Annotated in this window: 38 protein-coding genes (1 of these 38 only partly in view); 18 read left to right on the forward strand and 20 right to left on the reverse strand. The window is 46.6% G+C overall.

What is annotated here, in order from left to right; all coding sequences use genetic code 11:
* Both ADN01_RS02030 and ADN01_RS02035 read right to left on the reverse strand, forming a co-directional pair.
* On the reverse strand, positions 1 to 113 hold the beginning of the coding sequence (locus ADN01_RS02030) for a hypothetical protein (RefSeq protein WP_147239115.1). The gene continues 697 nt to the left of window position 1, outside the view; only the first 113 of its 810 coding nucleotides appear in the window; it begins with the start codon at positions 111 to 113; its stop codon lies off the left edge, out of view.
* Between the two features lie 20 nt (positions 114 to 133).
* Positions 134 to 691 carry an RNA polymerase sigma factor gene (locus tag ADN01_RS02035; protein ID WP_062419276.1) on the reverse strand — a complete coding sequence of 186 codons (558 nt, stop codon included), beginning with the start codon at positions 689 to 691 and terminating at the stop codon, positions 134 to 136.
* A gap of 541 nt (positions 692 to 1,232) precedes the next feature.
* On the opposite strand from ADN01_RS02035, the gene ADN01_RS02040 reads away from it, so the two are divergent.
* From ADN01_RS02040 to dnaN, 13 genes are all read left to right on the forward strand, one after another.
* Positions 1,233 to 1,691, forward strand: coding sequence for a hypothetical protein (locus ADN01_RS02040; protein ID WP_147239117.1), 459 nt, complete (start codon positions 1,233 to 1,235; stop codon positions 1,689 to 1,691).
* Between the two features lie 16 nt (positions 1,692 to 1,707).
* Entirely contained in the window at positions 1,708 to 1,860 is a 153-nt protein-coding gene (locus tag ADN01_RS19555) for a Flp family type IVb pilin (protein ID WP_160318360.1), read from the forward strand.
* Positions 1,861 to 1,940: 80 nt separating this feature from the next.
* A complete protein-coding gene (locus tag ADN01_RS02045; protein WP_062419278.1) occupies positions 1,941 to 2,351 on the forward strand; it encodes a TadE/TadG family type IV pilus assembly protein in 411 nt (136 codons plus the stop codon).
* On the forward strand, positions 2,317 to 2,787 hold the full coding sequence (locus ADN01_RS02050) for a pilus assembly protein TadG-related protein (protein ID WP_147239118.1): 471 nt from the start codon (positions 2,317 to 2,319) through the stop codon (positions 2,785 to 2,787). The genes ADN01_RS02045 and ADN01_RS02050 overlap by 35 nt, the downstream gene beginning before the upstream one ends.
* Positions 2,788 to 2,985: 198 nt before the next feature.
* The gene (locus ADN01_RS02055; RefSeq protein ID WP_062419279.1) at positions 2,986 to 3,510 is read left to right on the forward strand and encodes a hypothetical protein; all 525 of its coding nucleotides are present in this window, start codon (positions 2,986 to 2,988) and stop codon (positions 3,508 to 3,510) included.
* A gap of 579 nt (positions 3,511 to 4,089) precedes the next feature.
* Positions 4,090 to 5,187, forward strand: coding sequence for a Rad52/Rad22 family DNA repair protein (locus ADN01_RS02060; RefSeq protein WP_062419280.1), 1,098 nt, complete (start codon positions 4,090 to 4,092; stop codon positions 5,185 to 5,187).
* Positions 5,188 to 5,219: 32 nt separating this feature from the next.
* Positions 5,220 to 5,639 carry a single-stranded DNA-binding protein gene (locus ADN01_RS02065; RefSeq protein ID WP_062280944.1) on the forward strand — a complete coding sequence of 140 codons (420 nt, stop codon included), beginning with the start codon at positions 5,220 to 5,222 and terminating at the stop codon, positions 5,637 to 5,639.
* A gap of 94 nt (positions 5,640 to 5,733) precedes the next feature.
* Positions 5,734 to 6,078, forward strand: coding sequence for a hypothetical protein (locus ADN01_RS19060; RefSeq protein WP_160318361.1), 345 nt, complete (start codon positions 5,734 to 5,736; stop codon positions 6,076 to 6,078).
* Complete coding sequence (locus ADN01_RS19065) at positions 6,053 to 6,625, forward strand: hypothetical protein (protein WP_147239120.1); 573 nt, start codon at positions 6,053 to 6,055, stop codon at positions 6,623 to 6,625. Before ADN01_RS19060 ends, ADN01_RS19065 begins: the two co-directional genes overlap by 26 nt.
* A 98-nt stretch (positions 6,626 to 6,723) precedes the next feature.
* Entirely contained in the window at positions 6,724 to 7,443 is a 720-nt protein-coding gene (gene radC / locus ADN01_RS02075) for a RadC family protein (RefSeq protein WP_062419282.1), read from the forward strand.
* A gap of 16 nt (positions 7,444 to 7,459) precedes the next feature.
* Positions 7,460 to 7,894 (forward strand): hypothetical protein, encoded by a 435-nt coding sequence (locus ADN01_RS02080; RefSeq protein WP_062419283.1) that lies wholly within the window; start codon positions 7,460 to 7,462, stop codon positions 7,892 to 7,894.
* 460 nt (positions 7,895 to 8,354) lie between these two features.
* Positions 8,355 to 8,885, forward strand: coding sequence for a hypothetical protein (locus ADN01_RS19070; RefSeq protein WP_062419284.1), 531 nt, complete (start codon positions 8,355 to 8,357; stop codon positions 8,883 to 8,885).
* A 19-nt stretch (positions 8,886 to 8,904) separates the two neighbouring features.
* Positions 8,905 to 10,041 carry a DNA polymerase III subunit beta gene (gene dnaN / locus ADN01_RS02090; protein ID WP_062419285.1) on the forward strand — a complete coding sequence of 379 codons (1,137 nt, stop codon included), beginning with the start codon at positions 8,905 to 8,907 and terminating at the stop codon, positions 10,039 to 10,041.
* Between the two features lie 62 nt (positions 10,042 to 10,103).
* Here dnaN and ADN01_RS19075 read toward each other — a convergent pair whose 3' ends face one another.
* Entirely contained in the window at positions 10,104 to 11,177 is a 1,074-nt protein-coding gene (locus tag ADN01_RS19075) for a PGN_0703 family putative restriction endonuclease (protein ID WP_147239121.1), read from the reverse strand.
* A 171-nt stretch (positions 11,178 to 11,348) separates the two neighbouring features.
* Here ADN01_RS19075 and ADN01_RS02100 point away from each other — a divergent pair, with 171 nt between their 5' ends.
* Positions 11,349 to 12,416: a hypothetical protein gene (locus ADN01_RS02100; protein ID WP_062419286.1), complete on the forward strand. Its 1,068-nt coding sequence runs from the start codon at positions 11,349 to 11,351 to the stop codon at positions 12,414 to 12,416.
* Between the two features lie 110 nt (positions 12,417 to 12,526).
* Complete coding sequence (locus ADN01_RS02105) at positions 12,527 to 15,883, forward strand: DUF6094 domain-containing protein (RefSeq protein WP_062419287.1); 3,357 nt, start codon at positions 12,527 to 12,529, stop codon at positions 15,881 to 15,883.
* Between the two features lie 70 nt (positions 15,884 to 15,953).
* On the opposite strand, the gene ADN01_RS19080 is transcribed toward ADN01_RS02105, so the two are convergent.
* From ADN01_RS19080 to ADN01_RS02165, 14 genes are all read right to left on the reverse strand, one after another.
* On the reverse strand, positions 15,954 to 18,131 hold the full coding sequence (locus ADN01_RS19080; protein WP_147239122.1) for a hypothetical protein: 2,178 nt from the start codon (positions 18,129 to 18,131) through the stop codon (positions 15,954 to 15,956).
* A gap of 68 nt (positions 18,132 to 18,199) precedes the next feature.
* Positions 18,200 to 20,278 carry a BREX system Lon protease-like protein BrxL gene (gene brxL, locus ADN01_RS02110; RefSeq protein ID WP_062419288.1) on the reverse strand — a complete coding sequence of 693 codons (2,079 nt, stop codon included), beginning with the start codon at positions 20,276 to 20,278 and terminating at the stop codon, positions 18,200 to 18,202.
* 2 nt (positions 20,279 to 20,280) lie between these two features.
* Positions 20,281 to 22,803, reverse strand: a complete 2,523-nt coding sequence (locus tag ADN01_RS02115; protein ID WP_201778614.1) for a PglZ domain-containing protein — start codon at positions 22,801 to 22,803, stop codon at positions 20,281 to 20,283.
* 13 nt (positions 22,804 to 22,816) lie between these two features.
* Positions 22,817 to 23,443 carry an RloB family protein gene (locus ADN01_RS02120; RefSeq protein WP_062419289.1) on the reverse strand — a complete coding sequence of 209 codons (627 nt, stop codon included), beginning with the start codon at positions 23,441 to 23,443 and terminating at the stop codon, positions 22,817 to 22,819.
* A complete protein-coding gene (locus ADN01_RS02125) occupies positions 23,430 to 24,746 on the reverse strand; it encodes an AAA family ATPase (RefSeq protein ID WP_075070886.1) in 1,317 nt (438 codons plus the stop codon). The genes ADN01_RS02120 and ADN01_RS02125 overlap by 14 nt, the downstream gene beginning before the upstream one ends.
* 104 nt (positions 24,747 to 24,850) lie before the next feature.
* Positions 24,851 to 26,929 carry a BREX-1 system adenine-specific DNA-methyltransferase PglX gene (locus ADN01_RS19085; protein WP_147239123.1) on the reverse strand — a complete coding sequence of 693 codons (2,079 nt, stop codon included), beginning with the start codon at positions 26,927 to 26,929 and terminating at the stop codon, positions 24,851 to 24,853.
* Between the two features lie 106 nt (positions 26,930 to 27,035).
* The gene (locus ADN01_RS19860) at positions 27,036 to 29,480 is read right to left on the reverse strand and encodes an Eco57I restriction-modification methylase domain-containing protein (RefSeq protein WP_201778615.1); all 2,445 of its coding nucleotides are present in this window, start codon (positions 29,478 to 29,480) and stop codon (positions 27,036 to 27,038) included.
* A gap of 6 nt (positions 29,481 to 29,486) precedes the next feature.
* On the reverse strand, positions 29,487 to 33,107 hold the full coding sequence (gene brxC / locus ADN01_RS02140; RefSeq protein ID WP_062419291.1) for a BREX system P-loop protein BrxC: 3,621 nt from the start codon (positions 33,105 to 33,107) through the stop codon (positions 29,487 to 29,489).
* A gap of 18 nt (positions 33,108 to 33,125) precedes the next feature.
* Positions 33,126 to 33,698 carry a BREX protein BrxB domain-containing protein gene (locus tag ADN01_RS02145; protein WP_062419292.1) on the reverse strand — a complete coding sequence of 191 codons (573 nt, stop codon included), beginning with the start codon at positions 33,696 to 33,698 and terminating at the stop codon, positions 33,126 to 33,128.
* The gene (locus tag ADN01_RS02150; protein ID WP_075070887.1) at positions 33,679 to 34,464 is read right to left on the reverse strand and encodes a BrxA family protein; all 786 of its coding nucleotides are present in this window, start codon (positions 34,462 to 34,464) and stop codon (positions 33,679 to 33,681) included. Before ADN01_RS02150 ends, ADN01_RS02145 begins: the two co-directional genes overlap by 20 nt.
* Positions 34,461 to 34,970: a BrxE family protein gene (locus ADN01_RS19090; RefSeq protein ID WP_075070888.1), complete on the reverse strand. Its 510-nt coding sequence runs from the start codon at positions 34,968 to 34,970 to the stop codon at positions 34,461 to 34,463. Before ADN01_RS19090 ends, ADN01_RS02150 begins: the two co-directional genes overlap by 4 nt.
* Complete coding sequence (locus ADN01_RS02160) at positions 34,960 to 35,184, reverse strand: helix-turn-helix domain-containing protein (RefSeq protein WP_075070889.1); 225 nt, start codon at positions 35,182 to 35,184, stop codon at positions 34,960 to 34,962. The genes ADN01_RS19090 and ADN01_RS02160 overlap by 11 nt, the downstream gene beginning before the upstream one ends.
* Positions 35,185 to 35,275: 91 nt before the next feature.
* Complete coding sequence (locus ADN01_RS19095; protein ID WP_147239124.1) at positions 35,276 to 35,692, reverse strand: hypothetical protein; 417 nt, start codon at positions 35,690 to 35,692, stop codon at positions 35,276 to 35,278.
* 109 nt (positions 35,693 to 35,801) lie between these two features.
* Positions 35,802 to 36,245, reverse strand: coding sequence for a helix-turn-helix transcriptional regulator (locus tag ADN01_RS02165; protein WP_062419294.1), 444 nt, complete (start codon positions 36,243 to 36,245; stop codon positions 35,802 to 35,804).
* A 380-nt stretch (positions 36,246 to 36,625) separates the two neighbouring features.
* Here ADN01_RS02165 and ADN01_RS02170 point away from each other — a divergent pair, with 380 nt between their 5' ends.
* Genes ADN01_RS02170 through ADN01_RS02180 form a run of 3 tightly spaced genes read left to right on the forward strand, consistent with a single transcriptional unit; the run spans position 36,626 to position 38,592 of the window.
* Positions 36,626 to 37,078, forward strand: a complete 453-nt coding sequence (locus ADN01_RS02170; RefSeq protein WP_147239125.1) for a hypothetical protein — start codon at positions 36,626 to 36,628, stop codon at positions 37,076 to 37,078.
* 28 nt (positions 37,079 to 37,106) lie between these two features.
* Entirely contained in the window at positions 37,107 to 37,523 is a 417-nt protein-coding gene (locus tag ADN01_RS02175; RefSeq protein ID WP_075070890.1) for a helix-turn-helix domain-containing protein, read from the forward strand.
* The gene (locus ADN01_RS02180; RefSeq protein WP_075070891.1) at positions 37,498 to 38,592 is read left to right on the forward strand and encodes a tyrosine-type recombinase/integrase; all 1,095 of its coding nucleotides are present in this window, start codon (positions 37,498 to 37,500) and stop codon (positions 38,590 to 38,592) included. Before ADN01_RS02175 ends, ADN01_RS02180 begins: the two co-directional genes overlap by 26 nt.
* A gap of 11 nt (positions 38,593 to 38,603) precedes the next feature.
* On the opposite strand, the gene ADN01_RS02185 is transcribed toward ADN01_RS02180, so the two are convergent.
* The 3 genes from ADN01_RS02185 to ADN01_RS02195 all read right to left on the reverse strand — a co-directional run bounded on the left by ADN01_RS02185 (position 38,604) and on the right by ADN01_RS02195 (position 42,449).
* On the reverse strand, positions 38,604 to 39,617 hold the full coding sequence (locus tag ADN01_RS02185; protein ID WP_075070892.1) for a tyrosine-type recombinase/integrase: 1,014 nt from the start codon (positions 39,615 to 39,617) through the stop codon (positions 38,604 to 38,606).
* 668 nt (positions 39,618 to 40,285) lie between these two features.
* On the reverse strand, positions 40,286 to 41,860 hold the full coding sequence (locus tag ADN01_RS02190) for a leucine-rich repeat domain-containing protein (protein WP_082142915.1): 1,575 nt from the start codon (positions 41,858 to 41,860) through the stop codon (positions 40,286 to 40,288).
* A 301-nt stretch (positions 41,861 to 42,161) separates the two neighbouring features.
* Positions 42,162 to 42,449, reverse strand: a complete 288-nt coding sequence (locus ADN01_RS02195) for a helix-turn-helix domain-containing protein (RefSeq protein WP_062419300.1) — start codon at positions 42,447 to 42,449, stop codon at positions 42,162 to 42,164.
* Positions 42,450 to 43,073 lie beyond the last annotated feature (624 nt).

The following is a 43,073-nucleotide window of genomic DNA, read 5'->3' on the forward strand; positions in this document are numbered from 1 at the left end:
GATCTTGAACCAAGGCGCGACTCAATCTGTGGCCACAGGTTAATGGTTTTTCTTGGAGATTGCTCATCAGCAATCTTTTGTATAATCCAGTGAGAGTGATTTACATTCTTCATTTACTTTTCTCCTTTCATTATCATTTGAACGGGGCAAGCAGGTTTCGCAGTCTTTTCCGTGCCACACTCAAATGCCATCGTATTGTGCCAGGCGAACAATTTAGCTGACTGGCAGAGTCCACGGTACTCAGATTTAGAAAATAGTGCATCACTATCGCTGCCTTTTGGGTCGGCGAGAGCTGGATAATGGCCTGTCGCATTTCACTTACCAGTTCTTCCTGCTCGATAGAACTCTCAGGCTCTCGAATATTTTCGGCCAATTTTCGTAACACAAACGCATAATTCTCGTCCCCATCATCACTCAATGCAACATTACGGCTTTGCTGGCTTGACGCCTTTATCGAATCATTGATCACGATCCGGAGAAACCAGGGACGAAATGGGCGTGTCTCATCGAACCCTTTGATCTTATCAAAGGCTCGAAGAAACGCCGTTTGTACGATATCCTCGGCTATCACTCGGTCGCCAGTAATAAGACATGCCGCTTGGATCGCATCTATTTGGTACATTTCCACAAGCATCTGCAACCCACCGATGTCTCCCGCCTTGAGTTGGGTGATAGCTTTTGCTTCATCCATTAATACTCCTTGCATTCTGAAGTTGAGAGCCCTCACTATTAATATCCCTGAAAATGAAAAATGTTGGGGTGGAGGATTTTCAAAATGATTTAATATCTATCTACGCATTATACTAACCAAAGAATAGAAAGTTGTTTTCAGTAATTTTGCCCTTCTGTTCTTTACGCGTGAGCATTCCTTTATAAGTTGATATTTACACAAACTGAGGTGTAGAGAGACCTATCGGAAATGTTTGAAATCGCATATTTCAGGCGGGTGTATATTGACAGCAATACATGGAAATGACATCCATTAATTTCTCACAAAAATATAGTTGGGGTGGTTCTGGTATCTTCCTAAACTTTCTATGGCCATCTTGGATAACGCTTTTTCAGCAATATAATTATTAATAGACAATCTTTGATTAATCGTTGGCTGGACAGAACCTTCTGGGCGCAGAAGTGAGTCCAGCTTTAATTTTTAAGCACTTGCACTGATGCAGAATGGATAGGAGCGCCTTCTGATCGCTACTTTCGCCGTTTTAACCCTGTTTTTTGCCTGTATGGTCTACGATCTCCGCAACCACCAGGTCCCCACACCATTAACCGTTGGCGGGATGGTTGGTGCAGGTTTGTATGCCCTTTTCAACGGCTTATGGGCTCCAGTATTGTTGATGATTGCATTGACACACGTATCAGATTTCAACCCCCGAGAAAAACGTCTGGCATTCGCCCTCACGTTGTCCGTATTTTCTGCAATTTTTCAACCTTCAGCGGCGTTGATTTGCCTTCTTATCCTTGTCGTGTGGGTACTTTGGGAATTTGGTGTTTTGGGAGGTGCGGATGTCAAGTTGATCATTACTGCTGCCCTGGTTCTTGGAAATCCAATTTTTCTGATCCCGATAACAGTTGTCGGTGGAGTGCAGGGCGTAATCGCGAGCCTTCAGAAAAAGAGGGAAATTCCTTTTGTCGTATCAATTTTTTGTGGGACATTGTTGTTCGTTCTCTATCCATATTTCTAAAGAAGGAAGGAGGTGATTGGCATTGCGTTTCCTAAATGATAACCGGGGAATTGAGTCGACTGAGGTCGCATTGATCATTGCAGTGGTTGTTCTGGTGGCTTATGGTGCATATCGGTTGCTGGGTCAAAATATCGCTGCCATCGTGACTGATATTGCTGGAAAAATATAGTCAAATCAATGGTCTGCCAGCAATGCTCCCTTCGGGGATGTTCCATAAACTGGCAGATCAATTATTCCTCAAGGAGGATTATGAGGTTTATTAAAGACACTCGTGGGATGGAATTGCTTGAGGCTGCAATTACAACTCCAATTGCGATCATGGTAATGTTGGCGATTGTTAACCTGGGGATGTTAGTCTATGCCCAACAGGCAGTGCAAGCCGCTGCCAGGCATGGTGCGCGCATGGGAAGTGTGGCGCAGCAATGTCCAGCCTGTTATGCCATGAGTGGAGCAAGAGACGCAATCGCCCAGGCAGGGATTCTGGAAAATACTTCGGTCAGTGTCTTGGCTCCTGGAGGAAGTGCCGGCAGCATTTTAAAGATTCAAGTCAGCGGCAGTGTACCCAACTTTATGGCTCCTCTGACCAGCCTGTTTCCAGGTTTGCCAGGGCAGACGTTTACTGTCCGTGCTGATTCAACATTTCGGCAAGAAGGCTGGTAATATGCTGTGGCGAGATCGACGTGGCTATTCAATGACTTTCTGGGCGGTATTCATTGGGTTGGTGATGATACCTGCCCTGGCATTGGCTATTGAACTCGGACGGTATTTTTATGCCATTTCAGAAGTGGCAAAAGCAGCGGATGCAGCAGCAGTTGCCGCTTCCGCTGAGATCAATCAGCAAGTTTTTCAAGATACCGGAAGTCTTGTCCCTACTTCAAGAACCTGGGGGAACGCTCAGGCTTATGTGACGTCAAATACAGCCAGCTTATCCGCTAAGGGGGTACATGCCTTTGTTACAGGGATTCAGGTCAGTGGGGGAGACAACACTGTACGGGTTTCTGTATCCGCAGATTTATCTATCCTGTTTCCATCAGTAGTTCCCAAGGTGCTTGTCACTCAAACCGGGGTGGCTAAACTACGTGTCTTCACACATTGATCGATTTTTACCCATAAAGGAGCGTGGCATTATTGAAAAGAAATAGACCATCTAGGATAAGCACCTTGTAATTGATATACTCTGATTGATAACTCAATATTCCTTAATCAATCGTTGGCCGGACAAAACCCACTGGGATCTGTCCGGCATTTTCTTTTTAACCCTAGATGACGAAGGTTTCATAAACACGGAGGTCAGATGATAAACGATGTAGTTCTAGAAGGAATCGTGGTACGAGATCCATGGAAATTTATGGATGACCTGTTCTTCAGGTTGGTGATCTATAGAGACAGTGATCTGCCTGCCAAGAAATTGGATCCGGAACGTGATGCAGGTGATTACATCAACGTCCGGGTAAATGGTGGAGCTAATGGGCTGATCCACATCCGACGCGGCATGCGATTGCGAGTGCATGGTTTCCTCCAGTCCCGAGATTTCCGCGAAAGCTTGGAGGAGTTTATCAACAAGGCGCGGAAATCCAAGAATTGTACTGACCTGACGGTGGATATCAAATCATGCGATTTGAAACAAAACCAGGTATTCATTGACCGAAACGTGGTAGAGGCAGTCGCCAGGCGCATTATTGTGTTGGATGCTGCCGCACCGAACGAGAAAAAAGCCAGATCAATTGAGAGAGTTACGACTGGCAAGCACCCTGAAGCGGAAAACGATTCACGTGAGATGGAATCTACTTCTGGAGAAATTGACACAACTGCTGAATAACTCATCCTATCAATAAACCGAAGGTGAGCATGGTTAATTATCTTTTTTGATTACCTGCAAAAGACCTAAGCGTGTACAAAAGATAGATGGATGGGTTCAGACCTGAAGTGAATTCTTGATACTTCAGGGTACGTGGAGGATCACAAGATGACGTCCGAATCCCTTGCATAAAGCAAGCTGGATTTCGAGAACTGTCATCGTAAGCTCCCATTGGTATTGGGAGCGAGTGATCCTCCTTTTTGTTTCCGGAAGTCCCCGGATAGTGGGCTTGCACTTTAACAAACAACCTTTTCCTCCCAGGAGGCGTCATGGCGTGCTGAGAAGCAGAAAGGTTCATATTACAAGGAGAAAACAATACTGTATGGGTGGGATGAGTCATTCATCCCACCCATATATTCTCACATCCATAGGGCTGCAAATGTCAGCGATGAAGAAAAAGTCTTCACCATTGTCGTTTTCTGCCCTGTGTTTGTTCACGGGTAGTAAATAACGTCGGAACACTCCTGGTGCTTAGCCATGAGTTGATCTTTCGAATCGACCTTTTGTTAATCAACGTCGGATATTTCCACAAGGAGGATTATGCAAAAAACACAAGACCTTACCCAAGCACAAGTTGAACGTACTGAACGTGCACAATCTGCGATTCTCGCTGGCAAGTTCCAGGTCACCCGAACCAATCCCCACCAATGGACGGTCAAAAATGGCGACAAGCTACCGTATGTAGTCTCGTTGAGACCATCTCAAGGTGATTCTGAAGAGGTCAATTGGGCGTGTACCTGTATGGACTATCAGCAGCGGGGACCTCAGATTCTCTGCAAACACATTGAAGGTGTCCGCCTTTTAGAAGCGGCGCAACCACAAATTCACATAATTCAAGAAAAGGAGAGTCAAATGAATGAAACCATCCCTTCAAATGATGGGAACCTGAGCGACCGGCTGAGCCGCATCCTCTGGGAACTTCGCCAGCCATTGGACATGTCTCGCGTCAAACGCCGCCAAGCGCCAGGTATGGGATCCGTCCCATATCTGGAAGGATACGACGTTATTGATCGAGCCAACAGTATCTTCGGATTTACCTGGTCATTTGACTTGATTGGTGATCCGGTCATCGTGCGTTGGCAAAAAAAGGTGCTGATCTGGAATCAACATGAAAAACGCAAGGTTCCTGCCCTGGATGCCAATGGGAATGTTCAGACCGAGGAAGTCGGTTTAGTGTATATCACTGGCAAAGTATCTGTCGATCTGGACGGAAAAACATACAGTCACGCCGATCTTGGTCGTTGTGTCTTCACTGGTGATACACCCGAAGCTCTTGATATGGCCTTGGCAGGTTCAGCCACAGACTGTCTGAAGCGCTGCTTCCGCCAGTTGGGTGAACAGTTCGGCAATCTGCTGTATGACAAGGAAATTGCTCAAAACGCAGGTATTGATCAAAACCGATCCAATGGCACCTCATCTACGGCAATTCCAACTTCGAAAGCAAATTCAATGCCTCCCACCACCTCTATCGTACGCAAGTATGGGGATGGTGTCTCCGTGAATGGCAATGTCTCCGAACAAGAGGCATTTGACCAATTCAAAGAGAAATCCGGGAGAGTTCCTGCTTCAAAGGATGAATTGCGTAATTGGCTAGCCAGTCAACGCGCCACTCCGACGCCTGCATCCGTTGCAGCGTAAAAACCATATACCAAAGAGAAAGGAAAAACACAATGTACCAAACGATTATCCTCATCGGAAATTTGGGAAAAGATCCCGAAATGCGCTTTACCCCTGGCGGACAACCGGTGACTACCTTATCGGTAGCCACGAATCGCCGTTACAACGGTCAGAATGGACAGCCAGTCAAAGAAACAACCTGGTTTCGTGTCACTGTGTGGGGAAAACAAGCAGAGTCCTGCAATGAATTCCTACACAAGGGAAGCAAGGTGTTAGTGGAAGGACGTCTAACCCCCGATCCTGAAACTGGTGGGCCACATATCTGGGAAAACAACGGAAAGGTTGGCGCTTCATTCGAAGTAACCGCCTCTACCGTACGTTTTCTTTCTGGACGTGAAGACCAGGAGGAAGCAGAACCCGCGGTAAATACTCAGGTTCCGCCAAACTTAGACCCAAGCGAAATTCCATTTTAGCCAGAGTCAAAACGCACCGGTGAATCACAACGAAGGACATGCCATTCAGGGCATGTCCTTTCTCATTCCTATTGAAAGAACACAGGAGGAACACATGGTAAAAGCGGAAATCACAATCGGTACATGTTATGGAGATGCGGTCATTCCCGTTGAGGTAGTGGGAAAAGGCCCGAGACCTGGAACAGTATGGGTACGCGCGCTCAATGGACTGGAACCATTTACCAAGAACAGTCACGGTGGCCCTTATCAGGACAGCACTACGGTGGTTCATATCCCTCACTTGAGGGATGTCCGTGTTGAGAATGATCCTGAAGAAGCACCAATCTGTGAAACGATTGAACTAGGAGAACTAGAAATCCAAATCTCTCCGCAGGATCACTTGCTTCCAGCGGATTGGTTTCTGGAGAGTGCTTATGAAGACCGAACTTGCTCCGAGTAGAACCGCAGGTACGGTTAGAAGCAGTCAGGGGATCCCAAAAGCGCATGCCAGTGCAATGATCCGGGAAGACTTTATGGTGTTCACGCCATCCGTTTCCATCCAGGGATATCAATACCTGGTTGATTTTGGTTCGGGCAGTGTACATCGTTTTCACAGGGTCAATAAAAACAAGGAGTGCTCTTGTGGTGCAGCTTATTGCGAAGCGATTGATGCTGTTCGTTTTTATCTTCAAGCTGGTGGTGCACGAGCGCCTGATCCAGAAGGGATGCCACCTTGTCCTATCTGTGGCAACAAGACTTTCCGCGATCGAAATTGGGATGGCAAGTACACCAAGGAATTGGGGTGGCGCTGCACAAAAGGCGGCCTGCGTCATTTCCTGGATGCAAAAGCTGAAAGGATAAAAAAGAACCTTGCAGAAAACCCCTGGCTCATACCTCCCGCACCTGGATACCCTGGTGTGCGGCGCGATGAATTGATGACCTGGGAAGAATGCGAAGCTATCAGCCGCAAGGTATTTCTTGAAACCGGATACGATCCGACCGCCTAAGGACATAACCCTATCGGAGGGGACACCACCCACCTGCCCCTTCGGGCACCCGAAGCGGGTCCAGGGGTGGTCTGTCCCCTCAATAACAGGAGACAGACATGAACAACCTACAACCCTACCTTATAGAAAGTGCACACCCTCAAACTTACAACTTCCCCCGGCTCAAGCACCTGCCCGTTCGTGAGCAGCCGGCTTTCCGGGTAAGTAAGGACTCAGATGCCTGCAGTCTGGCTGAATTGCTGGCAGTCATCATTGGTGGTTCAAATCAAATTGAGTCTGCTGAACAACTGCTGGCACAATTTGGCACGATCCAGAAAATTGCCCAGGCACATGTGAATGAGATTGCTAAAGTGCCGGGCATAAGCAATTTGACTGCACTGCGGCTCAAAGCGGCTTTAGCACTTGGACGTAAGCTTCTTCAACCAGAAGATGAACGCCCAACAATTCATTCACCTGGAGATGCTGCTCAAATCTTGATGCCGATGCTGGCGCATCGTGAACAAGAATTCATGGTCGTGATGCCGCTTGACACACGCAACCGCATGTTGGATGTGATTGAGATATATCACGGCTCACTTAATTCCTCGATGGTGCGGGTTGGCGAGTTATTCAAACCGGCACTGCAGCGGAACGCAGCAGCAATCTTGATCGCACATAACCATCCCAGCACAGATCCCACACCCAGTCCCGAAGATGTCAGCGTGACTCGTGCCATTGTCCAAGCCGGCAAACTTTTGGATGTGTCAGTCCTGGACCATTTGGTCATTGGATTATCACGATGGGTGTCCCTGAAGGAAAAAGGGTTGGGATTTTCATAATCCACAGGAGATAAAAATGGATCAACTACCTACACTACAACAACTTGAATACCTTGAATCTGGTTTCGAGGTGTCCAAAATTCTGGCGCATGCTGGGTTTTCAATGGAAAAGCCGGCGTTTTCAATCACATGGGGACAAATTGCCGAAGAGATCGCTCATACCCTGGCCGATCACGGTCTTCCTCCAGATCGGTTGGAAGAAGATTTTTTGATAGACCTGGCACAAGGAGCCCAGAAAGTTCTTCAGAACGATGATGTGCTTTTCTGGCGCAGTTCTATCCGGTCTTTTACAACGGATAACCCAACCGTCACAGCCTTCATAACATCGAATTTAGACAAAGATGACGAAGGTCCTCTCACGGAGCAATACGAAAACGCAATCTGTTTGGGGGATGATGAGGCTTACTGGCCAGATGGTGGTGCTTCTGCAGATTTATTTGACGAATTCTAGGCACTATGAGACACGCAGGGGTTGAACCCCTGCGTGTCGATCAACGTTGGCGCAAATGTATGGATCAACCTTCAGCTAGTTGGTCTGTAGATAGCTTTAACGTTGGTTTATGTAGATGTGTAACGTTGGATTATTTCACCAAAGGAGGAAGAATTGGAGGTTTTGTGCGAAACACAAAAAGATGTGAATTGGGAACTGGTTCAAGTAGAAATTGCCCTAATAGATGAATGCTCCAAGAAGTCTTTGGAAGATTTCATCTTGGGCAAGTTTGATGAAGAGTATCTGGGTGACAACCCGCCCGAATCAGATTGGATTGATTGGTTTCCTCCTCCGTCACGCATGACAGAAGAGGAACTAGACGTGCTCACTGATTGGGTTGAGATTGAAGCGGAAAAGCATGATCTTTTTCCGGACCCGGATACTTATCCACTCGAAGACTATTTTCTAACAAAGGAGATATATGGAAAAACAGATGACCCAACTCAAAATCCCTGTTCCGCCTGCGCCACTTCTAGAACAGGCAGTGGGTTACCGAAATTATCGGGGTGCCCATTATCTTGCCCTCTGGTGGGAACCTCGCGGAGATGAGGTCATGGTTTCAGATGGTCTGGTGACCTTTACTGGTCTCTGGCCAGGTTACCTGGCTTATGTGCGACATAAAATGGTTCATCCTCACCTGACAGATTTCAACCTGGGTTCTTCAGAATGTCCTGCAGACTATCACTTGATCATCGATCTTGTTGATCGGCAGGCTTTCGTTGCGTCATGCAAAGTAGCAGATCGCTTTCAAGCAACCCAATGGAAACAAGGAGTAAAGCAGGAAAAGCCTCTCTCCCTTTCATCAGAAGAAATGGAGAGATGGGTCGAGGAATTGGAGCAACAGCTATTGCACTTCCCTAGCATGGATGAACTCATGTCGCAAATTGCAGAAGACGAGAAGCTCGTTGCTGCGCTTGAACACTGGTTGGACGATCAAACGCCCAGTATATAAACCAACAAGGAGATACAGAATGACATGCAACGTGACTGTTCAAAAGAATACTTTTTCTGAAAGCCTGGCAATTGTTGGGCGAGCGGTAGGTTCTCACTCCCATCTACCGATCTTATCGAACATTTTGCTAAGTAAAGATGATGACCAGCTTCGTCTTTCGGCTACCGACTTGACCGTGGGTGTCACGGTTTGGATGGATGCCTATTTGGACGGTGACCTGGGTTTGACCTTACCTGCCAAAACACTGACCGATGTGATTAACAGTCTATCAGATCCCGAGGTTGTTTTTTCGGTTAATGGGAAACCGGAAGCTTCACTGAAGTGCGGAACCTATAAAGGGATCGTCAAGGGAATTGATGCATCCGAGTTTCCAGCCATCCCGGAGTACCCTATCACCAATGGGGTTTCAATGGACGCAAGTATGTTCAAAGAGATGATCCAAAAGGTTGCGTTCGCTGCCTCCATGGATGATACCCGACCTGTTCTGACTGGAGTCTTGATGAGCATGGATGGAAAGACCGTATCCATGGTCGGAACGGATGGATTCCGTCTCGCTATTAGTAAAGCGATCCTTCCAGAACCGTTCGCCAAGAAGCAATTAATCATACCGGCTGCTGCATTGAAAGAGGTGGTGCGAATCCTGAACGCGACAAAAACAGCCAGAATCACTTTTGTTTTACCTCCGAATGGTAGCCAGGTAGTGTTCCGTTGTGAAAACGTGCAGATGGTCTCACAATTGATCGAAGGGAAATTCCCCGATTACCAGGCGATTCTACCCAAAGGGCACAAGACCAGAGCAGTCCTTGACGCGGGTGACCTGCTCAAAGCCTGTAAACAGGCCAGCATCATTGCTCGCGAAGGGAGCAATGTGGTGCGCTGTCACCTTCAACCCGGAGCTGATCAAACAGGGAAGGTCAAACTATTGGCCGAATCCGATGAGACCGGCGCCAGTGAGATAGAACTTGATGCCACGGTTGAAGGACAGGAATTGGAGATCGCATTCAATGTGAAATTCTTGCAAGATGGGTTGGAAGCCATCACTACCAAAAATGTGACCATTGAGGCGAATGCCCACAACACACCAGCGGTACTCCATTCAACAGGAGATGAGGAGAATTTATACGTTTTAATGCCCATGCATATCGATGGAAGGTAGATAATCACGGGGAAGCATTGGGCTTCCCCGTAAACCTTTCCGATGAAACTCCGGATTCTTGGTTAGAAATAATAGAGTTCTTGATACCAGCGTACCCATTCAGATAAAGCTGGCTCATTTATCTCTTTGGCTCGGTTTATTAATTTTTCCGATGAAAACGCAAAGAACCGGTCGTTGTATCCAATCAATTTTTGAAATTCATTGATGGATGGCCGTAAGGAATCATTTCGAGGATGATATACCACCGAAAAATACACTTTCTTGTAGGGCCACTTGGGTGAAGGCGATATTTCAAGGCTTGTGGCAAGCAGTTGATTCCGCCACAACTGATTCATACCACCTTTGAATGGGCATTCGTCATATTCTCTAATACGGTTGGCAGTAAACGGTGAAGAATCTTGCACCGTAATATCCCAATAACGAAATTTACACTTGCTGTGGTAATAACAAAGATTTTTATTATCCAGGATTGCGGATGCTGGTGCGCAGGCATGAGAGGGAGTACGTCCAAGGCTTTTAAAACCTCCGCAAGTTGTAAACTCCACTTCCGTCAGTTTATGTTCAATCATCCATAGGTTGAGATTGCCCTCATGATCATAGTATGCAATGGCAATATCTGCGTCGGTTCCGCTCACATTTGTATGGTCATTAAGCACATTGTCCGGTTCGTCCCAAAACTCTATCCGAAATCCTCTGTCTAGATGATCCGTCGCAATTGACTTGAGGTCTGTTTTTACCCCACCTAGAACCTTGGCAGCGACCAGCGGATCCTCGAGGAGAGGCAAGAACAAATTAGCGCATGCAGCCTGAGAACTCGCCATATGTCCAAGAAACTTATGGGACTTGAAGGGGAATCGTTGTTGATGATCCAGGAAACGTTCCTTTATTGGGCGATACAGCGGATAACCCTGTGATTTCAATTCGTCTGGTAGCAAAGCATCATAAGGAGAGTTCTTGAAAAATCCCGATTCTTGAGTCAGATGAGCCCATTTCCAATTTATCAAGTGAATGTACATTTGTAACTGAAAATCGGTAAGTTCATTGGGGAGCCGATATTTTTTCCCATCGATTTCATAAATTTTCATAATAAAGTCCGGCTTTCGTTTTTGTAGCGGATATAAAAAGGCCTTCTTCATTTTACATGCGAATGGACAGGGCATGAAACCTGGTTGCTGAAACAATATTCAAGTTTCAGGCACCTGGTTTGATGTTCTGTTATGCAGTGCATACAGAAACGCAAGAACGTTGGCTATTTTTACAATTCAACGTTGGTTATTCAATCCATATCTAATCCAAAGGAGGATCACATGAATGTATACGAAGACAAATACCTGCGCGAAAAAGTGAACCGAATTATTGCCAGGCAGAAGGAGGGCAAGATCATCATCGCTGCTTATAAGGATGGTTGTGGCTTACCTGCGAGAGAAGACCTTGGGCAGGAACTGACACGGGCAGCTTACCCATACGATTATGCAGTTGGTAAAGCCGGCTTCCTTAAGTACGATTCGGAACTCGGAGCTTACCTATTTACTGCAAAATTGGGTGAGAAACTACCCCAAGTGTTAGCTAACTACCGAATTCTTACTCTAGGTGAAGCAATCCTCGATGTAAAGTACAGGAGTATCCGTATTCAATGCGGCGAAACCAGCGTTACCTTCACCGGAGTACAACCCTGGAAAGGTCTGTACGAAGTTCTGAAAGAGGTCAACGAAGAACTGGCTCGAGTCAATTCTGGGATTGTTGTTTGGAAGATTGTTCCGAAGGAAAGCGGGGATTCCAAATCGGGTGATCGTCTATTTCCTGAAGCGGTACCAAAGCTTCGGAACGGGCAAGCAATGGCACATGCCACCGGCTATGCCTATGACACCGATCACAACCTGGCGTATATTGGCCTTGTAAGTTACAAGACCAGCCTGGAGTCACTACGAGTGACTCTTATGTGCGGGAAATCCCTACAAATGACTCAGGACGGCCTAAGCGATGTGTTACTGATTCCCACTGATAAGTATGAACAAGCCTGGCAAGCCATGCCTGAATACACCAGTCATCATGTCGGGTTCGTATCTCGGCTTGCGCTTCCTGGAAAATGGGAACCAGAAGACCTCAGTGCATATCTGCTTATTTTTCGAGGAACACCTGATCCAGGAAAGGAATTGATTCAACTTTTCGTTGAACGAATCAAAGAAGCTCTGGAGGTGCCGATCCTGGATGAATGGTCAGTAGTCCTTTGGAAACAAGCTCGCAGCCGTAAGTTGGTTCAAGATCTGACCACAGGTGGCGATTGTGTCCTTGGTGCCAGAATTGACCTGCAAGCTGACTGGAAAGACCTGTTATCTGAGTTATTAGCTCAGGAGGAAATCTCACTGACCATCTGATTGAACAAGTAAAACAACTCGCTACATCACCCCGGAGGGGGCGCTTTTCATCCCCTCAAGGGGTTGGACGCGTCTCCTGCGGGGATTTTATTTTCGTAAAGGAGTGAACAATGCGTCCACCAGCAATCGAAAGAATGGGGTACTACCCCACGGATGAACCGGTTGTCGAGATCATCCGCACTTACCTGAAACCGCCCAGCGAAAGAGGGCGGTTATTTGATCCCTGCGCAGGGGAAGGAAAAGCTGCTTCTTCCTTGGGTAACGCGCTCAATTGCGAAACCTGGGGGGTTGAACTCTCACCAGAACGAGCAGGGAAGGCTCAAAACGTGATGGATAAGGTTTTCCAGGCTCCCTGGCAAGCTTGTGTTCTGAGCGATGAAAGCATTTCCTGGCTCTATTTAAATCCTCCTTATGACTTTGACCGTTTTGAAGGTCAAAAACGATTGGAATGGGATTTTCTCAAGACGACCTCCTCCAAACTGATCCGTGGCGGGCTGCTGACCTATATCATCCCACAGAAAATCCTAGGAATGCTTGAAGTTGCTCGGCTGTTAGCCGGGCATTATGAAGCTATCACGATCTATCGGTTTCCGGATGGATTGTACGAGAAGTTTAAACAGGTAGTGGTGTTGGCATACAAGCGCAAGCTATACCAGCTACCCACAGACAAGGAGGTTCTTTCGCTCCAAAGCCTGGCATCAACTGAACTGGAACCTATCCATCCCGCTGTTGAACCGATCTATGAACTATTGCCTGCACCATTACGAGGTGCAAATGGCAAACCAGTTATGTTCAAGCGAACGGATTGGGAACCGGAAGAGGTGGTTGAAGCCACGAAGGAAGCAGGTGTCCACAAGACCAGTGATTGGCTTGACCTGATACACCCAACGCGTGGTCTGGCTCAACTCTCCCAACCGGTCATGCCCTTGAAGAAAGGTCATATCGCTATGCTCATGGCCTCTGGCATGATGGGCACAGTAAAGTTGACCGATGAAGAGGGTAAACCAATGCTAATTAAGGGACGGGTGATCAAGGTGGTCGAAAAGACTGAGCAGCCGGATGCCAAAGAAGCCGATACAGTCGTAGAAACCTACAAGGATCGTTTTGTTACTACGGTAGCTGTGTTGAAGCAGGATGGTATCCAGGTGATCCAGGATGTTAAGGGCCTTTCAGAGTTCATGAAAGTTCACGGCGAGAAGATCGCTGCGCACGTACTGGAAACCTATAAACCCATCTACAATCTGGACCCAACTGTAAATGAAATTGCAGTCCTCGATAGGCTTGGTACGCAACGAAAAGCCCTTCCCGGACAAGAGCGTGCTGGATTGCTTCCTGCCCAAAGACATGCGGCAGCGGCGTTGGCTCGTTCAATTCGTAAAAATGGCGTGGCAAACTGCCAGGCAGAAATGGGGACTGGGAAAACGACAATATCGACTGGTGTGATCGAGCTGCTGAATGCTTATCCTGCAATCGTGCTTTGTCCTCCCCACCTTGTACCCAAATGGATCCGCGAAATTGAGGAGGTGATCCCAGGAGCGTATGCACGAGAAATCCGTCGCATCGGTCGGAATAGTGACGAAGCTTATGATGTGAACGAAGTCCGTGAATTCCTGGATCAATATAAGGCAGCTTATGACACTGCTCAAATGAAAGGAGGTCCAAAGTCCAAATGGGTGGCGGTGGTAGCACACACCTCTGCCAAGTTTGGGGCAGGATGGCAGCCAGCAGTTATCACCAGGAAAGCGAGAGACCCACTGACTGGAAAGATTGTGGATGCCTGTGCTTGTCCTGGTTGTGGTAAGGTCGTGATGGTCGAAAAGGACGGATTTGTGGTTCCGATAACTGACGCCTCTGAATTGGCAGAAAAACGCCAATTCTGTCACAATCGAATCCCTGGCTGGGAGTTGGATGCAGACGGGAGGACGAAACTTGATGCCAACGGTGACTCGGTATGGGGCACACGTCCATGTGGGACACCCTTGTTTGAGTTCAATGGGGCGAGGCGACATAGCATTTCGGAGTACATCACCAAACATGCGAAGGGCGCTTTCAAGCTTCTGATAGCCGATGAGGTCCATCAGTTCAAATCCAAGTCATCAGATCGGGGAGTCGCGTTCCATCAACTGGTAACAGCGGTGAAGTGGACGCTAACGCTCACCGGGACATTCTTTGGTGGCAAAAGCACCTCAATTTTCTGGTTGCTGCATCGCTTGAACCATGGTGTCCGTCGTGATTTTGCTTTCCATGACGAGAAGCGCTGGGCGCGGTTGTATGGAGTGCTTGAAACCACCCGAAGACGGAGGCGTAATGAAGATGCCGATGAAGATGGCGTGTACACTGGTAACCGGCGCTACCGTAACCAGGCCAAGGAACAGCCGGGTGTTAGCCCGGCCATTGTTAGCCGGTTATTGGATACCACCATATTCCTGAGCCTGAAGGATCTGAACCTGGCTCTGCCATCGTATAAAGAGGAAGTGGTTGCCCTGGATATGCTTGATGACCAGGGACAGCAGTATCACAGCATGGACAGCAGCTTGAAACAACTGGCTATCCAATCCAGTCGTTACTTATCCACCTGGCTTCAATGGACACTGGCGCGACCGAATTCTGCTTTTCGGGATGAGGTTGTGGTGGTCGATGAGGTAGATGACGGCGAGGGCAAAAGCGTGCGAAAAGTCCCGCTGATGGAGTTGCCGGCAATCAATCCGAATGGCCATAAATGGCTTCCGAAGGAGAACTGGCTGGCTGATTTCTGTAAGGTTGAAAAGCAGCAAGGGCGAAAAGTGCTGGTCTATGTTCGCCAGACTGGTACCCGCGACATTCAAGATCGGGTGATGATGCCGCTGCAAGCCAACGGACTGAGAGTCTCCATCCTGAGTGGGAATGTTGACCCACGCAAGCGTGAAGAATGGATCGCCAAACGTGTGAATACCATCGATGTTTTGATTTGTAACCCCCGGCTAGTGGAAACAGGTCTCGACCTGGTGCAATTCTCAACCGTGGTGTTCTTCGAGATCGAATATTCACTCTATACGTTGTGGCAAAGCGTGCGACGTGTATGGCGTTTGGGACAGACACAGCCGGTCAAAGCGATTTTCTCGGTGTACTCGTCAGCGATGGAAGCCACAGCGCTGGCCTTGATGGGAAAAAAGATGAAAGCCGCGCAGCTCGTTTATGGGGATGAGGTCGGAGGTGCGATTGTTCCGGAGGAAGAAGGCGACTTTCTCACTCAGCTTGCTCGTGATGTGCTGGAGGGTGTAAAGCTCTCTGACCTACAGACCTTGTTTGCTGATGACCTGCAGGTCAGCCACAATCCAATGGGCAGTTTGACGACCCCGAGTGCGGTGATTATTCCTGGTCCGAAAGTGATGACTTGGGATGATTGGGTGAGCCAGAAGACGGTGGTGGTCAGACGGACAAGGAGAAAGGAGGTAGTTCCGGAGGGTCAATTGGGATTCGGTATTTAGAAAAAAAGACCTTGAATGAAAGTTCAAGGTCTTTTTTGTTCATTCCAATCCAAGATCATGTTGAATGTCATTAATTCTGTTCAACCGCAGCTTTTTCAATAGCCGCATCAACAATTCGGAACCAATCTTCTTCGTCAAGAATTACTACTGGATAACCAAATTGTCCAGAAACAAACTGAAAATCTTCTCTCACTTCATCGTTGATTGTGTTGGGAATTGACACCCCAATAATATCTAGATCTACGCCTTGAATTGTTGCTAAATATGCAGAGTGACAATACTGTGTATAAAGTCCTTTGATTGAGGGTACCGACCTTCCAAGACCGCGAACTTTTGATCTCTCTCTGCTTTTTAGGTGGATCCCTATTCGTTTTTCTTCTCCAGTGTTTATCCATACATCTGGATATTGAATATCAGCTATCTCATGGCCATGATGAACGCCGTCAAACTCCTCATCAACAGCATATCCGAACAATCTGGAAAGACATAGATCATTACCTGTTTTTATCCTGGCCGTGGTTATTACTTCTCGCATGCAACCACTGCAAATTTCATTACTGGAGTGACGATTGTTTCGGGCGCACTTTTCTTTTATGCGCCAAAGTATCTGACTATATTGTTTTTTTCTTTCATCAGAAATATTCCGTTGGTGAATATGTGCCCTAGTTTGCCACATTTGGAATTCGGATAGATGATATTCGTTGATTGCCACTCTATTTCTTGGGAGCAATCTTAAAACATGTCCAATGATAATAAAACTACCATCGAATTGTTGATTCTCTATTACGCCTAAAAACCTGTGGATTGCTTTTAGAAGTTGTACCCCGGGAAGAATCCTGATATCTGCCGAAAATGTCAGCTCAATATTGGCTCCACAGTCGCAGGGGAACAACTCATTATCTTGATATTGATGCTCATTAGGATGGGTGGAGCATTGAAAAATGAGCTGGTGATCTACAACAATAGGGGTTAGAGGAGAATTACAAATTGAACAGCGAGCGATATTATCCCCGCAATTTTCACAGTGAATATTTAGTGCTGGAACAATGTCAAGGAAATGATATTGTTCAACCAGGTTCCTAACGAAAACAGGATCGAATTGAAATTCTGAACTACGTGACCTTCGAGCTCCAATTATCGCTTTTATCAATTCCTCGAAATAATACCGTTGTTGAATTTTTAGTTTTTTTCTACCAAGGGTTACAGGCACATGTCGATAGTACGCTATGAACCCATTCGGATTAATATCAGCCTCCCTATTTAGTTCCTGTTCTGTTTTCTGGATTAAGTTGATAGAGAGGGCTAATAGGGAATCTTTTCGTAAGTGTGTTGGCGTCCATATACGGCCGTATTGGCGTGATATTCCCATTCCACCTTGGACTAAATCGGGATGACTTGAATAAAAACCAAAAGTTTGCTGTCGGGAGGGATCATCGGAAAGAGATCGATAGGATCTTAGTTCTCCTAAAGAAGGATCTGAAATTGTGAGAGACTGGGCATCAAAATTACCGATTGGATCATCGTCAATTCGTGAAAAGGAGGCCGTCCTTGGATTTGCTCCTTCTGCTAAACGATCTAGCATTTCCTCGGAAAGATATGGAAGCTGCCAACCAATGTCTAACAATGTTCTACAATAATACAGAATTGGTTTAACCGCTTGGAAATCCGCACATAATAAAAGGGCATGCCTAAACTCTCTGCTATACCAGATAATTGCTTTTTCAAGACTGTAAATAACATTAACTTCTCCAAAGTCCTCCGACTCCGGATCAGAAACCACATATTCAATTTTCTTTTCATAAACGAGAGGAATCTCTTGAAATGGTATTTGTGTAACAAACTCTCTCGCAGGAGTAATGATGTAAACTGACCTTACTGTTCGATCCAAACCAAATCGAATCGCTGCCTCTTGCATCTGTTCTGCAAGTTCAGTAGTCGTCTCAAGAAGGTGCTGAAAATCTGGCCAGGAGTTAACCGACACCAGATAAAGTGTTGGGCTTGAAGATAATGGATAGTTCGCTTTTGTATCTTCAAGAGCATTATGTCCATTTTCTGTAGATTGTAGAACCTCCACTAATTGATTTTTTGAGAAATCATCAAGCCTACGCCTTAAGTCGGTTTCAGCCTGGATATTTAACATTTCTCGAATTTGGTCGCCAGGAATATTCCGGATGACTAATTCTATGATTTCTCGCTTTGGGACAGGGGTTCCACCAATGGGCATATTTTTCCCTTGCTTTGCTTCCATTAGCCATTCAATAGTATTGATTTGAGATGACTAACAGATTCATTTTCTCTTTCTTAGATATCCGTGAATTAAACCTTGTATATATCCACCTTCGTTTCCAAGCATTTCCTCAATGACAGATCATTGGCGCCGATCTCATTCCAGCTTTGTGGTTTCTGGTAGAAATCCAAGCCTCGGCCAATTTTTATCACCCAGCCGTTATCCATCCGAATTTCACGATCGTGAAGGTTCGGATTGAAGTCAAAGTCGAAAACAATATCAACTTCAAGCAGGCTTTGCTTCAGGTCGCCTAATTTTTGTTCAATGTCCAACTTCTGAGTATCATCGTCATAACCGGTGATTAATTCGATGCGTTTGATGCTTGAGAATTTGACTACAGTTTCGCAAAACCGAACAAAATTCTGAATCTGGTGCGGCATACGAATGTAGGGATCTTCAATCTCGATACTCTTTGCACCTGTAAAGTAGGGGCCAAAAATGGTCTCATAGCTATAGCCAGTATCACCATAAAAAATTGTGTAATGCTTTTCACTAAGTTCTAACTCTTTCGGTGAAACAATTTCTGGTTGAACCATTACTGCCACTTCTGAAGGTTGCTCGACCACAGTTCGAGTTTGAGCTTTCCTCGTTTTTGCTTCCGGATCCTCTTTTGTTCCTGAATTCAATGAATGCCGGAATGGATGCTGTGTAGCAGTTGCGTTACGCGATTCCGGACAAAAAACCACGACTTCTTTTCCATCTGAAGCAAAATAAGAAAGGTTAATCCGTGCAAACTCATCATCCGGTTTGCGTTTGTTCATTTGTTCTTTTACACGCCGCCTGGCTTCAACTGCATAAGCTACATATTCGTCAAATTCCGAATCGCTAGGTGGACCATCGGGATGCAGTATTTTTAGAAAAGCACATACAGTCTTTTTGATGCCCTTTTCATCGCGACCTTCGACGTTCTGTCCCAATCGAATTCGCTTGTTGACTTCCTCGTACCGATTGGTGTGAGAGAATTGATGATGAAATGCTTCTGCCAGGTAATCCGTAATGAAGCCATAATTTCCTGTCAAAAAATCACTGCTGTTTTTGGGCATTTCCCAACCGGGTAAATAGGCAGCAAACCGATCCAATATTGCCAGATCAAACTCCCTTGGCATGGGAATGAAGAGATCATGTTCGGTTGAATTAACTAATTGTTCGATGGAATGATCGATATTTCCATTGAATGCAAGGCTCGCGTCCGCAATCACTTCGGCTCCACGTGAAAACCGTCCGTTTGCCATGAAATCTTTCATAATCTGGATGGTTGTGGGGTCTTTGATTTGAATGCCGGCAACCTCATCAAAAGCAACAACATCCCAGAAACCAACCAGGCCCGTTCGTTTTCGGGCATTGTTGTAGAACAAAATTGGGGTTGTAGCCTGTCCGCCGCTGACCAGCGTCGAATAGGGAGAAAATTCGCTAAAGAAGTACGATTTTCCAGTTCCTCTAGGACCTAGCTCGATAAAATTGTAGTTAGGTTCCACTAAACAAGACAAACGGAGTATAAAGTGAAATTTCAGCCGCGTAGAGAGCTTCGTTGGCTCTAATCCGACTGAGCGCAATACGATATCCAACCATTCATCTCGCGAAAACTTGCTTCGACCGGCAGCATACCCATCGAAATCAAACCGGCTCAATTGAATTGGCCGCAGATCTTCAACATAGAACGTGTAATCATCATCTTCGATTTCGTTGTATCCGATGGTGATTTCAGCCCAAATACCACCTTCTAACAAACGATCGTTATCGCGGTAAAACTTTTCATTGATAGCCACCCGCTGCGAATTAAAGTTTTCAAGGGCAGCCCAATGGCGTTTCTCTTTTTCAATGTAGTTGACATGGACCTTATCGATGAAGCGGTGTTTTCCCTTGGTTGCTACCTTCGATTGGGCAGCGTTCGCTTCGTCGGCGCGCACATAGTTGTCCTGAAGGGTTGCCAGGACAGCTTCCAATCCCTCCTGGATTTCTTTGGGATCTTCACTGGCGCAGTACCGCGCCAATAGAAATTCCAAAACAAATGTTGGGACATTCGTGCCCTTTTTAATACGATGTACCAAGTCCTTGCGGACAACTTTTCCTTCAAATACTCCAAGCAGTTTCTCGTCTAAAGCATCCATAATTACACCGTATAGTCCGTTTCTAATTCGAGAGGTTTTCCCAGGGCGGTTTGCGTAATGGGGTCGAGCGCTTTTACAACAAATTTGCCTTCAAAATCCATATCCATTTTTAGTGTAATTGGAATGGTGTCCCCTGGTTTTAACGTTATGATTCGGGTCGCCGGGTTCACAGGCCCCCCAGGCTTCGCTTCGCCGACAACATGCCCCTTTGCATCATACGCTTCAATCAACAAGTCTGTTTCCTGGGCAAAGAGATCCGAAGCTCCGGCTTCAACTTCAATCACTGGTAATCGGGTGGTGATCTTTTTGGAACCGCGCTTGTAGTTTAACAACACGGATAGTTTGCTGCCAATTCCAGTCTCTGCGGCGCGAATCTTTACTGCGATGGCGGGCACAATCGCTTCTTGAAGAGAAAGCCCGCCGTGGAAATACCATTGCCCGGCGCGATACGCTATCAATGCTCGTGGAATTGCGACCTGGCTATAATCCCCCTGAATCCCTAACATTTCAGCGGGAAGAACCAGGTTAGCTGCATCGCCTACCCCATCACCGAGGAGAATTCGCTCATGGACATTGATCCATTTCCCGGATGGTTTCACGCACACATCGCCTGGTTCAATGGCTGTATTCAGGAAAAAGCCATGATCGGTGGCAATGATGACATCTTGAAATCCCAAATCTCGCAATTTATAAATAGCCGACCGGATTTTCTGGAAGGTACGACTGATCAAGCCAGGGGCTGCTTCTGGATTGGCCTCAAAATCATTATCCATATCATTACTACGAATGACCAGAAGTTCTACGGTGCTCTCAATTTTGGGATGATCACGGACAAACCGGACCAGTTCCATTTCTGCAAAACGCTGCCCGTACTTTTTACGCAGCACATCCATGCGTTGCGTGACGGTGGCTAAGGGCTGGTCATCGAAAACGACCAACAACTGATTATCCTTATTCGCGATTTTCAGGTTTTGACCGGCCCCGGGTAACAGTGTCGCCATCCCTACGGGTGTGACCGTAGGCATCTGAGCGCAAGCCATCTGAACATCAATTTGCCCGGCTTCGTTCAAGTGCTTTGCTAACTCAACACCGAGCTCATAGCGCATGGCGTCGATCAAAAGATAAGCCACGCGCCGACCGCTTTCAAGCAATTTCGGTGCGACCAATTTATCAAATACATCCGCATTTGATAAGCGTCCCGTTATCGGCCAGCCGGATTTTTCGATATGGCGTATGAAAACTCCATGGATCTTATTCATTAACTTACGGTACGTTGAGCGCGATTGATTGATCACCTCTATTGAAGCGCCGCCCGAATCGAGGAAATCTCCAGCAGCCTGTTCAAATTCACGCTGGAGGCGATCTACTTCGCGGATAGTGCTGGTGTAAAAGTCCAACAAAGCATCCATTGTACGGGTGTGCTCGGATAGCTGGCGGTCAATGTCTTCGCAGGCCTGGGCCAGGCTGGCAGCCGAATGGAGTAACGCCCACTGCGCTTGATTTTCACCCCGGCTGACCCAGACCGTTTGTTCATGGCGGTTGAGAACACTGCGCAGTCTGTCGACATTATCGCGTCTCAACGCATCGACTGCCTGGTTGAAGCAGGCTCGCTCTTCAAATGGGAAGGTGTCTCGAACACCGAAATCATCAATTTTCTCGCATATGGCTGGCAGGTTTAACTCTTTTTCAATTCCCTCGGCGCGTTCTATGTAAAAAGCCTGGGTGCGCCGATCATTGCGTAACCGGTCGCACAGATCTTCCACCAGGTGACGCGCTTCGTGCGGGGCACAAGGCACAGCCGTCAGGGCTGCCGGCAGGTCACCTGGCAGATCGAAAACGAATTCGCTGAATAGCAGGAATCGCCACAATTCATCGGCAACAGCGGTCCAGGTTTTGATTTTGGTTTTCAGGTTCAGCCCCAGAGCGCTCTGGAATAAAGCTGTGGCTTCGGATACCCAGCCGGTTTGGGCTTTGAGCGCCTCTTTTTGTGCCTCGGAGGGGGTTAGCAGGGCGAACAATATATCGCGAGCTGATTCAACTTTCAGCATCGCCTGCAGGTTCGGCCAGCCGGCTCCACCGCCAACAGCGTCTATGACCGCAAAACCGGGATTGGGATTGTCCTTAAAAATCCGGCGGATTTCTGTAGCAAAATCTGGGCGTGCTTTCAGGCAAAGACTGAGGAATTCATCCCCATCTCCTTCTGGAAAGACGGAGCCGCAAGCGCCGTAAATGGCAAAGGGGTCGCGTTGTTTTTCTTCGTCTGTAATCGGCGGCCTGGCGGGAACGTACACCAGAATACCCTCAAGGGATGGGTTGGGTTGGCCAAACTCATTGAGTGCTTCCAGTGCGGCAAAGCGGCTGGTGATGCTGCTTTCGGATGCATCGATGACCCACAGTTTTTCCGAATTCAGCTCCAAACACAGCTCATGGTAGCGTTGGTCCGGGTCGTATACGATCAAGACCCCCTTTTGTTTGAGGCGCGGCAGGAAAATTTCTTGCTGGATAAACGTTTTAATCTTGGTCAATTTGCTACCCCCGTCAAACGCAGGATAATGGCTTAGCCTGTTCTCGCAAGGCAATGACTAACTGATATACCGTTGTTGAAGGATCATCTCTTCCGGGGCGGGAAGGACGGTATTCTTGCATCAAGCGTTCGGCATTTCGAATGGCAGTGTCCATTTTGCATTGTAAGACCTGATAAATATCAGGGTCGTTCTTTTTATATTTAAACCCCAAATATTGGGTCAACTTCTCCATGTATGCTTTTCGATCAATCGCGGAATTTAGATATTCAAAATGCAGTACATACCATAGCTCAAATGCCTGGTTTGAGTAGGCAACATGCATATTTCTTTCCCGCGCCCGTTGGATGGCATTTTCAAAATTTTCAATCGGGAAATCATCCTTATCAAACACACACCATACCTGGTCATAATCACCCTCATCACAACAGTTTATTGCTTCGTCGACCAGCCGAAGCGTGTTCATTCCAACCCCTTCTACCCTGACAACTAAACCTGGAACCCGGAAGCGTTCAAAGTATTGAGGTTCGGTTCTTGTTCCTTCGCAGACGATCAGAAATCTTTGGCGAACGTCAAACTGATCCAACCGCCTCTGCATGTACGCTCTTTTGCGAGGGGTAAATTGCGACTTACTCGATTTCATGACCATCTTCCTGGCTTAATTCGATCAATGCCCGCCGCATTTCACCAAGAATTGGAATTGCACCATATTTGCCCTGCAAATAATCGCTCTCAAAAGAGGCATCATTACGAACCTTCAGCTCTGCCAGGGAATACAGATGGCTGGCACCTTCTTCGTCTTTTTCAACAAACCAGATTTGGTCGCGCCGGAATAGCTTATTGGATAGCAGATTAGTATCGTGCGTGGCAAAGATCAGCTGGGCGTGTTTTGGATTGGTTTTTTCTGAACTAAAAAGACCGATCAGCTTGCGAGTTAGCAAGGTATGCAAACGCGCCTCAATCTCATCAATTACCAGCACTTTTCCTTCCCGTAAGGTGTTAATCACAGGGCCTGATAAAAAGAAGAGCTTCTGAGTTCCCTCGGATTCCTCATCAAGATTAAAAAGGATATCTTCAATAACGTCATTTTCACAATGCCTTCTATGAATTGCTCTGAAATTAATAAATTCGCCCTCATCTTTTACTTGTTTTAGCAGAAAATCCCGTAACTCTTGCGGCATATTCTTGGGAAATACACCCGCTTCGTGTACATTAATTTTTTCAACAACCACATTATTGATGCCAACGTCCGATTCCTGGAGGAGCTCAACGATGCCAGCTCGATACGATTCGTCCTCGGCGAATGCTTTAGCCGTGAATCCGCCATAGGCAGAATCATCCAGACCGGAGATCACATTTACCCTTTTAAACCAGCCCAGAACTTTTTTCGCGATCTCATTGTTGAATTGAGCAGCAACCGAGAGGAAAAGGGCATTCGGACGAGTTAAAGACTTAAGCGCCTGTCCCCCTTTTAAGGCACGCGAAATTGAGAACTCGCTGTCTTCTCGGGTGAATAATTTGGCTTCTTTTCTATTCGGAGAATAAAAAAGCCATTCTGTTTCTACTTTCTCCGTCGTCACTTCAAACCCATAGCGATATGGAACACCTTCCAGGCGAAAAACCACCTCAAAGTAGGATGGAGCAAGTTCAGTTTGTGAGTCGAGCTTGAACGGAACCGTATCGATGGGTTCATCCGCCTGGGATTCTCTGGATGAGCTGAGCACATAATGACGCATAAAACCCAGCGCCTTAATCAAATTACTTTTTCCGCTGGCATTAGCGCCGTAAATCCCCGCGCTGGTGAGCAGTGATAAATCCTCATCCACCTGGAAGGTGTTGTTAAGATCCAGTTGTGGGTCGCGGGCGTTTAGTTTTGCCGCAACCATACTGAGCGTGGCGCGCTCCTTGAAGGAGCGGAAGTTGCCGACAGTTAATTCGATGAACATGGGTTTTTCCTTCGGACTTGCATAATAAGTGAATATTTTGTGAAATATTCACGTACAAGCCCATTATATCGCAGTTTCAACCAAAGTCAACAAGGAATATCCCATTAATCCTCATCAAACCATCCTTCTGTTTCTTCATCAGCGGCTCTCTTCTTCGGTTTTCCCTTTTTCAAAGGTTTCTCTGGTTCCACATACAATTCTTCCAAATCGTGCGCAATCGCCAGCGATTTATCGGTCTTGCACTTTTCACGCACGCGTTCGGGCCAGATGGAGTAAGCCAGGTGCGCCCAGTCGTATTCGCCGGCTTCCAACTTCTGCCAGGTTTCTTTCAGGCGCTTCTGCCAGGGTTTGTACTGGAAGAGCTTCCACAGCGGCGCAGCAGTGATTTCGACGCCGTCGTTGAGATTCGGTTTCCAGAATTTTGCCACTCGCAGCAATTCCTCACGGAAATCTCTCAGTTCGCGCTCGAAATCCGTCAGGCGCTCCAGCTCTTTTTCATCTGCAGCGCTGCGGCCCTTCTTCAGGCGCAGGCGGGCAGCCTCTTCGGATACCTGCTTGAGTTTGGGATCGACAAAGTCGTTCACGCAGGTATAGAGGGTCTGATCGTTCAGACGATGATAGTATAGCCAAAGGGTATAGGAGCCGGAGGGCGTGGACAGCGGCCAGTAGATGGGCGCCACGCGGCGGCTTTTGGAATAACGTTTTAAATGGAATGCAAAGAACAAATTTGGTTTTTGAATAAACAGACGTAATGAACGAACTTCTAAAAATTGACAAATTTCTTGTTCAATAGATTCATGATTTTTCTGCCAAACATATAGCAAGACCTCTCTAATTCGCTGTTCAATATCATCAACATGTCCTTTATCATCCACTAAGATACCTAACCATGGAATCCGCAAAGGGTATTCTTTAGGTCCATTCCTAGATGATATGTTTTTATTCTCTATTGTTTGCAACATACCTGGAGATAATTCAGGCAATGGATCAAATGGCCCCGGGATTTTTGGTAATAGCTCTTTATTATGTGAAAGACGAACATCCCATCGTCCAAAAGCTACTCCGATACACCACATCACCAAATCAGAAACCAATGAAGTGGGTTTAGATGCAGAGAAGGTTGTTTCGCTTTCTCCATCGGCATTTTCGTCACTTGGCCCATTAATAATTCCGCCATCCCCACTAAGGTTTGGAATCCCATAAAGATCTTCAACAAGCGAATTTATTCGCTGTTGTAATTTCAACAATTTTGATCTGGCTTCATTTTCTTGTTGCTGTATAACGTTCATTTGGTCATTAAGTGAACTCCCAATATGAACTGTTCTAATTAATCCCGGAAAGCAAAATATATTTGTCGTCTCATCATCCAAATAAGGCTGGCGTATAATTTCAAATGCTTGATAAGCATATTGAGCAAGTTCCTTTTTCGCGGTTGAAAGGTTCAAAGGGATAGGAATTTGTTGGATCAAACCAACTTCAAACGATTGTGCGAGTTCTGTTCCTGCTACTAAAATTCTTACCAAATTATGAAAAGATGATGAATTCATTACTGCCAAAAGCGCAAGTAAATCATCAGGATTGTCGTTTTGGCAAAAAGCAGCAGGACCTTTATCAGCAAAAATGCAATTTGATGGTAAACAACGGACACTAAACCTATTAGTTCGTCTAGGCCATGTCAAGCCAGGTCTGAAGTAGCTACTTTCCGGATGTAACAACCAATCAGTTTCACCATTTAGATACGGATATTGTTTTGATATAAATTCTTTTATCTCCTGTGCTTTGTTGTTCCAATTAATACATAAATGAATATCATAATAGTATGGAGAATACTCTCCGCCTTTTGCGAAGTTTATCCACTTTCCCGATGTGATTTTGTAAAATCTTGGGATTTCCCACGTTAATCTCAGAAAACGAAAATCTGAATGAGATGATGCTCCAATTTGAATTGAATATCCTGCTTTTTGTAATGACGGTAGTTTCGAAAAAAGACCAATTATTTGATTATTAACCCAATAAGCAAATGGCGAACCAGGTAAGGCAGAGAAATAATTCGGATCGGACAGAAAAACATCATCTGTTTTTCTGCCTTGGTTTAGCTCTGAGATCTTAATTAGAAGCTCGTCTCCCTTTGTATGAACAGGAGTGGTAATCAATCTAAAGAAGGCAGAATCTCTATTTTTCATTTATTGTTCTTCCTAATTTGCTGCTTGATAGAAAAGGAATTACTCGCATATACCGTTCGGTCCTTTTTACTAGGAAAGTCGTTTAGAGGTATTATGGACATAATAATCAAAGGTTACTCCTTTGAAGTACATATGCGGCCGTCTCCACCATTGCAGTATCCAAGACCCCATAACCAAGATCAGTCATGACCATTACACGTGCTTCCTTTAACAGAATTTCTTCACGCCACAATTGAAACGATTTTAGAAAAAAACCCGTACGGCTGGAAATTGCACCCAATCTGCCACGATGTCCAATTGAGTTTAAACCCCGTTCAACAAAAGCTGAATATAAATCATTTTTTGTACGGGGGTATTCATTTGTTATGTAACCTTTACTGCCTAAACTGGGTGCGCCAAATGGTGGGTTCATCAATACTACATCAAATGATTTTCTACAAAGATCAATAAAATCAAAACCTTGGATAGCATCCCCAGCAAATAAACGACGCTGGTAACTCTCGCCGTTTATCGCTTGTTCTGCGTAGTCTTTAAGCGCAGCCAGCACTAGCACTTCAGACCGATCGAAGAAATCCTGGTCTTCACCCGCTACCACCTGCACATACTTCTCTTTCGGGGGTTCATTCAACCCATATTCCAAAACACGGAAGAGCGGTGATTTTTCCTCGGATTCCTTACGAGCTGTGGCAATCGCTTCGCGCAGGGTCTCTTCAATTTTCAACAGGCTGCCGGCTTCGCCGGCCAGTTCCATTTCCTGCCAGACGGTGCGCACCAGTTTCGCCAGGGCATCCGCCATCTGCGGCGTGGCGCGCACTTTCTGGTCGGCGGGCACGTGCCAGGCTTTGCGCATCAAGGCTTCCAATTTCTCGCCGCGCAGCGTCTCCAAAAATTCTTCCAGCATCTGGCGGTCGCCGGGCATGGGTTCGGCGCACACCACGTTCGATTTACGGATCTGCGGCCGTTCGCCGGGGCGCAGCCCCTGCGCCTGCCAGCTTTTCTGGGCACGCAGCCACAGGCTCAGCCCGGCGATTTGCACCGCGCGCGGGTCAATATCCACGCCGTGGATGTTGCGCTCGATGATCAGGCGCGGCACGTCTTTCAGGTAAGTTTCTTTATCCGGGTAGGTTTTGTGCAACGGCTCCAGGTCCGCCAGGCGCCGCAGGGCATCTGCTCCCAGGCGGTCTTCCAGCTCCCAGGCTTCGGTGTAAATCTGCTCAAACAGGTCGAAGGCATACAGGCCAAAGTGCATCGAACCGCAGGCCGGGTCGAGCATCTTGATCTCGCGCGGGTCTTTCAGCGGGCGGTGGGGAATGTATTCGACTTCAAAGTTCCAGCGCTCACAAATCGCCTGGTAAAGATCCAGAATGGCTTTGGCATCGTCCCCTTTTGGACCCTCGCCAAAATGGTGATACCTGCGCTGTTCAAAGAACAGGCAGCAGCGTAATTCATCGAACGTTCCTTCCCATTTCCCGGTTTCGTGATACTGCTTCAATTTCTCGTTGGCCAGGTCTCCGCATTCGATTCCCCATTGTTTTCGGGCGTAATCGTACCCCCCGGCGGTTAACCCATAGAGGAAAATGGTATTCAGGTCGGTGATCTGATCGTTGGGGGGTAACCACATTTCGTGGGCAAGGTCAGGGTCGGTTTCATGCCGCTGTTCTGGCAGGAACGGTTCAGGAGCTTCCTGACCCTCTTCCAGGAAAAATGTATGTTTGCGCCGCACCAGGTAGCGGCAGGTATCTTTGAGCGCCGTCTCGCCTTTGGTCATCTCGTACCAGATGCGCCCCAGGGTGTTGTCGGTGAGGAATTCCACCACATAGCGCGGGGTGAAAAACTGGTTGCGCACCGCCAGCTCGCGGCTGTTGCGCGGCGCCTGTGAGGCTTCGCGCATGGCTTTACGCTCTTCCTTGCTGTTGAAGTACTGGTAGATCCAGCCGATGGTCTCGTCTTCGGCCCACAGCGCATCAATCTCCGGGTCGTTAATCAACTCCAGGAGCTTTATCAGAGTGGCCTCGCGGGGGAAGAGCCGTCCCTGCGGGCTGAAACGGTCAAACAGCACCGGCAGGTCTACAGCAAATTCATCCATCAAACTGAAGAGATACATCCGGTAGGCTTCGCCGGTTTCTCCCAGGGCGCTGCCCGCCAGGCGGGCATACAGTTGAAAGCCCTTCGACTGGTATCCTTTGGCGACCGATTCTAAAACCAGCCCGCGCGCTTCGGACATGCGCAACGCGCACAACCGGTTGAGGACGGTAAACGCCTGCTCGCGCACGATGCGATCCAAGGTCACCCGGTTATCTTCCCTCTCCCTCTGGGAGAGGGTTGGGGTGAGGGATGCCAGATAGTATTCCAGGGTTTCACGCAATATCTTCGCCGTCTCGCGCCGGCGGTCATCTAAAGCGGTCAGCCTGTCGATCGGCGTCACATCTCCACGGGCCGGGTCAAGGCCGTACTCATTCTGCAACTGGCGGGTAAACTCTTCAGTCAGAAGAGCGCGGGCATCGCTGACGAAACGGGCCAGACGGTTGCGGGTGGTTTGATCAAATGCCATAATGGATCAGTCCTTAAGTTCTATGGTTACTTCGATGTCATTGTAGAGTGCCAATTCGGTCTTCAGCGTCTGAAGCTGTTGAATCAGGGCATCCAATTGACTGCTGCTGGTCACCCGGGTAGGAATATTCAAAGATCGGGTAATCCGACTGCGTCCCTCACGAGCAGCCTGTTCCTTCTCTTCTTTCAAACGTGCTAATTGACGTTCATGCCCGACCTCTTCGATTCTTTTTCGGATATCACTGACGCGTGACTGGATGGTATATTCCTGACCCAGGAGCTGCTTCAACCCGGCCAGGTCCTTGGTCACATCAATTGCCAATGCTTCCAATTGGGCAAGAATCTGCGATTGTTCTTCGTGCGTCAATTCATTCCATTCAAACAACCCGGGAAGGTCTTGTTTGGCGATCTTTATCGTGTTTTTTTGCGCATCCATCATCTGATCAATCGCATCCCGCAAATGATTCTTGATTGAGGTCAATGCAGAGCTCAGGTCGGCGCTGTGCTGATAGAAATTCTCCTGCCCCAGACGTTCACCAATTTGGGCAAGCGATTCCTCAACATCGTTTCTAAGCTGACCTGGTATTCCCGAATCCGGTAGCGCTCTGATCTCCTTCCAATGCTCACGCAGGTCGCGAATGGTCACCTCCAGCCCATTTTTAAGCGCCAGGGTTACATCGGCCGCCCACTTCAGACCGGTATAGAGAGAGGATTCTTCGCTTCCCAACCGCTGCGGGACATCCGAGGCATCCGTTTCTAAAATCTCCGCCAGATCCTTATTGAGCTCACGAATGCGCTCCACACCTGGCAGCCCCAGGTTCTCCAACTTGGAGACCAAGGGACCATATTTCAACTGTAATTGTGGGAAGTGCTTTACTGCCGATTTGCTGATTTCCTGTTCCAGCGGTATGGTCGGTTCACCGGTCAGATCGGTCAGGCGTTGTGCCGCGCGTGCGAGCACCTCGGGTGGAAGCTGTCCGTCGCGAAGTGAAATCCCCACTGTTTTGAATGAATTATTGGTGCGCAGGCCTTCGATTGCTTGTTGACCATTGACTTTAATTTCCCGCCCGGAGATTTTGAGCTTGATTTCTCCGTTGACCAGTAATGCCGCCACCAGGTAGCGTAAGGTATCTGGAGACCAGCCAAAAGGCGCATCGGTAAAATAATCGGTCAGACGTTTCCCATCCACTGAGCCATTGCGGTCGATGAAGTCTCGAATGCTGATCAGAGCTTTATGATTGGTATTGATGCGAGGCGTTCCACCCACCACCTGGACGAGAGAGAGCGGATCGATGTTGGAGTCGATTGCTTTTAAATTGCCGGCTTTCAGGAATTTTTCGGCAATATTCGTATCTGCTCTGACGGGCGCCTCATTGTAGCGATCAAAGACTTGTTCGGCCACTGTGCTTAAATGCTTTTTCGCCGCTTCAACCAGGTCATGATCCAGGCTGTCTGCTGCTGTTACCTGACCGCGGAAGATAAAGGATCCCTGGCTTAAGCAGTTTTTCAACAAATGCTCCAGGTCACCGGTTAAAACATTGGCGCGGTCGGTCTGGGCTGAACAATATTCTTTCACTTCCTGATCTGGGTCATTGCGATATCGTTGAACAATTTCACGGCTTCTATAAATTTCGGATACCAGATCGTTGATCTCGTTGACCGTTCTTCCCAATAAATAGATCGTGTATTGCGAACTACGCTGACGAGATTCCTCAACCAGGCGGGTACGGGCTCCCTCATAGTCCTCAGGAGCGACTAATTCCACCACGGTTTGAATTGTTTCCTTCTCGCCGGCAAGATTCGCTAGGATAGACCCGGTAGATGATTTCAACCCAGAGGTTACCGAGAGAGTGTTGTGCAACCGGACAGAGGGAAGTGGGCTGAACACCTCTCGCAACCCCTCATTTTGAATCCGCCGGGTTTCAATTGAACGTAAGGGAATTTGCGCCCGTTCCTGATCGATATCATTAATCTTTTCGCTGAAAAAGCACAGATTCCCATCTTTTTCACCAAAAGGCACAAATCCATCAGAGATGAGATCCTTGACAGCCGATTCGACCTCATCATGACGGGATGCTGCATCAACCCTGGGATGAGTCAGGCTGGCAATGTTTTGTACCGTTACTGGCATGTTCCCCAATATTTGAAGGATCGCTACAGTCTTGGCGATTTCCTGATGAATTGCCGAATCGGGGAAGCGAATGAGGGCCTTTGCAACCGCTTTATGAATGGATGGAGCGGCCCGGCGAATGTCTTTTTCAAGTGCATCATACAATGTAACCGTCGTGGCCAACCAACCGATTGGTTGGTTCGCGACAGGCGGTTGGCCATCTGGACCTTCAATCAGGATATCCTGGATCACTTTAATGGCGGAGCGAAGTCCAATTCCGCCTGTAGATTTCGCCAGTGCGCCTAATAAGTGCAGCAAAATATCAAAGTGAGCCGGTAGGAATGGGTAGAGATTGGTGAAGGTAACTTTATCGAAGTCTGCGTCGTAATACTTGGCATCTTCGAGTTTGGTATTAAATCTTAATTCCTGACCATGTTTTTCGAAGATTGCGCCAAGGGCTTTTTCCCCATCCGGTGATTTACCCAATAAACGGCGGTAGCAAATTTCGCGGATATCGCTGGATTCAAGGTCGATCTGGATTGGAAAACGATCCTTGAGTTTATACAATTCGGGTGAGTTCAAAGATGCGCGCGGATCATCTTCGGTAAGGGTTTGTTGTGCAGTTCCGAGGATCCACACTTTACCGTTGCCGATATTTTTCAGGTTTTTTGCCAGCCCATCCAGATTTAAGATCAGATTTGGACGTGCGCTGACATATTGACCTACCTCATCAATGATAAATACTATGTATTCCTTTCCAGTCGCCTCTCGAACGATATCGATCATTTCTTTGACGCGTTCATTTTCAAAACGGACGAAATCGGTGGTTTCGGTATTAAAGGCACTGGCCGTTTTGAATAACTGGGGATAAAAGTCATGTGCGATTTCGGGAATCAAGCTGTCTATCACTAAAGGATCGTTTTGAACTTCTTTCCAGGATACACCAAGTTCGTTTTGAATCCGGCTTGTGAACTCCTCATACCGGTTGTCTCTTTTCAACCGTCTTTCAAATGCTGCCACCTTTAAATTTCGCGAATAGCCAGCCCATTGCAGAACTTTATAATACAGAACGGTTGAGACCTCCTCCATCGTTGCGCCGGCCAGCATTTCACTTGCCAGATCGAGAAGGACAACCGCGGCCGGAAAGCGGTTAGCTACCGTGGATAACAACGCTCGCGTCTGTGGCTTGTTCATGCGGTCTTGTAAATATTTCAAGAACCGCGTCCCCTCAATTTGCACGCTCTGGTCCAATGCTAAGCCAAGATATTTCGTGAAGGACGACTTACCAGAACCATAGAAGCCAGAAACCCAGACCCCAACCTCATTCTCGCCGCCGCTATCCATTGCCCGTTGCATTTTGGTCAGCAACCGTTCGAACTGATCTTCAATGCTTTCAGTAACAATGTATTCGGTGATTTCCGCTTTTAGGCGAACTTCTTGCGAAGCGTTATAGGTAATCACCTTTTCGATATTGCGGTAGATGTCTTTCGATGGGTCAAATAATGTTTTGATCTGCATAGCCCCTGATACTCCTTTTTAGCCGCCGATATGAACGGAGCGATAATTGCCATCTTCTGGATAAAAACCCAGGAATTTCAATCGCGTCTTTCCAGTGCGTTCACCCGGGTAAAAAAACACGGTAGGCACATAGAATTTCCCGTACAGTTGACTCTCAATTGCACCAATGCGAGTATAAGGATGAAGCGCTTCGAGATCTGTGACAAGAATAATCGTGCTCTTTTTCCCTTTCACCTGTTCCAGCTTAGCCTCTAATCTGCTTTTTAACGAGCCATTTGTAATGGCATTGGCTAAAGATTGATTGGCTTTATCCCACTGGAGGGGCGATTTTTTATCTGCGGTCAACCAAATCTTCATCATTGGCGAACTATCAAATATAGATCGAATTTCCTGGGCGATTGAAAATTGCTCAACCTCCCAACCATCATTACGCAGTTTCGCGATCCAGGCTGGCAGACTCCTCTTCACATCCAAAATTTCCTTGGGATGGAAAATCAAATAATAGATCGGTTCAAAACTGGCGTGTCCTAATTCTCGACCAGATCGAACTCGTTCTATCAATTCGTCAAAGTTATCTCTTATTGAGGGCATCAATTACTTCCTCCATACTCTGATATTGCCAGCCTATACGAGTCACATCTCCAGCGGATTGAATAATAAACCAACCTTTTAAGGCTAGCTGTTTCATTTCATTCAATACATCACTGCGGTCCATACCAAATAATCCCCAATCTGGATGACTTAGCACACTATTATCGCCGTGGCCGGAGAAATGGAGATCATAGGACAAGAAAATCGATACTTTTGGTTCGATTCTGAAAGGCAGGATTTTTCGAATTGAATTTTTCTTGTTTTCCAGTAACCCAAAATCAGAACATGTGCCGACTAAATAAATGGGAACTCGTTGTATCATACTGGCGCCCCATGGTCTGCTCGTTTTCCCATCTTGATTAGCCCGAATAACAAAATTCCGTGCCTCATCAATTGACAAAAAATTTTGACCCGATGAATATGTAGCCCAATAGATTTCTTTAACAAAATCGTGAAGAATTTTATGATTTCTGCAGGTATATAAATATAAAATTTGATTAATTTCTTTATTCGATAACCCATTCTGCAATGCTTTGATATTCTTCAATGGTTGAGCATCCTGGCATAAATAACGGGGGGCAAAGCCTTCAAAAATTAGATTCTTTAAACGTCGCGCTGAAATGTTAGGGAACAATCCCGATCCAAGTGCCACCTTATAGAGGTCAGATCCATTCATTCCTGGAGACCATAAATTGAGTAGTGCAAAAGTCTCTTCAATGATTCCCTGTCCAGAACCTAGTTTTGTAGTGTACTTTTCATTGATCATAGGACATCTGAAAAATATGGACAAACTACGGTTTTATTTTCAAAACCATACAAGTATGCACCGGCTACTTTTTGCCAGGAATTTAAGTCGCGCAGCGCTACAATGTTTCCAACTCGGATTGGACCGATCTCAATTGGTAATTGAGAACCAACTAACTTTCGCAAGGAATCCAAAGCTGTTTCTGATTTGGTAATATTCTTTTGAACTGATTGGTATAAAGCTGGCTCCTGGAGCGATCGGTGGATTCCTTGCTCAATCTCTTCTGGCAGTCGAAAAAGATGATAAACATGACCAATGCCAATCCGCTCGTCGTGCACTAGAGCTGCAGCGTGTGTCACGCCATTACATTGGGCCAAAGTTTGTGTTCGGCTAAAAAGCGGAGAAAGGAAAGCATTGCTTCCTTGTGTAAAAAATGAACTCTGCCACCAACCGAACTGTTCCCGTTCCCCAAGATACCCAATGATTAATCTTAACTTTGCAAGTCTTTCGACTAATTCAGCATCCATGTTGCTCCTCGTCGTCAATCGGGGTTTGTTTTTTTGATTTGGCTATCGTATCATCCAACCAGTTATCTATTCTTTCTTTTCTAAATCGCCAATGCCTTCCAACTTTTTGGCATGGTATTTTTCCATCCTGCGCAAGTTTATAAAGTGTGGAGAGAGGGATGCGAAGGTATTTTGATGCTTCTTCAATCGTTAGTACTTGTGGAAAGTCGTCCATAATACCTTCTTTTAAATCAAAAGAATGAGTATAAAGAAATTATATACTCATTATTGATAGTTGCTAATCAAATAAGCTAAGAAAATCGGGATTATTGCTCTGGGTTTGGCGCAATACCCCATTTGGTAAATGCAGCACTGAGTATTCCCCCTGCAACCGGCGAACTAGCTGAGATACCCTTCTCTTTCATTTCATTCTCTGCTTCCCAAAGTGCCTGAGCCAGACGACTTCGAAACTCACCATGTAAATGAGAGAAGGCATGATAAATCTTCATTAATTCAGGATCCACTGCAGGAAGACCAAGGGTTGAATAAACCTCTGTTCCGAGTGTCCCCGCAATACTCAGAATTTCTGGACCTTCAGGCAAAAACTCACCATGTAACCAACCCAATACCTTGGAAGGTGGATAGCCTAACAAATCGCAAAAGGCTATGAAATCTTCCTCACCCGCCTGGGATCGGCTCCATCGTTTGTACGCTCTGTTAAACCAGGCCGGAAAGTTGGACATGTGGCTTTACTTTTCAAGGATTTCGATGTGGAATATGAAAAATATGTTCGCCTCTAATCATATAATATTTTCTTCAATCTGACAACGAATCCCCCTTCATTTCATCAGATCATCTCGACCGTGCCTGATCCTCCTGCTGATCATGGACCGGGCTTGTTTCAAAAGGATCGCATAAACCTAATTGACCCGCCATCGCCATCATCTGGTCACGGCTATCTGTGCCAAATTTCTTTTTCAAAGCACTTATATGTAATCGAATGGTCGCTTCGGTTAACCCTAGTTTTAGCGCTATTTGTTCTGGCGTATATGCCCTCGCCAATAATTGCAAAACGCTGATCTGCCGCTCTGATAATGCCGGCGCTTTTCTTTTTGGTTTCGGTGGCTGACCCGCGAGAACAATCAAGCCATTAACCTGCACTTCTGGGCAATCATCCAAAGCACAATCAGGTATATTACTGCCATCCCGGATGATCTTTACCAAATCCTGAACATCTTCGACCACATTTTGGTAAAGAACAGATCCTTCATCATTGATAACAACAATGGATGGCATCGAAGAAATCCTCCCCTAAGTTGACCCGAAATAATGGCTCAGAACGCATAAATCCCCCCTGAACAAGCACGCATCTATCCAGAGAGGACCTTGTAGTTGATGGTATAGGTGGGAGTTGGTCATTCTAGAGTCGTATGCGCAAGTAAGGTAACAGTAGAAAATTTGAGGTTTTATATTAGAACATCTGTTCAGAGAAATTATAGGCGAGATTATCTTATTGTGCAAGTAGAAGAAGGAAAAATCTATATATCAATTTCGATAGGTATCAGGGTGCTTAACCCTATCGAAATTAATAGATTGAGGTAGCTCAGTCTGGGTGTTATCCTACTCGTAAATTCGCCATAAAAGGTGCTCCCATGACTTGTAAATCCAAATGCTCATTGTCTAAAACATTCTCGCAAATTGATAGCATTCAGGAAGATTTTGTTCGTCTTTCCGGTTATGCATCTCAATTATCTGATATTGAGCCATCAGTATTGTGCCAGCCAAAGGCAGTAAAAAAGATCAAGGATATTCAACAGTTTTTGATCTTTATTGAAAATCAATTTTATGAACTCCGTTCTATGCTTGATATTGACGGCGACACTGATTCAGAAATGGCTGCAACTGATGAAGACATCTTTTATTTGGTTGGTGATTTTCCGACCAGCAAGAATGATGCTAAAGAGCAAATTCTTACCTCAGAATTAACGGCATCAATCCTAAATATCCTTACCGGAAAGGGCGACCATCAGAAAAATCGAGACCTTATTTCCAAAATATTCATGTTACGCCGGCTAATTGACTACAGCATGCAAAAAGCAACAATGGAACTAGATCACAGGAATTACTAGTCCCAGATATAAATAGGAGTATCGTTGGATGGAAGTAAGAAATCACCGAACCAAATTACCTCATAACGTCATTATCAAAGCACCAGGGTTATTACCGATGTTATATACCCCGCGTGAAATTTGCGAGGAACTAGGTATTGCTGAAAGCACATTGCGGGATTGGTTGCAGATAGATCTCCCTCACCAAAGAGACAACCGCAATCGGATATGGATCAACGGGGAGGAGTTTGCCAGATGGGTCAACAACCAACGCAAGCCAAGAGCAGCTAAAAAGCTAACCGAAGATGAAGCCTATTGTTTGCGTTGTAACCAGGTATCCAAATTACTTTCTCCCCAGATTCAACCGATCAAGGGAAACCTGGTCTTAATCAAAGGTTCTTGTGCAAATTGTGGAGCCGTTATTAATCGTGGAGCCCATCGTGATCGAACGCCAGAACTATCTTAAAGTCAAAGAGCATCTCAAGTACCTCGAGGAAGTTCTGCAGTTGAACCAAGCCTCTGTTGAACGCTATCGCTTCTATTTGCGTCATCTGCTGCTTTGGGCGGATGATCAGAATTTCCGCCTGGTGCAGACGATTCGCCCGACCCTCCCGTCCTATCTGGCTTCATTACCAGGCAAGGAAGGAAAAGGAAACATGGCCAGCGCATCCCAAAAGAAGATTATAGACTCAAGTAAACGCTTTTTCCGTTGGGCGAAGGTTACATATCCTCGTGAAATGAATAGCCTTTCCATTTCGTGGATTGATACCCTGCGGCGACCGCGCCAACCGCAAATTTCTTCAGAAAACGTTTTTGTTTCTTTGGATGAGGTCCAAAAACTACTCGCCGCCCCTGTACCCGAAAATAACCTGGCCTTATTGCGCGACAAGGCAGCTGCTGCCATGCTCTTCCTTTCAGGCATGCGTGCCAGTGCCTTCACTACATTGCCGATTGAGGCGGTTGATCTTGAAAATCTGAGACTTCGCCAATGGCCAGAACTGGGCGTTCATACCAAGAATGGAAAAAAGGCGACTACTTTCTTATTGAACATTCCTGAAATTCTTGCGCCGGTCCGCCAATGGGATGAATTCGTTCGTAAGTCACTTCCTGGCTCAAGTCCCTGGTATGCACCAATCGCGCATTCCTGGGGAGATCAGTTTCTTTCACAGGATGAACCTGGAAAGACGCGTTCTCAGGCGCTTCAAAAACGCCTGGAGTTGTTGTTTTCCATTGCAAACCTTGAAATCAAATCACCTCACAAATTCCGGCATGGACACGCCGTCTACGGGTTACTTCATGCTCAGACTATGGCGGATTACAAAGCGGTTTCCATGAACCTGATGCACGAGAGTATCGAGATCACTGACAGCACTTACGCTCCCATGCTTTCTTCTGATGTTCAAGAGCGTATTGCCGGGCTGTCTGGGAAGGCGACGTCCACGCCGGGTGATGAGCTTGAGGTCTTCCTTAATAATCTTGATCGAGAAAGCCAGAAAAAGGCATTGATGTTTATCGCAGGAAAGTTAGCTCAATGAAGATTTCTTGGTTACAGACGCATGTTATCAGCTGGGCTGGCTTTGCGATGCGCTTGCTCCACATCTACTTCGGCAATTTGAGCATAATGGCGCACCATATCAAGCGATCCATGTCCGAGCAGCGATTGGAGGGTAAAAACATCTCCTCCAGAGCGCAGGTAGGTGATGGCGAAGGTATGCCTGAATTTATGCGGAAAAGCCTTTTTGATTTCTGCCCTGTCTCCCAACCGATTGATCAAGACACGCAAACTGTCCTTGTTGAACGCTCGATCCGCATGGCTGATGAAGAGGGGGGCGTCGGGATCGTCCCCGTCTTCTCGGCTGGCAAGATAACGCCAAACCGCTTTTCGCGCAACTTTACCCAGGTACACCGTGCGTCCTTTACCGCCTTTCGCGCCACCTGCCACTCCGTGACGGATGGTGACCTTTCCGGTCTTGAGATCCACATCGTTGATGATCAGAGAACACAACTCAGTTGCTCGCAATCCAGTATCCAGCAACATCAACACAATCGCCTGATCACGGTTGGAACTCGGCCGGCGCATTACAAACTTCTTCCTTTCCTCAGTCTGCGATTCGCGCGAATAAACGCAGGCTTTGAGGATTTTTTCAACATCTTCTTTGGAAAATGTTTCAACAGGATGTTTTTGAAACTTCGGGGCAGTGATTTCTTTAGCGGGATTGGGAAACTTGAACTCCACCTGCAGCCATCCGAAAAAGGATCGAAAGGTTACCCACACATTTCGGATGGATTTGGCGGACAGCGGCTCGGAGCTTCCGTTCCAACGTCTCGGTTTATACTCGGTTCTCAACCAGGCCATGTAGCCGGTCAGGTCGGAAGATTGAATATCCGATACCTCTCGATCTCCGATGTATTTCAACCAATGACCAAGAGTGAACTCATAGGAGGTAATTGTGCGTTGGCTTAATCCCTCTGCTGTTTTGAATTTGAGGAAGCCGTCGATGGCTTTGGCTAAAGCAAGTGAAACTTTGGATTTTGACGTACCCGGCGAACTGCGGTTCATAAGAAATTCCTCCATTTTTGGAAAAATGTCTACCGCTGTGCGCCAGGCTAACGAAAAACCAGAGCCCGACGGACTCTGGTTTGACTTTAGTAGCGGGGAGTGGATTCGAACCACTGACCTCCGGGTTATGAGAGATTTTCCTGGTTTCGGAGCGTTTTTCACTCAGGCTCCGCATTTTAGCCTGGCCTGAGGGACGCTCTTCTGAAGAGGCCGGAGGATCTTTGGTTACGAGTTATTAGTCGTATGATAGCCACTTTTTATGGCAGGGTCAAGTAGTAGTTTTTTCGCGACCCGGAGGACGATGGTTGAGTTTTGATGAAGGAACGTCAAAAATCCACGACCTTTTCGTTCTATCGTTCTTATGTGATTTGTTAAGATTAATCAAGATTTTTGTTGTCACAAAAGGTCAATCGTTGTCCAAAATGGATGTGAGTATCATTAAATAAACCATTTCCTAAATCGTCAATTTTTCCACAATTTGACGATTTAGGAAACTTTAGTTATTTGAACAATATTCCGAAAAACCAGGTTTGTTAGAACTTGATAGATACTATTTGTTTAGGTTCGAAAGATAGCGAATGAACCGAACAATAGTCATCAATTTTAAAGATTACCTACTTGATCTAATGTCATCTTGCCTTACTGGTCTCGTTGACACCCTTTAATCCTTATTCACCTGTCGGCAGAGAATACAGCTCCTCGATCGTCATACCAAAGGTATCACTAATGTATTGCACCATTAAATTCATGGAATGCTGGTAAACATCCTCGATCGCGGGATCGTTGTAAGCTTTGATGAAGTATTCTTCCACGGTCTTGTCAGGATCGCTGCACCATTCATCGATGTGTTCGCCGGTATCCAGATAATAGTAAAAACTTGCACCACCGTTGTAATTATCGTCGGCGCCAATAAAAAGTTTGTTGTCGGTTGTGTGATAGAACAAGTTTACGCGGTAAACGTCAGTAATCGGTTGAAAAAATACGACATCATATTCCTTATTTTCTTTTTCGTTGTGGTCGATGCGGATGTTGGTATAGATGCCTTCGTGCTGCTCATACATGTAAATCCCGGGGGTCTCGTCTGGGACAAAGCCCAGACTCTTGAGGGTCGGCGGTTCATACGGCAATGTGAACAATTTTTCGGGGGTCATTTTGAAGGCGTTCTTAATGGTTTCATTAAAGAAGCGGATGGGTGCATACAGCGGATCTTCGCCATTTTCAACTTCCAAGGCGGCACGGATCATCTGTTCTGAGTTCGCCCGATCCTGCCCATCGATGGAATATTCGCCAGTGGCGATGTCGTAGAGGTAGTTCACGGGCGGCTGGCCTTCCTTATCCATTTGGCAGAGGTAAACCTTGTGTACGTTATAGTAACCGATAGAGGTTTTGTATTCATCATTCAGGTAAAGGGTCATGCGGATGATATTCTGGTTGTCTTCCCTGGATGGTGGCCCCCACTTGTCATGGGTAACGGTGAAATTGGCTAACTCGCTTTCGAAGTAAGCTTCGTGATTGTTGGGATCAAGGTTGAATCCAAGGTCTTTAAGTGTGGTAGGAATGATGAAATCTTTGTTGGCGAGGGTGGTGTAGATGTTTTCGAGGGATGAATAGTCTTCGACGCTGCTTTTGTCGAGGTAAAGGGTCTGGAGGTTCGTCAGCGAATCCAGCGAAGAAACATCTGAAATGGTTGAATTGTCGAGCCACAGCACCTGCAAATTGATCAGGTTGGAGATAGCGCTGTAATCTTGCGCCTGGCAGTTGGAAAGTATCAAGAGCTTAAGGTTGGTTAATTTGGCCAGAGGTGCGACATCCGTGACGGGATTGCCAGCTAGGGATAAGGCGGTTAGTTTGGTGAGCCCGGCCAGAGGGGAGATGTCGGTCACGGCGTTTTGAGACAGGTCGAGGCTTTCGAGGTTGGTAAAGGCTTCCAAGCCGCCGAGGTTGGTGATTGGGGTTAATTCGGAGAGCTGTCGCTGCAAAGAGTCGGTGAGATCCATGCGGGTGACGCCCTGGGCTTCCGCGAAGGTGATTTCGCCTTCAGGTTTGCCCGTCGCGCTTCGTATCATTGCTTCCAACACTGGATCAGCAAAGGTTACGACGACGGGCGCCGATGTCGCAACTGGAGACGAGGTCGTCGTGACCTCCACAGCCGGGTTTGATGAGGTCTTTGTCACAGTGGGCGTGCTACAGGCTGCAAGGGTTATGGTCAGCAAAACGGTTATCAGAATATTATGAGGTTTCATCAATGAAAGTAATCCTTTTTATTACTCCGCGTGAAAACTATAAAGGCGGGTATCTTTTTTAGTTATTTACATAATGAGAATTTTAGTACCCCTTTGAATTTTACACTAACCGTCTGATCACACGTAATGCTATGCAATTCAAAGGACATCACTTGTTGACGGTTTGGTTTACTAAAAAATGACCCACCTCGGTGCGCATGCAAAGCAGAGGCGTGGTGGGTACTGTTGGATTGATTATAACCAGGTTTACCCATAAAGACCCTTTTGGGTAAATTTCCTGGCAATCAAAACTCGAACAAGGTCATTTTGTTTCGGGAATTAACTTAATTTCAATCTTCGCGCCTAACGCCTCGGCGATCTTGGTAAGGAAGGATAAGCTAGGGGCGCTGGTGCCATTTTCCAATCTGGCGATGGAAGGCTGCCGGGTGCCAACCATCTCAGCAAGTTGAGCCTGAGTCAAACCCTTTACCATGCGGAGCCGGGCAACCTGGTAGCCGGGTTCCAATTCCTCTGCAGCAGCCAGGAAATCCGGGTCTTTAATCTTTTCAGCTTCCCAATCTTCAAATTTCGGTAATTTACTTCCTTCCATTCTATATCCTTTGAATTATTCAGGTCTAGATGATCCATGCTCACAAGAACTAATCCACCTATACTAATCAGATCTGTCGATAAAGAAATCCAAATTATCATAATCCAAATTTCCTTATTCGCGTCATTTGCATAAAAGCTGACAAAACTCATATTTGTTGCCTTTCACGAAAATGATCTTATGTTACATCCGGCAATTAACACCGTCTGCGTCCAGGCTGACGTGACGCAGACGCCTTGCTGACACGCCGCAGACGTTGACGCAGACCCTATTGTTGACGTTGATTCAACAGGACGGTTTCTATGGCGTTGTTTCTTATGGTGAGGTAGGAAATATCAACTGAAGAAGAAACGCGGGAAAATGGTCACTTTTTGCCGAGGGCAACTGCAAAAAATCTGCGTTATTCTGGATCAAATCTTTCGATCGAGCGGTTGTAAATTGACTATTTTTGTGCACAAACAAATCGCCCGCTTTTTTTTGTGCACAAAATATCTCCAACTAGCCACCTGACACTTTAACAAAAGAATAGTTGATCGGCACCAGATCTCCACTAAAATAGGTTTTCCGGAAGCATTTTAGAAACGGAGTAAACCAATGCCGACCGACCTCCTTTATCATAACTGG

It is taken from the genome of Levilinea saccharolytica (genome assembly GCF_001306035.1).
Taxonomy (GTDB): domain Bacteria; phylum Chloroflexota; class Anaerolineae; order Anaerolineales; family Anaerolineaceae; genus Levilinea; species Levilinea saccharolytica.

Excerpts from the sequence above, each read along its gene's own strand:
- ADN01_RS19060 (WP_160318361.1), top strand. The coding sequence starts at position 5,734 with ATGGTAAAAGCGGAAATCACAATCGGTACATGTTATGGAGATGCGGTC.
- ADN01_RS02035 (WP_062419276.1), bottom strand. The coding sequence starts at position 691 with ATGGATGAAGCAAAAGCTATCACCCAACTCAAGGCGGGAGACATCGGT.
- ADN01_RS19075 (WP_147239121.1), bottom strand. The coding sequence starts at position 11,177 with ATGAAGAAGGCCTTTTTATATCCGCTACAAAAACGAAAGCCGGACTTT.
- ADN01_RS19065 (WP_147239120.1), top strand. The coding sequence starts at position 6,053 with ATGAAGACCGAACTTGCTCCGAGTAGAACCGCAGGTACGGTTAGAAGC.
- ADN01_RS02190 (WP_082142915.1), bottom strand. The coding sequence starts at position 41,860 with ATGAAACCTCATAATATTCTGATAACCGTTTTGCTGACCATAACCCTT.
- ADN01_RS02060 (WP_062419280.1), top strand. The coding sequence starts at position 4,090 with ATGCAAAAAACACAAGACCTTACCCAAGCACAAGTTGAACGTACTGAA.
- ADN01_RS02175 (WP_075070890.1), top strand. The coding sequence starts at position 37,107 with ATGGAAGTAAGAAATCACCGAACCAAATTACCTCATAACGTCATTATC.
- radC (WP_062419282.1), top strand. The coding sequence starts at position 6,724 with ATGAACAACCTACAACCCTACCTTATAGAAAGTGCACACCCTCAAACT.
- ADN01_RS02040 (WP_147239117.1), top strand. The coding sequence starts at position 1,233 with ATGGTCTACGATCTCCGCAACCACCAGGTCCCCACACCATTAACCGTT.
- ADN01_RS02080 (WP_062419283.1), top strand. The coding sequence starts at position 7,460 with ATGGATCAACTACCTACACTACAACAACTTGAATACCTTGAATCTGGT.
- ADN01_RS19080 (WP_147239122.1), bottom strand. The coding sequence starts at position 18,131 with ATGGAAGCAAAGCAAGGGAAAAATATGCCCATTGGTGGAACCCCTGTC.
- ADN01_RS02125 (WP_075070886.1), bottom strand. The coding sequence starts at position 24,746 with ATGTTCATCGAATTAACTGTCGGCAACTTCCGCTCCTTCAAGGAGCGC.
- brxC (WP_062419291.1), bottom strand. The coding sequence starts at position 33,107 with ATGCAGATCAAAACATTATTTGACCCATCGAAAGACATCTACCGCAAT.
- brxL (WP_062419288.1), bottom strand. The coding sequence starts at position 20,278 with ATGGATGCTTTAGACGAGAAACTGCTTGGAGTATTTGAAGGAAAAGTT.
- ADN01_RS02145 (WP_062419292.1), bottom strand. The coding sequence starts at position 33,698 with ATGCCCTCAATAAGAGATAACTTTGACGAATTGATAGAACGAGTTCGA.
- ADN01_RS02165 (WP_062419294.1), bottom strand. The coding sequence starts at position 36,245 with ATGCCATCCATTGTTGTTATCAATGATGAAGGATCTGTTCTTTACCAA.
- ADN01_RS19860 (WP_201778615.1), bottom strand. The coding sequence starts at position 29,480 with ATGGCATTTGATCAAACCACCCGCAACCGTCTGGCCCGTTTCGTCAGC.
- ADN01_RS02105 (WP_062419287.1), top strand. The coding sequence starts at position 12,527 with ATGCGTCCACCAGCAATCGAAAGAATGGGGTACTACCCCACGGATGAA.
- ADN01_RS19095 (WP_147239124.1), bottom strand. The coding sequence starts at position 35,692 with ATGTCCAACTTTCCGGCCTGGTTTAACAGAGCGTACAAACGATGGAGC.
- ADN01_RS02055 (WP_062419279.1), top strand. The coding sequence starts at position 2,986 with ATGATAAACGATGTAGTTCTAGAAGGAATCGTGGTACGAGATCCATGG.
- ADN01_RS19085 (WP_147239123.1), bottom strand. The coding sequence starts at position 26,929 with ATGAAAAATAGAGATTCTGCCTTCTTTAGATTGATTACCACTCCTGTT.
- ADN01_RS02195 (WP_062419300.1), bottom strand. The coding sequence starts at position 42,449 with ATGGAAGGAAGTAAATTACCGAAATTTGAAGATTGGGAAGCTGAAAAG.
- ADN01_RS19070 (WP_062419284.1), top strand. The coding sequence starts at position 8,355 with ATGGAAAAACAGATGACCCAACTCAAAATCCCTGTTCCGCCTGCGCCA.
- ADN01_RS02160 (WP_075070889.1), bottom strand. The coding sequence starts at position 35,184 with ATGGACGACTTTCCACAAGTACTAACGATTGAAGAAGCATCAAAATAC.
- dnaN (WP_062419285.1), top strand. The coding sequence starts at position 8,905 with ATGACATGCAACGTGACTGTTCAAAAGAATACTTTTTCTGAAAGCCTG.
- ADN01_RS02100 (WP_062419286.1), top strand. The coding sequence starts at position 11,349 with ATGAATGTATACGAAGACAAATACCTGCGCGAAAAAGTGAACCGAATT.
- ADN01_RS02120 (WP_062419289.1), bottom strand. The coding sequence starts at position 23,443 with ATGAAATCGAGTAAGTCGCAATTTACCCCTCGCAAAAGAGCGTACATG.
- ADN01_RS02045 (WP_062419278.1), top strand. The coding sequence starts at position 1,941 with ATGAGGTTTATTAAAGACACTCGTGGGATGGAATTGCTTGAGGCTGCA.
- ADN01_RS02065 (WP_062280944.1), top strand. The coding sequence starts at position 5,220 with ATGTACCAAACGATTATCCTCATCGGAAATTTGGGAAAAGATCCCGAA.
- ADN01_RS02185 (WP_075070892.1), bottom strand. The coding sequence starts at position 39,617 with ATGAACCGCAGTTCGCCGGGTACGTCAAAATCCAAAGTTTCACTTGCT.
- ADN01_RS02150 (WP_075070887.1), bottom strand. The coding sequence starts at position 34,464 with ATGATCAATGAAAAGTACACTACAAAACTAGGTTCTGGACAGGGAATC.
- ADN01_RS19090 (WP_075070888.1), bottom strand. The coding sequence starts at position 34,970 with ATGGATGCTGAATTAGTCGAAAGACTTGCAAAGTTAAGATTAATCATT.